This is a genomic window from Pseudactinotalea terrae (assembly GCF_009733845.1).
Taxonomy (GTDB): Bacteria; Actinomycetota; Actinomycetes; order Actinomycetales; family Beutenbergiaceae; genus Pseudactinotalea; species Pseudactinotalea terrae.
In genome coordinates, this window is record NZ_WNXZ01000010.1 from 1 (window position 1) to 56067 (window position 56067).

52 protein-coding genes and 1 pseudogene (1 of these 53 only partly in view) are annotated in these 56067 nt (G+C 70.6%); 35 read left to right on the forward strand and 18 right to left on the reverse strand.

What is annotated here, in order from left to right; translation table 11 throughout:
- Positions 1-203: 203 nt before the first annotated feature.
- Positions 204-1649, reverse strand: coding sequence for a chromosomal replication initiator protein DnaA (gene dnaA, locus GPA03_RS21345; RefSeq protein WP_156254091.1), 1446 nt, complete (start codon positions 1647-1649; stop codon positions 204-206).
- A 519-nt stretch (positions 1650-2168) separates the two neighbouring features.
- Here dnaA and rpmH point away from each other — a divergent pair.
- Genes rpmH through rsmG form a run of 6 tightly spaced genes read left to right on the forward strand, consistent with a single transcriptional unit; the run spans position 2169 to position 5414 of the window.
- The gene (gene rpmH / locus GPA03_RS21350; RefSeq protein WP_162458464.1) at positions 2169-2306 is read left to right on the forward strand and encodes a 50S ribosomal protein L34; all 138 of its coding nucleotides are present in this window, start codon (positions 2169-2171) and stop codon (positions 2304-2306) included.
- A gap of 9 nt (positions 2307-2315) precedes the next feature.
- A complete protein-coding gene (rnpA, locus tag GPA03_RS21355; RefSeq protein WP_156254092.1) occupies positions 2316-2693 on the forward strand; it encodes a ribonuclease P protein component in 378 nt (125 codons plus the stop codon).
- Positions 2690-3022 (forward strand): membrane protein insertion efficiency factor YidD, encoded by a 333-nt coding sequence (gene yidD / locus GPA03_RS21360; RefSeq protein ID WP_241681435.1) that lies wholly within the window; start codon positions 2690-2692, stop codon positions 3020-3022. Before rnpA ends, yidD begins: the two co-directional genes overlap by 4 nt.
- Before the next feature lie 30 nt (positions 3023-3052).
- On the forward strand, positions 3053-4201 hold the full coding sequence (gene yidC / locus GPA03_RS21365; RefSeq protein ID WP_156254093.1) for a membrane protein insertase YidC: 1149 nt from the start codon (positions 3053-3055) through the stop codon (positions 4199-4201).
- Positions 4202-4209: 8 nt separating this feature from the next.
- Positions 4210-4758: a Jag family protein gene (locus tag GPA03_RS21370; protein WP_156254094.1), complete on the forward strand. Its 549-nt coding sequence runs from the start codon at positions 4210-4212 to the stop codon at positions 4756-4758.
- Positions 4759-4778: 20 nt separating this feature from the next.
- The gene (rsmG, locus tag GPA03_RS21375) at positions 4779-5414 is read left to right on the forward strand and encodes a 16S rRNA (guanine(527)-N(7))-methyltransferase RsmG (protein WP_156254095.1); all 636 of its coding nucleotides are present in this window, start codon (positions 4779-4781) and stop codon (positions 5412-5414) included.
- Positions 5415-5462: 48 nt separating this feature from the next.
- Here rsmG and GPA03_RS21380 read toward each other — a convergent pair whose 3' ends face one another.
- A complete protein-coding gene (locus GPA03_RS21380) occupies positions 5463-6167 on the reverse strand; it encodes a GntR family transcriptional regulator (protein WP_241681436.1) in 705 nt (234 codons plus the stop codon).
- A gap of 217 nt (positions 6168-6384) precedes the next feature.
- On the opposite strand from GPA03_RS21380, the gene GPA03_RS21385 reads away from it, so the two are divergent.
- Genes GPA03_RS21385 through GPA03_RS21410 form a run of 6 tightly spaced genes read left to right on the forward strand, consistent with a single transcriptional unit; the run spans position 6385 to position 13117 of the window.
- Positions 6385-8115, forward strand: a complete 1731-nt coding sequence (locus tag GPA03_RS21385) for a GH39 family glycosyl hydrolase (protein WP_156254172.1) — start codon at positions 6385-6387, stop codon at positions 8113-8115.
- Positions 8115-8957 carry an aldo/keto reductase gene (locus GPA03_RS21390; RefSeq protein ID WP_156254097.1) on the forward strand — a complete coding sequence of 281 codons (843 nt, stop codon included), beginning with the start codon at positions 8115-8117 and terminating at the stop codon, positions 8955-8957. Before GPA03_RS21385 ends, GPA03_RS21390 begins: the two co-directional genes overlap by 1 nt.
- Before the next feature lie 22 nt (positions 8958-8979).
- Positions 8980-9972 carry a carbohydrate ABC transporter permease gene (locus GPA03_RS21395; protein WP_156254098.1) on the forward strand — a complete coding sequence of 331 codons (993 nt, stop codon included), beginning with the start codon at positions 8980-8982 and terminating at the stop codon, positions 9970-9972.
- Positions 9969-10832: a carbohydrate ABC transporter permease gene (locus GPA03_RS21400; RefSeq protein ID WP_156254099.1), complete on the forward strand. Its 864-nt coding sequence runs from the start codon at positions 9969-9971 to the stop codon at positions 10830-10832. Before GPA03_RS21395 ends, GPA03_RS21400 begins: the two co-directional genes overlap by 4 nt.
- A 45-nt stretch (positions 10833-10877) precedes the next feature.
- Positions 10878-12323, forward strand: a complete 1446-nt coding sequence (locus GPA03_RS21405) for an ABC transporter substrate-binding protein (protein WP_156254100.1) — start codon at positions 10878-10880, stop codon at positions 12321-12323.
- A 26-nt stretch (positions 12324-12349) separates the two neighbouring features.
- Positions 12350-13117 carry an SDR family NAD(P)-dependent oxidoreductase gene (locus GPA03_RS21410; protein WP_156254101.1) on the forward strand — a complete coding sequence of 256 codons (768 nt, stop codon included), beginning with the start codon at positions 12350-12352 and terminating at the stop codon, positions 13115-13117.
- Positions 13118-13261: 144 nt separating this feature from the next.
- Here GPA03_RS21410 and GPA03_RS21415 read toward each other — a convergent pair whose 3' ends face one another.
- On the reverse strand, positions 13262-13984 hold the full coding sequence (locus tag GPA03_RS21415; RefSeq protein WP_156254102.1) for a FadR/GntR family transcriptional regulator: 723 nt from the start codon (positions 13982-13984) through the stop codon (positions 13262-13264).
- Positions 13985-14156: 172 nt separating this feature from the next.
- On the opposite strand from GPA03_RS21415, the gene GPA03_RS21420 reads away from it, so the two are divergent.
- The 5 genes from GPA03_RS21420 to GPA03_RS21440 are packed head-to-tail and all read left to right on the forward strand — an operon-like array spanning position 14157 to position 19043.
- Entirely contained in the window at positions 14157-15152 is a 996-nt protein-coding gene (locus GPA03_RS21420; RefSeq protein WP_156254103.1) for a 3-hydroxyacyl-CoA dehydrogenase family protein, read from the forward strand.
- Entirely contained in the window at positions 15149-16099 is a 951-nt protein-coding gene (locus GPA03_RS21425; protein ID WP_156254104.1) for a sugar phosphate isomerase/epimerase family protein, read from the forward strand. The genes GPA03_RS21420 and GPA03_RS21425 overlap by 4 nt, the downstream gene beginning before the upstream one ends.
- Entirely contained in the window at positions 16096-17802 is a 1707-nt protein-coding gene (locus GPA03_RS21430; RefSeq protein WP_156254105.1) for a dihydroxyacetone kinase family protein, read from the forward strand. The genes GPA03_RS21425 and GPA03_RS21430 overlap by 4 nt, the downstream gene beginning before the upstream one ends.
- Before the next feature lies 1 nt (position 17803).
- Complete coding sequence (locus GPA03_RS21435) at positions 17804-18295, forward strand: ribose-5-phosphate isomerase (RefSeq protein ID WP_156254106.1); 492 nt, start codon at positions 17804-17806, stop codon at positions 18293-18295.
- Positions 18288-19043: a triose-phosphate isomerase gene (locus GPA03_RS21440; RefSeq protein ID WP_277755268.1), complete on the forward strand. Its 756-nt coding sequence runs from the start codon at positions 18288-18290 to the stop codon at positions 19041-19043. Before GPA03_RS21435 ends, GPA03_RS21440 begins: the two co-directional genes overlap by 8 nt.
- A 78-nt stretch (positions 19044-19121) precedes the next feature.
- Here GPA03_RS21440 and GPA03_RS21445 read toward each other — a convergent pair whose 3' ends face one another.
- Positions 19122-19751, reverse strand: a complete 630-nt coding sequence (locus tag GPA03_RS21445) for a TetR/AcrR family transcriptional regulator (protein ID WP_156254107.1) — start codon at positions 19749-19751, stop codon at positions 19122-19124.
- Between the two features lie 191 nt (positions 19752-19942).
- Between GPA03_RS21445 and GPA03_RS21450 the strand changes: the two genes are divergently transcribed.
- Positions 19943-20095 carry a hypothetical protein gene (locus tag GPA03_RS21450; protein ID WP_156254108.1) on the forward strand — a complete coding sequence of 51 codons (153 nt, stop codon included), beginning with the start codon at positions 19943-19945 and terminating at the stop codon, positions 20093-20095.
- Positions 20096-22013: 1918 nt separating this feature from the next.
- Here the strand turns inward: GPA03_RS21450 and GPA03_RS21455 are convergent.
- Entirely contained in the window at positions 22014-22487 is a 474-nt protein-coding gene (locus GPA03_RS21455) for a GNAT family N-acetyltransferase (RefSeq protein ID WP_156254109.1), read from the reverse strand.
- 515 nt (positions 22488-23002) lie between these two features.
- Here GPA03_RS21455 and GPA03_RS21460 point away from each other — a divergent pair.
- The 4 genes from GPA03_RS21460 (at position 23003) to GPA03_RS21475 (ending at position 26953) form a co-directional block, all read left to right on the forward strand.
- Positions 23003-23965, forward strand: coding sequence for a ParA family protein (locus GPA03_RS21460; protein ID WP_156254110.1), 963 nt, complete (start codon positions 23003-23005; stop codon positions 23963-23965).
- Positions 23962-25056: a ParB/RepB/Spo0J family partition protein gene (locus GPA03_RS21465; RefSeq protein ID WP_156254111.1), complete on the forward strand. Its 1095-nt coding sequence runs from the start codon at positions 23962-23964 to the stop codon at positions 25054-25056. The genes GPA03_RS21460 and GPA03_RS21465 overlap by 4 nt, the downstream gene beginning before the upstream one ends.
- A 121-nt stretch (positions 25057-25177) precedes the next feature.
- Positions 25178-25489, forward strand: a complete 312-nt coding sequence (locus GPA03_RS21470; RefSeq protein ID WP_156254112.1) for a hypothetical protein — start codon at positions 25178-25180, stop codon at positions 25487-25489.
- Between the two features lie 141 nt (positions 25490-25630).
- On the forward strand, positions 25631-26953 hold the full coding sequence (locus tag GPA03_RS21475) for an ABC transporter substrate-binding protein (protein WP_162458465.1): 1323 nt from the start codon (positions 25631-25633) through the stop codon (positions 26951-26953).
- A gap of 35 nt (positions 26954-26988) precedes the next feature.
- Here GPA03_RS21475 and GPA03_RS21480 read toward each other — a convergent pair whose 3' ends face one another.
- The 4 genes and pseudogenes from GPA03_RS21480 to trxB all read right to left on the reverse strand — a co-directional run bounded on the left by GPA03_RS21480 (position 26989) and on the right by trxB (position 30721).
- Positions 26989-27939, reverse strand: a complete 951-nt coding sequence (locus GPA03_RS21480; protein WP_156254114.1) for a D-alanine--D-alanine ligase family protein — start codon at positions 27937-27939, stop codon at positions 26989-26991.
- Positions 27940-28081: 142 nt separating this feature from the next.
- Positions 28082-29311: an aminotransferase-like domain-containing protein gene (locus GPA03_RS21485; RefSeq protein WP_156254174.1), complete on the reverse strand. Its 1230-nt coding sequence runs from the start codon at positions 29309-29311 to the stop codon at positions 28082-28084.
- A gap of 117 nt (positions 29312-29428) precedes the next feature.
- Positions 29429-29755 (reverse strand): thioredoxin, encoded by a 327-nt coding sequence (gene trxA / locus GPA03_RS21490; protein ID WP_156254115.1) that lies wholly within the window; start codon positions 29753-29755, stop codon positions 29429-29431.
- A 16-nt stretch (positions 29756-29771) separates the two neighbouring features.
- Positions 29772-30721: pseudogene (gene trxB, locus GPA03_RS21495) on the reverse strand (thioredoxin-disulfide reductase).
- Between the two features lie 280 nt (positions 30722-31001).
- Between trxB and GPA03_RS21500 the strand changes: the two are divergent.
- Positions 31002-31604 carry a TetR/AcrR family transcriptional regulator gene (locus GPA03_RS21500; protein WP_156254116.1) on the forward strand — a complete coding sequence of 201 codons (603 nt, stop codon included), beginning with the start codon at positions 31002-31004 and terminating at the stop codon, positions 31602-31604.
- 64 nt (positions 31605-31668) lie between these two features.
- Entirely contained in the window at positions 31669-32076 is a 408-nt protein-coding gene (locus GPA03_RS21505; protein ID WP_156254117.1) for a hypothetical protein, read from the forward strand.
- A gap of 116 nt (positions 32077-32192) precedes the next feature.
- Here GPA03_RS21505 and murJ read toward each other — a convergent pair whose 3' ends face one another.
- From murJ to GPA03_RS21525, 4 genes are all read right to left on the reverse strand, one after another.
- A complete protein-coding gene (murJ, locus tag GPA03_RS21510) occupies positions 32193-36392 on the reverse strand; it encodes a murein biosynthesis integral membrane protein MurJ (protein ID WP_156254118.1) in 4200 nt (1399 codons plus the stop codon).
- 22 nt (positions 36393-36414) lie between these two features.
- On the reverse strand, positions 36415-38640 hold the full coding sequence (locus tag GPA03_RS21515) for a DUF6049 family protein (protein WP_479681104.1): 2226 nt from the start codon (positions 38638-38640) through the stop codon (positions 36415-36417).
- The gene (locus GPA03_RS21520) at positions 38537-39055 is read right to left on the reverse strand and encodes an NUDIX hydrolase (protein ID WP_156254120.1); all 519 of its coding nucleotides are present in this window, start codon (positions 39053-39055) and stop codon (positions 38537-38539) included. The genes GPA03_RS21515 and GPA03_RS21520 overlap by 104 nt, the downstream gene beginning before the upstream one ends.
- A gap of 135 nt (positions 39056-39190) precedes the next feature.
- On the reverse strand, positions 39191-39547 hold the full coding sequence (locus tag GPA03_RS21525) for a VOC family protein (protein WP_241681437.1): 357 nt from the start codon (positions 39545-39547) through the stop codon (positions 39191-39193).
- 126 nt (positions 39548-39673) lie between these two features.
- On the opposite strand from GPA03_RS21525, the gene GPA03_RS21530 reads away from it, so the two are divergent.
- Complete coding sequence (locus GPA03_RS21530; RefSeq protein WP_156254122.1) at positions 39674-41146, forward strand: CCA tRNA nucleotidyltransferase; 1473 nt, start codon at positions 39674-39676, stop codon at positions 41144-41146.
- Between the two features lie 179 nt (positions 41147-41325).
- Here GPA03_RS21530 and GPA03_RS21535 read toward each other — a convergent pair whose 3' ends face one another.
- The gene (locus GPA03_RS21535) at positions 41326-42099 is read right to left on the reverse strand and encodes a glycerophosphodiester phosphodiesterase (protein WP_162458466.1); all 774 of its coding nucleotides are present in this window, start codon (positions 42097-42099) and stop codon (positions 41326-41328) included.
- 241 nt (positions 42100-42340) lie between these two features.
- Between GPA03_RS21535 and GPA03_RS21540 the strand changes: the two genes are divergently transcribed.
- Both GPA03_RS21540 and GPA03_RS21545 read left to right on the forward strand, forming a co-directional pair.
- The gene (locus tag GPA03_RS21540; RefSeq protein ID WP_156254124.1) at positions 42341-43570 is read left to right on the forward strand and encodes a sensor histidine kinase; all 1230 of its coding nucleotides are present in this window, start codon (positions 42341-42343) and stop codon (positions 43568-43570) included.
- On the forward strand, positions 43567-44220 hold the full coding sequence (locus tag GPA03_RS21545; RefSeq protein WP_156254125.1) for a response regulator transcription factor: 654 nt from the start codon (positions 43567-43569) through the stop codon (positions 44218-44220). Before GPA03_RS21540 ends, GPA03_RS21545 begins: the two co-directional genes overlap by 4 nt.
- A gap of 55 nt (positions 44221-44275) precedes the next feature.
- On the opposite strand, the gene GPA03_RS21550 is transcribed toward GPA03_RS21545, so the two are convergent.
- Both GPA03_RS21550 and GPA03_RS21555 read right to left on the reverse strand, forming a co-directional pair.
- Positions 44276-45298 (reverse strand): zinc-dependent alcohol dehydrogenase family protein, encoded by a 1023-nt coding sequence (locus GPA03_RS21550; RefSeq protein WP_156254126.1) that lies wholly within the window; start codon positions 45296-45298, stop codon positions 44276-44278.
- Positions 45299-45356: 58 nt separating this feature from the next.
- The gene (locus GPA03_RS21555) at positions 45357-46619 is read right to left on the reverse strand and encodes a multidrug effflux MFS transporter (protein WP_206673681.1); all 1263 of its coding nucleotides are present in this window, start codon (positions 46617-46619) and stop codon (positions 45357-45359) included.
- Between the two features lie 135 nt (positions 46620-46754).
- Between GPA03_RS21555 and GPA03_RS21560 the strand changes: the two genes are divergently transcribed.
- Entirely contained in the window at positions 46755-47651 is an 897-nt protein-coding gene (locus GPA03_RS21560) for a helix-turn-helix domain-containing protein (RefSeq protein ID WP_156254127.1), read from the forward strand.
- 41 nt (positions 47652-47692) lie between these two features.
- Here the strand turns inward: GPA03_RS21560 and GPA03_RS21565 are convergent, their stop codons facing one another.
- Positions 47693-49021, reverse strand: coding sequence for an MFS transporter (locus tag GPA03_RS21565; protein ID WP_156254128.1), 1329 nt, complete (start codon positions 49019-49021; stop codon positions 47693-47695).
- Between GPA03_RS21565 and GPA03_RS21570 the strand changes: the two genes are divergently transcribed.
- On the forward strand, positions 48983-49153 hold the full coding sequence (locus tag GPA03_RS21570; protein WP_156254129.1) for a hypothetical protein: 171 nt from the start codon (positions 48983-48985) through the stop codon (positions 49151-49153). The genes GPA03_RS21565 and GPA03_RS21570 overlap by 39 nt on opposite strands.
- Positions 49154-49638: 485 nt before the next feature.
- On the opposite strand, the gene GPA03_RS21575 is transcribed toward GPA03_RS21570, so the two are convergent.
- Entirely contained in the window at positions 49639-50175 is a 537-nt protein-coding gene (locus GPA03_RS21575) for a helix-turn-helix domain-containing protein (RefSeq protein WP_156254130.1), read from the reverse strand.
- 142 nt (positions 50176-50317) lie between these two features.
- Between GPA03_RS21575 and GPA03_RS21580 the strand changes: the two genes are divergently transcribed.
- The 6 genes from GPA03_RS21580 to GPA03_RS21605 form a co-directional block, all read left to right on the forward strand.
- Positions 50318-51958, forward strand: coding sequence for an ABC transporter substrate-binding protein (locus tag GPA03_RS21580; protein ID WP_156254131.1), 1641 nt, complete (start codon positions 50318-50320; stop codon positions 51956-51958).
- A gap of 7 nt (positions 51959-51965) precedes the next feature.
- Positions 51966-53087, forward strand: coding sequence for an ABC transporter permease (locus GPA03_RS21585; RefSeq protein ID WP_241681439.1), 1122 nt, complete (start codon positions 51966-51968; stop codon positions 53085-53087).
- 11 nt (positions 53088-53098) lie between these two features.
- A complete protein-coding gene (locus GPA03_RS21590) occupies positions 53099-54049 on the forward strand; it encodes an ABC transporter permease (protein ID WP_170296910.1) in 951 nt (316 codons plus the stop codon).
- The gene (locus GPA03_RS21595) at positions 54046-54864 is read left to right on the forward strand and encodes an ABC transporter ATP-binding protein (RefSeq protein ID WP_156254134.1); all 819 of its coding nucleotides are present in this window, start codon (positions 54046-54048) and stop codon (positions 54862-54864) included. Before GPA03_RS21590 ends, GPA03_RS21595 begins: the two co-directional genes overlap by 4 nt.
- Positions 54861-55634 carry an ABC transporter ATP-binding protein gene (locus tag GPA03_RS21600; protein ID WP_156254135.1) on the forward strand — a complete coding sequence of 258 codons (774 nt, stop codon included), beginning with the start codon at positions 54861-54863 and terminating at the stop codon, positions 55632-55634. Before GPA03_RS21595 ends, GPA03_RS21600 begins: the two co-directional genes overlap by 4 nt.
- Before the next feature lie 82 nt (positions 55635-55716).
- A protein-coding gene (locus tag GPA03_RS21605) for a metal-dependent hydrolase family protein (RefSeq protein WP_156254136.1) crosses the window boundary here: on the forward strand, positions 55717-56067 show its 5' portion. 894 nt of this gene lie beyond the right edge of the window; the window shows 351 of its 1245 coding nt (coding positions 1-351); it begins with the start codon at positions 55717-55719; its stop codon lies beyond the right edge, outside the window.

Sequence of the window (56067 nt, forward strand, 5' to 3'; positions counted from 1 at the left end):
GGGACACCTCTACCAGGCCCACCCCGAACGATTCCGAGCCCGACCCGTCATCCACACCCCGATGGCACAAGTCGCCATCAACCACCCCACCACCGACGACCGACTCCAGACAGGTTGACAGGTTCCGTACGGAACGAACTCGGCGCTTTCGGGGCCAAGGCCGAGCGACGGGGCGAGACGTCGCTGGTGCTGCCGCACCGGGGTCAGGCGCGCTGCTGCTGCTTGATCCGGTTCGTGAGCTCGGTGACCTGGTTGAAGGTGGTGCGCCGCTCGGCCATCTGCTGGCGGATCTTGCGGTTCGCGTGCATCACGGTGGTGTGGTCGCGGCCGCCGAAGAGCTGGCCGATCTTGGGCAGCGACAGCTCGGTGAGCTCGCGACACAGATACATGGCGATCTGGCGGGCGTTCACGAGCACCCGGGACCGGTCGGCGCTGCACAGCGCCTCGATCGTGACGCCGAAGTAGTTCGCCGTCTGTCCCATGATGACCGATGGCGTGATCTCGGCGCCCTCGTTGTCGGTGATGAGGTCCTTGAGCACCATCTCCGCGAGCGCCAGGTCCACCAGCTGCTGGTTGAGGTTGGCGAACGCCGTCACGCGGATCAGCGCGCCCTCGAGCTCGCGGATGTTGCTGGAGATCTTCGAGGCGATGTACTCGAGCACCTCGGGCGGCGTCTGCAGCTCCTCGGCACCCTCCTTCTTGCGGAGGATCGCGATGCGGGTCTCGAGGTCCGGCGGCTTGACGTCGGTGAGCAGACCCCACTCGAAGCGTGAACGCATCCGGTCGTGGAACCCGTCGAGGGCCTTCGGGGGCTGGTCGGAGGTGATCACGACCTGCTTGCGGTCGTTGTGCAGGGTGTTGAACGTGTGGAAGAACTCCTCCATCGTCTGTTCCTTGCCCTGCAGGAACTGGATGTCATCGATGAGGAGGACATCGACCTCGCGGTAGCGCCGCTGGAACGCCTCGGCCTTGTCGTCGCGGATCGAGTTGATGAAGTCGTTGGTGAACTCCTCCGAGTTCACGTACCGCACCCGCACGCCCGGGTAGAGGTTCATGGCGTAGTGCCCGATCGCGTGCAGCAGATGCGTCTTGCCCAACCCGGACTGCCCGTAGATGAACAGCGGGTTGTACGCCTTCGCGGGTGCCTCGGCCACCGCGGTCGCGGCCGCGTGCGCGAAGCGGTTCGAGGAGCCGATCACGAACGTGTCGAACGTGTAGTTCGAGTTCAGGCGGGCGTTGGGGTCGACGCCCACGCCATCGATCCGGTTCGCGCCGGGCTCGAACCGGTTCTCGATCCGCGGAGGCTCCGGTCGCTTCTCGCGCAGCGGCGGCTCGGGCGGCGTCACCGGGATCTCCAGCGGCGCGTTGTCCTCGAGCGAGGGATCCACCGTGACGGCGACCTTGACGTTGCGGATCAGTGCGTCCGAGAGCGCCGAGGTGATCGACTCGCGCGCTCGGGTCTCGATGAACTCCTTGGCGAACTCGCTCGGCACGGCCAGCAGGATGGTGTCGTCGATGACACCGAGCGGCTTGGTCAGGCGGATGAAGCCGAGCTGCGCACCGGTGACCTCGCCGCGGTCCTGGAGAATGTCGACCGCGCGGCCCCAGCCCTGCGCAAGCGCTTCGGAATCCACTGGTTCCTGAGACAACCGGCCCACCCTCGATCGCGGTTGTGAACACGGGTTCCACAACACTATCCACAGACTGTGGGAAGTGCTCCACAGCAGGTTCAGCGCTGGTGAGTGCCTCTCACGAGTGCTGAGCCGCCATGCTAACGCCGGTCGGTTGTCCACATGTCCCGGTCCGGTCACGGGATCTGCCCCGAGCGCGATCCCCCGGCGCCGAGTTCGTCGCAGACCGTCCACTTCGGTGGGTGCTCCCCACGAACTCGACGGGGAGCACCGAACTCGGTGGCCGGTGGTGCGCCGGCAAGGGTCCTGGGCGACAGGTGACGCGTCTCTCAGCGCACGCACCGCGTCGCGTTTGACCGTGTTCCCCGACGTCACCTATCCTTGTGCGGTTGTGTGCCGGGCGGCCGGTGCCCGCCGTGTCCTGGAGAGAGTCTTCCAGTCACAGCGCTCGGCCCGCCGCACGACGCCGATCCAGACCTTTCGCCGGTCAGTCCATTCCAGGCTGCCGGCGGCCACCCGAGCAACACGGAGATCCTCGTGACCAAGCGGACTTTCCAGCCGAACAACCGCAAGCGCGCCAAGGTGCACGGCTTCCGTCTCCGCATGCGCACCCGCGCGGGCCGCGCCATCCTCGCTGCGCGCCGCCGCAAGGGCCGCGCCGAGATCTCCGCCTGAGCGGTACCGGTGCTGCCGGCGCGGCACCGGATGCGGCACAGCGGCGACTTCGCCCGGACCATCCGATCGGGTAGTCGGGCCGGAGGGCACCACCTGGTGGTGCACCTGCTGCTGGCCGACCCCGAGCAGACCGATCCCACCCCCGCCGAACCGGCGCGGGTGGGTTTCGTCGTCTCCAAGGCGGTCGGGAACGCCGTCCAGCGGAACCTGGTCAAGCGTCGCCTGCGCGAGATCGTCAGCCACAGGCTGAGCGAGATTCCCGACGGCGCACTCGCCGTGGTCCGTGCCCTTCCTGCTGCCCAGCGCGCCAGTCATGCGGAACTCCGCGACGCCGTCGACCGTTCGATGGACGTGGCCACGAGGCGAGCGCAGCGGAGCCGGGCATGAGCGACGAGCCCAGGCCCGGGATCGCTGCTCGGCTGCTGGCCGGTGCGGTGCGCGGCTACCAGCTGATCGTCTCGCCGTGGTTCGCACCACGATGCCGGTACTACCCGAGCTGCTCGGCCTACGCGATCGGCGCGCTCCGCACGCATGGCGCGATCCGCGGAACCGGGCTCGCGGTGTGGCGGGTACTGCGCTGCAACCCGTGGTCGCTCGGCGGCGTGGACCACGTGCCGCCCCGTCATGACAAGGCGGAGATGCACCACCACACGACCGAGGGCACGGCGAAAGGCCGTACCCTCGGTGGTCGGACCTCGCGCGGGGCCCAGGCCTGAGCGCGCTCACCACCACGACGAAAAGACCTCATGGACTGGTTTGACGGGATCCTCTACCCCCTGATGTGGGTGGTGGCCTGGATCATGTACGGCGCCCACAACGTGCTCACGTTCCTGGGCCTGCCCGGCGACAGCGGAGCGAGCTGGCTGCTCTCGATCGTCCTGCTGGTGGTCGTCATCCGCGTCCTGCTGATCCCGCTATTCGTGCGGCAGATCAAGGCCTCGCGCGGCATGCAGCTCGTGCAGCCCGAGATCCAGAAGCTGCAGAAGAAGTACAAGGGCAAGACCGACCCCGCCTCGCGCCAGGCCATGCAGCAAGAGATGATGGCGATCTACAAGGACCACGGCACCTCGCCGTTCGCGTCCTGTCTGCCGCTGCTGGCACAGATGCCGATCTTCTTCGCGCTGTTCCGGGTGCTCTACTCGCTCGGTCCGCTCTCCCGGGGCGAGTACGGCGATCGTGACTCGATCGGCCCGCTGACCCAGGAGATCGCGGTCCAGATCGAGCAGTCCACGATCTTCGGCGCCCGCCTGTCCGACACCTTCCTGACGCCCGACACCACGACCAGCGTCAAGATCATCTGTGCGGTCCTCGTGGTGCTGATGTCGGCGTCGACGCTGTTCACGCAGCGTCAGCTGACGATGAAGAACATGCCGCAGTCGGCGCTCGACAACCCGATGGCGCGGCAGCAGCGGATCCTCATGTACATCCTGCCGCTGGTGTTCGCGTTCTCCGGCGTGAACTTCCCCATCGGTGTGCTGATCTACTGGACCACCTCCAACATCTGGTCGATGGGCCAGCAGTGGTGGGTCATCCACAACAACCCGACGCCGGGTTCCGAGGCCGCGCGCATGTACGAGGAGCGCAAGGCCCGCAAGGCCGCCCGCAAGCGCGGCGGCGCGCCCGCCCTCGAGGATGCGGGAACCGCCGGCTCGGACGTGCTCGAGGACGAGAAGCCGACCCCCGGTCAGCGCGTGCAGCCGAAGAAGGCGCCGCGCAGCAAGCGCCGCCCCGGCGGGCAGCTCGCCAGCAACCCGGAGCCCGCATCCGGTACCGCACCTGAGCCTGAGGACGAGCCCGTCGAGAAGGACGCCGTCGAGGACGCGCCGCTCGAGGACAAGCCCTCGACCCCCAAGCCACCCACGGGCAAGAAGAAGCCCAAGAAGCCGAAGAAGTGAGCACGCAGATGACCGAGACCGACCCCGGCGCAGCGACCGCCGAAGCCACCGCCGTCGAGCCCCGGAAGCAGGACGGCGAGGACACCAGCCACCTCGACGCCGAGGGCGACATCGCCGCCGACTACCTCGAGGAGCTGCTCGACATCGCCGACATCGACGGCGACATCGACATCGACGTGGACCACGGCCGTGCGGCGGTCGAGATCGTCAGCGAGGAGGACGGCGGGCGTGGCCTTCGCCGACTCGTGGGCGACGAGGGCGAGGTCCTCGACGCGCTGCAGGAGCTGACCCGGCTCGCGGTGCAGGCCCGTACCGGCGACCGGTCCCGTCTCATGCTCGACATCGCCGGCCACCGCCAGGCCCGCCGCAACGCGCTGACCGAGCTCGCCAAGGAGGCGATCGCGCAGGTGCAGACCAGCAAGCAGGACGTCAGTCTCGAGGCCATGAACCCGTTCGAGCGCAAGGTCGTCCACGACGCCGTCGCGGCCGCCGGACTCGTGAGCGACTCCGAGGGTGTCGAGCCGAACCGTCGCGTGGTCATCCGCGCCGGTTCCTGACCTCGTTGTCGTCAGGCGAGGTGCCCGAGCCGACTGACGTCGTCGAGCACGACGACCGCAGCCGCGAGATCCTCGGGCGAGGGTTCGACGGCGCAGCGTCCTTCGCGAGGATGCTCGCCGCCGAGGGCGAGCTCCGTGGCCTGATCGGGCCGCGCGAGCTGCCGCGGCTGTGGCGCCGCCACGTGGTGAACAGCGCCGCGGTGGCGCCGTACCTGCCCGCGTCCGGGTCGCTCGTGGACGTGGGGTCCGGTGCGGGACTGCCCGGGCTCGTGCTCGCGCTGATGCGGCCCGATCTGCAGGTTCACCTGCTGGAGCCGATGCAGCGGCGGGTGGCCTGGCTCACCGAGGTGAGCGAGCGGCTGGAGCTCGAGAACGTCGTCGTGCACGCGGTCCGCGCCGAGGACATGCAGGGCGAGATCCTCGCCGATGCCGCGACCGCACGCGCCGTGGCTGCGCTCGACAAGCTCGCGCGGTGGACGCTCCCGCTCGTGCGCCTCGGCGGTGTGCTGCTGGCGATGAAGGGGCAGCGCGCCACCGAGGAGGTCACCAAGGCCGGCAAGACCCTGCGGAACTTCGGCGTGACCTCCGTCGAGGTCCACGACATCGATCTGTACGACGATGGCGATGTCACCCGCGTGGTCGAGGTTCGTCGGTAGCAGCCCGCCGCGCAGCTGCTACGGCAGCACGGACGAGGCTGATGCCTCTCAGGAACTGGCCCGACGCCGTCGGGTCGCCTCTCGGCGGCTCGGGAGGTCGAGCTGGGACAGGCGGGTGTAGGCGCCGCTGAGGTGCTCGGCGGCGGCTGAGCGCGCGTGGGCGGGGTCGCCCGAGCAGAGAGCGTCGCGCAGCTCCTTGTGCTCGGGGAACCCGACCGTGGGGAAGTCCGGGAAGTTGACGTTGCGGGTGTAGAGGAAGAACGACACCTGGCTGCGTATCGACCGCCACACGCGTCGCAGCCGCACGTGGTCGGCCGCGTCGTACATGACGTCGTGGAACGACAGGTCGAGGCGCACCGCCTCCTGTGGCTCCACCGAGCCGGAGGTGACCTTCATCGCGGCGAGGATGCGATCGAGCTCGGCGATGTGCTCCTCGCTCATGCGGGTGGCGGCGCGCTCGGCGGCGAGGACCTCGATGGCCTCCCGCAGGGTGTGCACCTCGTCGACGTCCTCGCTGGTGAGCACGGAGACGAACGCGCCGCGGTGGCGGCGGATCTCGATCGCGCCCTCGGCCTCGAGCATCGCCAGCGCCTCGCGGACGGGGCCACGACTGACGTCGAGCTCGTCGGCCAGCTCGGTCTCGCGCAGGTGCTCTCCCGGAGCCAGCTGCCCGGTCGCCAGTCGCTCGCGCAGGACCTGCACCACGTACTCCGACAGCGATGTGCGCGGCGGACCGGCCACGTTGCTGCTCACAGGCTCCATCGTCGAGCCCTCCCCCTCCGTGTCTCGAGTGGTTCGTCGTTGCTCGGTGCGCCCACCCGTGCGGCGGGGCGTGGGGTCAGCCTAGACCCAATGTGCAGATCGATAACACCAGACTGTTGACAATCTGCAACGGGAGTGGAATGTTAACGCTCGCATGCTGCATCCCGCTGGAGCTCAACCCTCGAAGGAGAGGACCACCGTGACCCTGATGGCCCACAACCCCGGCATCGCGAACGACCGCAAGCACCCCTTCCCGCACGCGGCGCCGAGCGACCCTGACGCTCCGCACGTCCGCAGCGCGCGGGTGACGGTCGACGCGAGCCTCGACCGTGGCCCTCTGACCCGGATGTGGGAGAGCGTCGGCTTCGACGAGATCAACTGGACCTACACCCCGACCGGTCGGAACCTGCTCCACACCTTCGGCGAGATGACCGAGACCGGCTATCACATCCGGCCGCACTACGTCTTCTGCTCGGGCAACGGCTTCGGCATCCCCCACTGGGGCAACGGCAACGTCTACCACGAGGACGCCGAGGGCAACCCCTACTACGACTTCACGATCGTCGACCAGACCTACGACGCGATCGTCGAGGCGGGCCACCACGTGCTGGTCGAGCTGGCCTTCACCCCCCGTGAGCTGCTCCCGGACGAGGCTGCCGACTTCACGGTGCCCGCGAGCCCGACGACGTACTCGGCCTACGAGCACGGGGCCTGGTCCTACCCGCCCAAGGACTACGAGCGCTGGGGCGGTCTCGTGGCCGCGCACGCGCAGCACTGCGTGGAGCGCTACGGGATCGACGAGGTCCGTACCTGGCTCTGGGAGCTGTGGAACGAGCCGGACATCTTCTACTGGCGCGGCACCCCCGAGCAGTTCTACGAGCTGTACTCGGTCACGGCGCGAGCGGTGCGCTCAGTGATCGCCGACGCCAAGGTGGGCGGGCCCGCCGTGACCGGCGGCGGCGTCGAGTTCATGCGCGGCTTCCTCGCGCACACGCTCGCCGAGGCAGACCCGATCGACTTCGTGTCCTTCCACACCAAGGGATCGGCCTTCCGACCCTGGCGCGAGTACGGGCCCACCGGTGGCGAGGCGTCGGCCAAGCAGAACCCCTCGGCGCACAAGATGCTGTTCGAGGTCCGCCGGCTGCTGCGCGTGGTCGCCGAGTTCGAGGCGTACCACGGGCTCCCCGCGATCGTCGACGAGTGCGACGCGGGCGTCCCCGCCCACTACGGCTTCTACGACAACGCGAACTTCGCGTTCCAGAACACCGAGTACTACCCGGTGTTCCAGGTGAAGCTGATGAAGAAGCTGCTCGACCTCAACGAGGCCGAGACGGTACAGGTTGAGCAGGCCACCTCCTGGAGCTGGTACTTCGAGGGCGAGCGCTTCTTCGAGGGCACGCGCGCGTTCCTGACGGCGGGCGGCATCGAGAAGCCACTGCTCAACGCCTACCGGGCACTGGCCGAGCTGGGCTCGAACCGGATCGAGGCGACCTCGGACGCGGCGCACCCGGTCAGCGCGCTCGACGACGCGATCGCCACCGGTGCGAGCATGCCCGAGGAGGTCGACGTGCTGGCCTCCCGCAACGGCACGGGCGAGGACGCCGCCGTCTCCGTGCTCGTGTGGCGTCACACCGACGACCAGTACCAGACCGACGACGAGCCCACCACGGTGAGCATCTCGATCGCCGGGCTCGCCGACGGCGAGCACGTGCTGCGGCACCGCCGGATCGACGCGGACCACAGCAACTCGCACACGATCTGGCGCTCGCTCGGCTCGCCGCAGGTCCCCTCCGACGAGCAGCTCACGCAGATCAGGTCCCGGCAGGGGCTCGAGGAGCTCGAGCCCGAGCAGCGGGTCACCGCCTCCGGCGGCACGGTCGAGCTCACCGTCAGCCTGCCGCTCCCCTCGGTCTCGCTGCTCACGCTGGAGCGAGCCTGATGGCTCACCTCCACACCACGGTGACGCTGCCGGGTGGCGTCGAGATCCCGCAGGTCGGGCTCGGCGTGTTCCAGGTGCCGCCGGACGAGGCGCAGCGGGTGGTGGAGGAGGCGCTCGCCGTCGGCTATCGGCACGTGGACACCGCTGCGGCGTACGTCAACGAGTCCGGTGTCGGCGCGGCGCTCCGGGCCGCAGCCCTGCCCCGGCAGGAGGTGTTCGTCACCAGCAAGCTCCGCAACGGCGACCAGGGCTACGACGCGACGCTGCGCGCCTACGACGACACGCTCGAACGGCTCGGCATCGACGCGCTCGACCTGTACCTCATCCACTGGCCGAACCCGGCTGCGGGGCTCTGGCAGGACAGCTGGCGGGCGCTGGAGAAGCTGCTCGAGGAGGGCCGGGTGCGGGCGATCGGCGTCTCGAACTTCCTGGCGGAGCACCTGCGTGAGCTCGAGATGTTCGCCTCCCACCTGCCTGCGGTGAACCAGATCGAGGTCCACCCGGCGTTCCAGCAGCGCGAGGTGATCGCCGAGTGCGCAAGGCTCGCGATCGCCGTCGAGGCGTACTCACCACTCGGTCAGGGTGCAGCGCTGGACAGCGAGGTCGTCCAGCAGATCGGGACGGCGCACGGACTGAGTCCGGCGCAGGTGGTGCTGGCCTGGCACGTGCACCAGGGCCGCGTGGTGATCCCGAAGACCGTCTCTCGCGAACGCATGGTCGAGAACGCTGCCCTCGCGGGGGTGGAGCTGTCGGCGGAGGAGATCACCGCCGTCGACGGTCTCGAGGCCGGGACGCGCATCGGCAACGACCCCCGCACCTTCGCGTTGTCCCAGATCCGCTGACCAGACCCAAGGAGGAAGCTCGATGGCGAGTCCGTCCTTGATCGCCGATGCGGCGACCGGGAAGTCCGCAGCCCCTGTCCGCGGGCGCTCGCGCCGCGCCGATCAACGCCCCGGGCAACGGGCCCGGGAGCGCCGCAGGAACCTGTGGATCTACGCGTTCCTGCTGCCCACGTTCGTGCTGTACGGGATGTACACGCTCTACCCGATGGTGGCCAGCTACTGGTACTCGCTGGTGGAGTGGAACGGCTTCACCGCGGACCAGGAGTTCGTGGGCGTGGCCAACTACGAGAAGGTCTTCGCCGACCCGCAGTTCTGGAACTCGGTGAAGGTCACGCTCATCTTCATGCTGATCGTGGCACCGCTGCGGGTGTTCGGTGCGTTCGCACTGGCCATCCTGCTCAACTCGCCGAAGCTTCCCTTCACCGGTTTCTTCCGCACCGTGTACTTCATCCCGGTGGTGACGACGACGGCGATCGTGGGCGTGGTGATGCGCTTCATCTTCGACCCGGCGAGCGGGCCGATAGCGGGAGTGCTCGACCTGTTCGGTGCTGGCCCGGTCGACCTGCTCGGGTCCTCGGACACCGCGCTGATGACGGCGGGCGTGGTCTACGTGTGGAAGTTCTTCGGCATCACGCTGATCTACTGGCTCGCAGCGCTGCAGACGATCCCGAGGGACCTGTACGAGGCGGCCCGGATCGACGGCGCGGGCCCGCTCGGGGTGTTCCGCTACATCACGCTCCCGATGCTGATCCCGTTCCTGCTGATCATCTCGGTGCTCACGATCGAGGACTGCTTCCACGCCTTCGACCTCATGCAGACGATGACTGCGGGTGGTCCGTTCTACAGCACCGAGATCGTGGAGATCTACATCTACCGGTTCGCGTTCGCGGCCTCGATCCCGCAGCTCGGGCACGCCTCGGCAGCCGCCGTGCTGTTCGGACTGCTGGTCCTGGTGGTCGTGCTGATGCAGGCCTGGGCCACGGTGGCCTCTCGACGTTGGGGGAACCGCTCATGAGCACGACGACGGCGACCCGGTCCCACCTGAGGTCACCACGGCGGGTGGGCTGGTGGCTGGGTGCAGCCGTGCTCGCGTTCGTGGCCTTCGTGTGGATCTATCCGTTCCTGTGGATGGCCTCCGCGTCGTTGAAGACCTCGGGCGAGGTCTTCTCCGGGGGCCTCGACCTCATCCCCGAGATGGTCCAGTGGGAGAACTACTCACGCGCCTGGGGCGACGGGAACTTCAAGGTCTACCTGCTCAACACCGTGATCGTCACGGTGGCGACGGTCGTCATCGTGGTGATCCGCTGCGCCCTCGCGGGCTACGTGCTCGGCCGGTACAAGTTCCCGGGGTCGCGGGTGATCATCGGCATCCTGGTCGCCACGCTCTTCGTGCCCACCGGGTACACGATCATCCCGATCGTCAAGCTCTCCCTCGAGCTCGGCATCCTCGACGACCACAGCGGCATGATCCTCGCGCTCGCCGGTGGCGCCAACGTGGCGTCGATCCTCATCTACGCGGGCTACTTCCGCGGGTTGCCGGCCGAGCTCGAGGAGGCGGCGATCGTCGACGGCGCGGGGTTCTTCCGCACGTTCATGCGGATCATGCTGCCGTTGTCGATGCCGGTGACCGCCACGGTAGCCATCCTCACGTTCCTGTTCACCTGGAACGCGTTCTTCCTGCCGTTGGTGTTCTCCTTCAGCAACCCGGCACTGCGCACCGTGAGCGTGGGCATGCAGGCGTTCGTGGGCGAGAACTCCACCGACTGGCCGGGCATGGCCGCCGCCGGCGTGATCTCCATGCTGCCGATCGTCGTGCTCTACGCCTTCATGCAGCGCTATTTCGTCGAAGGCATCGCCGGCGCCGTCAAGTCCTGACGCCGCCACATCCATCAACTATCGACACTCAACGAGGAGAACGACATGACCCGCATCAATCGCCGCCACTTCATGGGCGGCGTCGGACTGGCAGGACTCACCGGCATGCTCGCTGCATGCGGGGGTGAGAGCGCACCGCCGAACCCCGGCGGCACCGGTGGTGGCGGCGGTGGCGGTGAAGGTGGCACGTTCACCTGGTGGGACCACTTCGGTGGCCTGCAGGACCTGCACGCGCAGTGGGCGGCCGATGAGGCCGAGCGGCTCGGCATCACGATCGAGTACTCCTACAACGAACCGGGCAAGGCCACCGAGGCCCTGCAGCTCGCGAACCAGGCGAACTCGCTCCCGGACATCTACTCGAACGTGGTGGGACTGCCCCTGCCAGCCCTGGTCGAGGCCGGCTGGCTGAGCCCGATCACGCTCTCGGACGAGGCGCTCGCACGGCTCCCCGAGGATGCGTTCACCGACGGCATCACCAGGCTCGACGGCGAGATCTACGGGCTGCCCGCCCTTTCGGACCGGCAGTACTGGGGCTGCACCTGGTTCAACTCGGTGATCGCCGAGGAGATCGGGTTCGAGGGGCCCAAGAGCTACGACGAGCTCCTCGCGGCGCTCAAGATGATCGCCGACGACGGAACCTACGCCCCGATGACGCTCGCCCTGGGCGCCGCCGGCCGCACGCGCGACCAGGTGGACGATCTCGCGCAGGCCGGTGGCTTCCCGGGCTGGCAGGGCCTGCGGTACGACACCGGGGAGTACGAGTACCACCACGACTCCTACCTCAACGCGATCGAGCTGCTCAAGGAGATCTCGGACAACGGGTGGTTGCTGCCCGGGACGAACTCGTTCCAGGTGCCCGACGCCCGCGGCCGCTGGGCCGCCGGCGAGATCGGCTTCTTCATCGACGGCCCCTGGTCGCCCGGCGGCGTGCGTGCCCTGAACGCCGAGCACGTGGAGCGGATGGCCACGTCCGGTGAGCTGACGCCCGAGGGCGAGGAGCTCGTGATCACGCGGGGGGCGCCCGCGCCCACCTGGTTCGTCGCGGGCTCGACCTCGGACGCCGAGATGGCCAGCCAGATCATCGAGACCTTCACCCAGGACGACTACCAGGCGGCGCTCGCCACGGCGATGGACCAGCCGCCCCTGAACCTCGACATCGTGGCTGAGGCCGACGTGATCGACGCCTATGCCTGGCTCGTGGAGGACTTCAAGAAGCGCGTCTTCCGCGCCCCCCAGCCCCAGGTTCGCAAGATCGAGGTGACGGAGGTGCAGGCACGCCAGACCCCGCCGTCGACCGACCTCGGTGCGATCGTCCAGGGCTACCTGGGCGGCGACATCACCGATGTCCGGGCCGAGCTCGTCAAGCTCAGTGACGCCTTCTCGGCCGCGCTCGATGCCGCGATCGACGACGCGTCCGGTGACGGCATCGACGTCAGCCGCGCGGACTGGGAGTTCGCGGACTGGCAGCGCGGCACCGACTACACGTACTGACGGATCGAGAAGGCGGAGGACGGCGGATGGACACCTTTCCAGGAGAGCGCACCGTGATCATCACCGGTGCCGCATCGTTGCGCGGCATCGGACGTGCTGCGGCAGCGAGGCTGGCCCGCGAGGGTTGGTCGATCGGGCTGCTCGACATCGACGGTGACGCCGTCTCGGACCTGGCCTCGGCGCTGAGGGTCGAGCACGGTGTCGAGGCGGCGGGCGTCGGCGTGGACGTGGGAGACGAGCCGGCTGTGAGATCTGCCATCGACGAGCTCGAGCGGGGGCTGCCGCCGATCGTCGGGCTCGCGAACGTGGCGGGCGTCAGCTCACCGGACCCGTACCTCGAGCTGCCCGAGGGTGAGTGGCGGCGCGTGATGCGGATCAACCTTGACGGCGTCCATCACGTCACCCACCGGGCGGCCGAGTCGATGGTGCGCACCGGCATCGGGCGCATCGTCTCGATCAGCTCGGTCTCGGCACAGCGTGGCGGTGGGACGTACTCCAAGACGCCGTACTCGGTGGCGAAGGCCGGCGTGATCGGGCTGACGCGCTCGTTGGCGCGTGAGCTCGGGCCGCACGGGATCACCGTCAACGCGATCGCCCCCGGCCCGATCGACACCGACATCATGGGCGGCACCCTCACCGAGGAGCGCAAGGCGATCATGGCGGCGGATCTGCTGGTCGGCCGCGTCGGCACGGTCGAGGACATCGCCGGCGCCATCGCTTTCCTGCTCGGTGCCGATTCCGGCTACATCACCGGTCACACCCTGAACGTCGACGGCGGGATGTACATGCACTAGCCGCCCTGGTGGCTGCGCGACGGTGCGCACCGGTGGCAGGCGCCCAGGTCCGCTGAGTTCGTTGCCCACCGTCGAGGTCGTCGGGCGTACCCGACGAGCTCGACGATGTGGACCGAACTCGGCGACCAGGGGCGACCGGAGGGCTCAGCCCGAGAAGGCGCGGAGGAGGTCGCGGCGGGTGGTGGCGAGGTGCTTGCGCATGGCACGGGCAGCACCGGGGGCATCGCGGGCCGCGATCTTCGCCAAGATCAAGCGATGCTCCTCGAGGAGATCGCCGAGGTCCGGACTTCCCTGGAGGTATCCGTGCAGGCTCTTCAGCCGGCCGACCTTGAGCGGGTCGGCCATGCCCTCGACGAGCAGGCTGATCATCCGGTTGCCGCTCGCTTCGGTGATGCCGTGATGGAAGCGCATGTCGGCGGCGGTGAAGGAGTCGTCGTCGGCAGCGTCGGTCATGGCCTGCAGCGCCGCCTCGAGGCTCTCGATCTGCGGCTGGGTGGCGTTGCGAGCGGCGAGCTCAGCGGCATGGACCTCGATGGCGAGGCGCACCTCGAGGAGCTCGAGCAGCCCACCGGCGTCGCGGCGGACCGACGACGAGAAGAAGTCCCGCAGCTGGCTCGCGTTCGTCGCGACGACGACCGGGCGCCGGCCGTGACTGACCTCGACGAGGCCGCGGGCCGCCAGCGAGCGCACCCCCTCGCGCACGGTCAGCCGGCTCACCTGGAGCTGCGCGGAGAGCTCGGCCTCCGACGGCAGCGAGTCGCCCGCCTCGTAGGTGCGGTCGAAGATCAGGTCTTCCAGATGTGCCACGACCGCGTCGGAGGCCGTGCGCGGTGGCGTGCGCTCGGGGTGCGTGGGGGTGGCCGGCATCCCCACATGGTGCCAGAGAATCGATGGCGATGGACCTCACTGTGCTGATGAGTGTCCCGTGGCGATCCCTCCGGTGCCGCAAGATTGGGCTGGCGGGTGTCGCCGCAGAGCGATACGGTGGACGAACTTGTCAGATGAGTGTGGCTCACCCACCGAAGAGAGAGCACAACGGATGATCAACAGGATCGAGCGGGTCGCCGTCATCGGCGCCGGCTACATGGGCACGGGCATCGCGCAGCGGCTCGCCGCGGCGGGTGTCACGGTGACCGTGACCGACGCGTCGCCGGAGCTGGCCGAGGCCGGCCGCCAGCGGGCCCTGCGTGACGTCGCTCGCGATGTCGAGGCCGGGCTGCTGCCGGCCGGCACCACCGAGGCGGTCGAGGCGAACCTCACCGCTGCGGCCACGCTCGAGGAGGCGGTGCGGGATGCCGACTTCGTCGAAGAGGTGGTCCCTGAGGTCCTGGAGATCAAGCGGGACGTGCTGGCGCGGATCTCGGCGGCCGCGCGCCCCGATGCCATCATCGGTTCCAACACCTCGACGATCCCGGTCCGGCTGATGGCCTCGGCGGTCGAGCGGCCGGAGCGGTTCCTCGTGGTCCACTGGAGCAACCCTGCGCACCTCGTGCCCGGCGTCGAGCTTGTGGTCGGCGAGGCCACCGAGGAGGCCGTGCTGCCGGCGATCAAGGAGCTGCTGCAGCGCGCCGACTGGGTGGGCGCGGTCGTCGGCGACGCACCCGGCTTCGTGCTGAACCGGCTTCAGTTCGCCCTGGTGCGAGAGGCGCTGCTGCTGGTCGACGAGGGTCACGCCACCGCCGAGGACGTGGACATCGTGCTGCGCACCACGCTCGGGTTCCGGATGCCCTTCATCCCGCCGATCGCGATGCTCGACATGGCTGGTCTCGACATCTACGAGAAGGGGTACGGCCTGCTCCAGGCCGAGCTCGGCGATCGCTACTCGGCGCCACGCGTGCTCACCGAGGCCGTCGCCGATGGCCGGCACGGCATGAAGAACGGCCGCGGCCTGTTCCGCGACTACGCGCCGGAGACCCTCGACGAGATCGCTGCCTGGCGCGCCAAGGCCTACACCGGCATGAGCCGGCTGCTCGCCGAGCTGGGCCCGATGCCCGGCAGCACCACCGAGTCCGAGACCGAGGAGACCTCCGCATGACCGAGCACACCGCCGACACCTGGCCGATCGGCGTCGGGCTGCCCCAGCTGGCCGGCACCACGCGGGATGGTCGCGACGTCACCACCGTGGGACCGGCAGCGTGGCGCCCGGCCTTCCACGAGGTGGCCGCCGCAGGCTTCACCGAGATCGACCTGTTCACCTCCCACATCCGGATCTCCGATCTCGACGCCGAGGGCCGCGCTGCGCTGCTGCGCACCCTCGACGAGTACGGGCTGAGGATCAGCGCCGTGCCGCTCGCGCGGCGCAGCATCATCGACGCCGACCCCGAGCGGGCCGCTGCGAACCTGCAGTTCGCGATCGAGGTGGTGCGCGCAGCCGGTGAGCTCGGCGTCGGGCTCGTCTGTCTCGGGCTGCACCAGCCGCTGACCCAGGCACAGCAGGAGGCCCACTGGTTCTGGCTCGCCCAGGGCGAGGAAGACCCGGACGACCCGGCGGTCTGGGCGGCCGCCGTCGAGGGGTTTCAGAAGATCGGTGCGGAGGCCGAGAGAGCGGGCGTCGAGATCTCGCTGGAGATGTACGAGGGCACCTACCTGGGCACCTCCGAGAGCTCGGTGCGGCTCAAGACCGACATCGGGCTCGCCAACGTGGGGCTGTGCCCCGATATCGGCAACATCGTGCGGCTGCACCGCCCCGTGGAGGACTGGCGGTCGATGCTCGAGGTGATGCTCCCGCACACGAACTACTGGCAGTTGAAGAACTACCTGCGCGACTACGACCCCGCGACCGGGGCGTACTTCTCGGCGCCCGCACCGCTCGAGAGCGGCTTCATCAACTACCGCGAGGCGATCTCCATGGCGCTCGAGGCCGGTTTCGACGGGCCGATGTGCGTCGAGCACTACGGTGGAGATGGGCTCAGCGTCTCGGCGACCAACCGTGACTACATCCGACGCATCCTGCACGCGAAGCTGGAGGCTCCCGCATCATGACGCACCTCGTCAACGACCCGAAGAAGTTCGCCGCCGATGTGCTGGCAGGATTCGTGCGGGCACACCAGGACCGCGTGATGGCGGTGCACGGTGGTGCCGTGCGGGCCACGGAGACCCCGCAGGGCGAGGTCGCTCTCGTGCTCGGCGGTGGGTCCGGCCACTACCCGGCCTTCGCCGGCTGGATCGGCGAGGGCATGGCCCACGGCGCGGTGTGCGGGAACATCTTCGCCTCGCCGTCGGCATCGCAGGCGGCGTCGGTCGCGCGCGCGGCTCACGCGGGCGGCGGCGTGCTGTTCGGGTTCGGCAACTATGCAGGCGACGTCCTGCAGTTCAGCCGCGCGGTCGAGATGCTCGCCAAGGAAGGCATCGAGGCGCGGATCCTCACCGTGACCGACGACATCGCCTCCTCGGACGTGCACGCCGAGCGGCGTGGCATCGCGGGTGACCTGCCGGTGTTCAAGATCGCCGGAGCCGCGGCGGCGCAGGGATGGTCGCTCGACGACGTCGAGCGGGTCACCAAGCACGCCAACGACCGGACCTTCACGATCGGCGTCGCGATGTCGGGGTGCACGCTGCCGGGCGCCGAAGCGCCGCTGTTCACGGTCGCCGAGGGGAGCTTGGCGATCGGGCTCGGCATCCACGGCGAACCGGGTCTGAGCGAGGTCCCGCTGGGGTCGGCGCAGGAGGTCGCGGACGACCTGGTGGACCGCCTGCTGGCCGCCCTCCCCGAGGATCGCGGTTCCCGGGTGGCTGTGCTGGTCAACGGGCTCGGTGCGACGACGTATGAGGAGCAGTTCGTCGTCTTCGGGCGGGTGGCGGAGCGACTCGAGGCCGAGGGCTTCACGTTGGTCGCGCCGGAGGTGGGCGAGCATGTCACCAGCTTGGACATGGCCGGGCTCTCGGTGACCGCGATGCTTCTCGACGACGAGCTCGAGCAGCTCTGGCTCGCACCGATCGACACTCCCGCGTTCCGGCGCGGATCCTTCGGCGCGACGGCGGCGGCACCCCCTCGACGTCGTGCCCTGCCGCAGGAGGCTGTGGCCGAGCGGGCAGCCGGCTCCGAGGCATCGCAGAGCGCGGCCGCTCTCGCGCTGGGGCTGCTCGACGACGTCGTCCTCGTGCTCAAGGAGCACGAGGCGGAGCTCGGCGCGCTCGACGCGGTCGCCGGTGATGGTGACCACGGCCAGGGCATGGTGCTCGGTGCGGTCGGCGCCGCGGATCGCGGGCACGAGGCGGCCCGGGCGGGCGTGGGTCTGGGGACGCTGCTGCGTGAGGTCGGCGAGGCGTGGGCCGAGAGTGCGGGCGGTACCTCCGGTGCGCTCTGGGGCGCCGCGCTGGTCGCCGCGGGCGAGCGGTTGGGCGACACCGAGTCACCTGCTGCTGGTGACGTCGCCGAGGCGGTGAGCTCCGCCGTCGCGGCCATGAAGGAGATGGGCAAGGCCGAGCTCGGTGACAAGACGATGATGGATGCGGCCATCCCGTTCGCCGAGGTCCTCGCCGAGCGCGTGGCCGCAGGTGACGGGCTCGCTCAGGCGTGGCAGGCGGCGGTCGACGCCGCCTCGGAGGCTGCCGACGCGACCGCGGCGCTGCAGGCGAAGAAGGGTCGGGCCAAGACACACGGTGACCACTCGGTCGGGCACGCCGACCCCGGCGCGGTCTCGTTCGTGCACGTGGCCCGCACAGTCGTTTCCAAGGAGGCATGAGATGGGACTCAGGATCGTCGTCGGTGCGGACAGTGCCGGGTACGACTACAAGGAGGCGCTCAAGACGGATCTCGAGGCGTCGGAGCTCGTGGACGAGGTCGTCGACATGGGCGTGGACGCGGGTGGCTCGACCGACTACCCGCACATCGCCGTGGCCGCGGCCAAGAAGGTCGCCGACGGCAAGGCCGATCGCGCGCTGCTGGTGTGCGGCACCGGTCTGGGCGTGGCGATCTCGGCGAACAAGGTGCACGGGGTCCGCGCGGTGACGGCGCACGACTCGTACTCGGTGGAGCGGTCGGTGCTGTCGAACAACGCGCAGGTGCTGTGCTTCGGACAGCGAGTCGTGGGCCTCGAGCTGGCGCGCAGACTGGCCGCCGAGTGGCTCACGTACGAGTTCGACCCGGGCTCGAGCTCGGGGCCGAAGGTTGCGGCTATCGAGGCGTACGACAACGGCGACCTGCTGGCGGAGGCGGCGGAGCAGCGCTGTGAGTGATCCGGCCGTGCCGTCCGCGTGGATCGGCACGAGCTGGAAGATGACCAAGACGCTGGCGCAGGCGCGCGAGTATGCGCAGGCGTTGGCACGGGTGTCCTGGGCCGAGGGGCTCCAGCCGTTCGTCATCCCGCCGGCGACCGCGATCTCGGCCGTCGCGGACATCCTGCCGCCCGGCGGGCCTGTGCTCGTGGGAGCTCAGGATGCGCACTGGGAGGATGCCGGTGCCTGGACCGGCGAGGTGTCGGTGCCGCAGGTGAAGGATGCGGGCGCCCGGCTGCTCGAGATCGGGCACTCGGAGCGGCGGGCGCACTTCGGCGAGACCGATGAACGCGTGAACCTCAAGGTGCACGCAGCCCTGCGGCATGGTGTGCTGCCCTTGGTGTGCGTCGGTGAGGATGCCGAGCAGCGCGCGGCTGGTTCGGCGGTCGAGCTGGTGTCCTCGCAGGTCAGAGCTGCGCTGGACGGCGTGGCGAGCTCGACGCAGGTGCTTCTCGCCTATGAACCCGTGTGGGCTATCGGCGCCGGGGGCACGCCGGCGGCGCCCGAGGACATCGTGGACGTCGTCGCAGCGATCGCCGAGGTGGGCGGGCCGGCGCGGCCGGTGCTGTACGGCGGATCGGTGTCCCTGGACAACGCCGCGGGGTTGATCTCGGTGCCTGGCGTGACCGGGCTGTTCGTCGGTCGTTCGGCGTGGGAGGTCGAGGGTTTCACGGCGCTGGCCGAGATCGTGGCGCAGCGTTCCACGTGAAACGTTCGGGTTGCGGGCGGTGACGACGCCCCAGGTGTCACTTGCTGTTGGCTGGTGATCCTGGCTCGCTGCGCGAGGTCAGCGGTCGCTGAAGCCGTGCGATCGCACCAGCTTGCGCATGGCGGGTGGCGGTGACGCCGCTGTGGTGGCGGCCAGGCCTTCGATGGCGATGGCCAGCACGGCCTCGAAGGTGCCGTCGGTCGAGACGCGCCGCGCGAGATCCTGCTGCACCGCGCCGACGACGACCGTGTACACCACATGCCAGGCCATGTGAGCGACCGTGCGGTCCACGCCCGAGGCGCTGAGGCGTTCGGTCACCCGCCTCAGGAGGTCGGGCCCCGCTGTCGTGGAGCCCGCGCGCTCCAGGATCAGGCTGGCGAGCTGGGGGCGCTCGAGGAGCCAGGTGCGCATCTCGATACCGATGGTCAGGAGCCACTCGTCCCAGGTGCCCGGCGCGTCGCTGAGCTCGAACTCCGCGACCGCAGCAGTGACGACAGCGGTGAGCAGCTCGTCCACGTTGCCGATGTGGTTGTACAGCGCGCTGGGTCGGACATCGAGGTCCGCTGCGAGGGCGCGCAGGCTGAAGTCAGCTCGGCCGCGCTCTTCGATCAGTGCTGCGGCGCGCGTCACCACGGCCGCCTGGTCGAGGCGTTCCCCTGCAGGGGGCGCACCGCGACGGCGGCCGCTTGCTGTATGAACGGTGCTCATTTAGCCTGACTCTGGCCACTATGTGTACAGCAATCATATAGGAGTGGATGAGAGTGAAGCGGGACGTGATCGCCGGTGCTCTGCTGGTGAACGCCATTCCTCATGCGGTCATCGGGCTGGCTGGGCACCGATGTCTGACGCCGCTGGGCGGTGCGGAATCGGGACCCAGGTTGAATCTCGTGTGGTCTGCGATGAACCTCGTTGGCGGCGCCGCACTGCTGGCGAGCGCACCCTGGCGCGACCTCGACGAGGAGGGTGCCACCAGCAGGCGCCGGTCGGTCCACCTCGGGACGGCGATCATGGTGGCGTTCGGCCAGGTGTACGAGGTGCTGGCAGAGAAGTAGGTCCGGGTCGTAGCCTGCCTCGGCGGAAGGGCGTGATGGCCCTTGCTCGGTCCGAGCGGTGAGCGTTTCACGTGAAACATCGGCTACGCCTGACTGGGCCATCGCCATCGCTGGTCCCGTCCCGGCGGCGAGCTGCTACGTGAGCCAAGCGCCCAACGCGGGGCCTGTTTCGCAAGCGACGCGGAGCGACACCGGGATCCCGCTGTACCACGAGTGCGGCACCACGAGCGCGGCGCTCACCGAGGCGCCCACCGAGGCGCCCACCGCGGCGCCCATTGCGGCAGCTCTCGAGCTCGGCTTCCGGCGAGCATGGCGTCGGCGCGAAGCCGCCGTGGGTCCATGGCTTCGTGGGGGACCTTGAGCGAGGTTGGACGTCCACCGTTCCTGGTGTCGCTGACTCCGCGGCTCTGTGTGCCCCCCGCACCCCATGTGCGCTGGCGGGCGCGCGCCCCGATGCCCCGGAGGGCCGGGCAGAGGACTACCCCTACCCCCATTTCCATAGCGGCCTCGAGCGCTTGTGCGGGGCAACGCCGGGGTGGCACGTGCGAGGCTCGCGGCCCGTCGCCCAGCCGACAGGCCCATGGCTGGTCGTGAGGGATGGACATGTCTGCGCAGCAGCAGGATCGAACCTCACCCGGGCCCTGTTGCACGAGCCGCCGACCGCCACGTGTGTCTTGACGTGGCTGGATGGAGGTGACGGACCCTCCGATCCATGTCTGTGCCGTTGTTGCCTGAGCGATCGGGCGGCCCGAGCGAGTGGCCGTTCAGGGGCCGCGCGGGCGATCGCGCGACCTTGGTCCCTGTGCTCAACCGCCGACGTCGAGCGACATGGAGCCGGCATGTCTGCCGTTTCACGTGAAACGCCGGGCCCCGTTCGAGGTACGACGAGGATGGCCACCGGACGTCACAACGGGAGGGGCCTGCCGGAGGCGGGCGAAGCACGGAGCTTCCGCGACGGCGACTCCGCCGGCGACGGCCCCTGCGATCACGGGTGGTGGCGCGGGCGAACGCCATCGACGCCACCCCGAGGAGGTCCGGCGGGCGTCCGCGGCGTCCCGGGGTCGCACGTTCTAGACGCTGACATGGCCACCGTGGAGCCTGGTGAGGGAAATCAAGCCGTCCCTCCGAGCGACCCGGCCGCGGTGTGAGAATGGTGGATGGGTGCGTAAGCGGCGGCTGCGGCGCGCGGGAGTCGGCGAGCCCCAGGCGTCTCCTCCCCGCCAGCCGGTGGACGAGCCCCGACAGCCCGAGCTCCGGCGTTCCACGTGAAACGGGCCATGCCAGACTCCAGAGCAGGCTGAGAGACCGACTAGTTGTGACACGTGGCTTGTCATCCTTGGTATAGACGAGGCCGGGACCCGCTGGGGGTCTCTAGCTCGGCGTGCCACGGACTGGAGTCGGCGGCTGGTGCCTGCACGCCGGGTCTTCGGCGACAGGAGTCTGGTCGCCCTCCAGCCGGGGACCAGCTCGGCGTTCATCGCGCCCCAAGGACTCAAGCACACCGCGCGCGATGGCCGCAAACGGTGAACGTGCGACGACCACCGCGAAGAAGACATGACACCGATCATGGGAGCTAACCCCATCGATGTCCGTGCCGAGGCATGAGGGATGAGCGCGACCGCACTGCAGCGGCTGCGCCGCGACGACGAACGGAGTCCGTGTCTCGGCGCGCCTACGACGCCGACCACCGTCGTCACGCGCCCTGTCAGGGCACAACACGCCACGTTGCGCGCCCGACGTTTCACGTGAAACATCGAGGCCCCACGACTCGCTGCCGGCTCACCCGACATCCCGCTCTCATCGCGTGGCCGTGAGCCTTCGTCGTCACCGGTAGGTCCACCCCGCTGCCGGTCACGATCCGCTACCAGCCGTCAGGCCCCGGAACTGTTGCCACGACGTCCCAGTACCGGCTCCGGGGCTACCGCTCCTCGACGGCGCCATCCGCCCACAGCAGGCGCGAGCTGGTGCGGAACCCGTTGCGCTCGTACAACTCACTCGCCTCCGGCGACGTATGCACGGTGAGGTGCTCCACCCCGCGGTCCCGCGCGGAGGCGAGTACCGCCTGGACGAGCTTGCTCCCGATGCCTGCGCCACGCCGGGAAGGAAGCACGTAGCAGGACTGGAGATCGCCGGACCACCTGTCCAGGTCGTGTGTCGTCGCTACCCGCGGGGTGAGAGCAAGCCACGCCATACCCACCACAGTGCCGCGCGCGGTCACGGCGATGTGCGTCTCACGGTGCGCACGCGCCCATGCTGCGGCCGCCGTCACGAACGACTCTCGGTCGCCGGGCTCGTTGTCTGTCTCCGCCTCCCAGACCCATCGGAGCTGCACGACCCGTTCAAGCTCACAGTCCTCTGCCCGCCGGACAACGACATCGGGTGAGTCGGGCATGGGATGACCGTATCGAGCGCGAGCTAGGGGTGCACCGGCAAACCGAGACGACCTGGCTATCGCGTTCCTCGCCTCCGACTCGGGCGAGGTCGAACGTGGCACGCGATCGGCACGATGAACCAACGGCAGTGCGGGTAGTGGGTCAGCCGAACACCGTGACACTCGGGAACGGTGATGGGGCGTTTCACGTGAAACAGCGCCTGCGCTACGAGCTCGGGCGCAACCTCGGTCGATACCGCCCCGAGAGCCCGGCCGACGCCTGGGCACCATACCGAGTCGATCACACGTGGGCTCGGAGCATCGGCGGTGAGCACCCGATCCCACACGGGTCTCACTGATCAACGCAGGCCTCTGACCAGCAGGTTTGCTGCGGCCCTTGACGCCGGGCGGCCGAACCGAACGTTTGTACGATGCTATCGAGCTACGCGAGCTGCCGAGCAGGGCTCGGGTCGAGCGGCCGCACGTCGCATGCCGGCCGTAGGCTGTGGTGACCCTCCGCTCGACCCCAGGAACCGATGCAATCCGACATCCCGATCGACGCCAACCGTCAGGCCCGGCTCGATGTGATCCCGCAGGTCGACAGCGACACGCCGCTGCTCGCCGAGCTCGCCGAGGAAGCGCGCCGTCGCGTCGCCCTCCATGGCCAGGTCTACGACCGTCCGGCCCAGACGCGGGTGTTCACGGTGGCCAACCAGAAGGGCGGCGTGGGCAAGACGACGACGACCGTCAACCTGGCCGCAGCGCTCGCCGCCGCGGGCCTGCACGTCCTGGTCATCGACAACGACCCGCAGGGCAACGCCTCCACCGCACTGGGGACCGAGCACCGGGCCGGTACGCCGTCGACCTACGACGTGCTGATCAACGAGTCCCCGATCCATGAGGTCGTGGTGCAGTCGAGCGCGTTCCCCAACCTCTGGGTGGTGCCCGCCACCATCGACCTGTCGGGTGCCGAGATCGAGCTCGTCTCGCTCGTGGCGCGGGAGAACCGGCTCCGGAACGCCCTCGCCGAGTATCTGCGGCACCGCACGCGTGAAGGTCAGCCGCGTATCGACTACGTGTTCATCGACTGCCCGCCCAGTCTCGGTCTGCTCACCGTCAACGCGTTCGTGGCCGCACGCGAGGTGCTGATCCCGATCCAGACCGAGTACTACGCGCTCGAGGGCCTGGGTCAGCTGCTCAACAGCATCGAGCTGATCCGCGCGCACCTCAACCCGGCGCTCCACGTCTCGACGATCCTGCTGACGATGTACGACGCTCGCACCAACCTCGCCCGCGAGGTCGCGGCCGAGGTGCGCGAGCACTTCCCCGACCAGACGCTCAACACCACCGTCCCGCGTTCGGTGCGCATCTCCGAGGCTCCGGGTCACGGACAGACCGTGCTGACGTACGACCCCGGCTCCTCCGGGTCGCTCACGTATCGCGAGGCCGCACGCGAGCTCACCCAGCGGTCACCCCTCGACGAAGGAGCACCACGATGAACGAGCGGCGCAGCGCTCTGGGGCGAGGACTGGGTGCGCTCATCCCCAGCGGCCCCACCGCAGGCGAGCGCGGCAACGGCCGCCCCGTCGACGTCTTCTTCCCCGACACCCGCAACCCCTACGCCGAGGAGGTCTCGCCCGAGGAGGCGAGCCCCGCCGTCGAGCAGGAGCCCGACGGCGACCACGTACCGAGCGAGGAGAGCGCAGAAACGGGGGTGGCGCCGGAGCTGGTGCCCGTGCCCGGGGCAACCTTCGCCGAGCTGCCGATCGGCTCGATCGTGCCCAACGCGGTCCAGCCGCGCACCGTCTTCGACGAGGACAAGCTCGCCGAGCTCGCCGACTCGATCCGCACGGTCGGCGTGCTGCAGCCGATCGTGGTGCGGCCGCAGGGCACCGACGACGCAGGTCAACCCACCTACGAGCTGATCATGGGGGAGCGGCGCTGGCGCGCGTCGCAGGTCGCGGGTCGCGACACCATCCCGGCGATCGTGCGGGCCACCGAGCAGGACGACATGCTCCGGGACGCGCTCCTGGAGAACCTCCACCGCAGCGAGCTGAACCCCTTGGAGGAGGCCGCCGCGTACACCCAGCTGCTGGAGGACTTCGGCTGCACGCAGGAGGAGCTAGCCACCCGCATCGCCCGCTCCCGCCCGCAGATCTCCAACACGCTGCGACTGCTGAAGCTGCCGCCGCTGGTGCAGCGCCGCGTGGCCGCCGGCGTGCTCTCCGCCGGGCACGCGCGGGCGCTGCTCGGGCTTCCCGACGGCGCGGCCATGGAACGGCTCGCGCAACGGATCGTCGCCGAGGGACTCAGCGTCCGCAACACCGAGGAGATCGTGGCGCTCGGCGAGACCGGTGAGGACGAGCAGCCCACGCGCCGGAGCCCGGCACGCCCCGGCGGCAACCGCGGCGCCCTCGAGGACCTGGCCGCCCGGCTCTCGGACCGGCTCGACACCAAGGTCAAGGTCAACCTCGGCCAGCGCAAGGGCAGCGTGAGCATCGAGTTCGCGAACGTCGCCGACCTCAACCGCATCCTTGACGCGCTGGTCCCCGACGACCCGGGCGTGCTGCGTTCCGCGAGCGGGGACTGACCGACTCGCCGCTGCCCCGCCGCAGCCGGTCCCGTCGCCGTCGGTGCACGTTCCCACAGGCTGTCCACAGGCTGTGGATCCCGACGACGGGGCCGGCAGTCGGTTCATTAGCGTCGTCGACATGGACAACGACCCGATCGCTCAAGGCACCTACGTCATCCTGGGGCTGGTCTCGTTCCTGGCCCCGGCGATCGCCGGCTTCGCCATGATCTCGAGCGGGAACGGCATGCGGCGCAGGGCGCAGGCCTCCTATCTGCGGTGGCTGGCCGACCATGGGTACGGCCCGCCGCCGCCTGGCCCGACGGCGCTGGCCAACTACCCGGCCGAGGTCGCGTTGGCGGGTCGCGGGTTGCGGACATGGGGCGGGGTCCTGCTCGGGATCGCAGGACTGATGTTCCTGGCCAGGGCGGCCGCTGTGGCAGGCGGGGTCTGATCCCGGTCGGCGCCCGCGCGCCCGAGCGTCCGCCCACCCGGTACCACCCGTCGCCGTCGTCATCCTGATAGCATGATGAATGCACACCCAGTAGTGCATAGGCATTCATCGATCCTTCGCCCTGCTCAACGAGGAGACCTCATGACCTGGACGCGCCGACAGACCCTCCTCGGACTGATGGGCAGCGCCGGCATCGCCGTGGCCGCCGGCTGCTCTCGCGGCGGCGGGTCCACCAGCAGCAGCACCACCGGCACCACCGGTACCGGTGGTGGTGGGCAGCACAACCTGCGCTTCTCCTGGTGGGGCAACGAGCTGCGTGACCGGCTGACGAACGAGGTCGTGGACCTGTACGTCGAGCAGAACCCTGGGGTGTCGATCGAGGCGACGCCGTCGGAGTTCGGCGCGTACTGGGACCGGCTCGCGACGCAGACGGCCGGCGGTGACATGCCGGATGTGATCCAGATGGCCGACGGCTTCATGGCGGAGTACGGCAGCCGCGGGTCCCTGCTCGACCTCGAGCCCTACGTCGACACCTCGAAGTTCGCTCCCGGCACCGTGGACGTGGGCCGCCTGGACGGCACGCTGGTCGGCATCAACCTGGGCATCAACACGCCGACGATCATGTGCAACACCGGCGTGCTCGAGGCCGCCGGCATCGAGTTGCCCGATGACACGACCTGGACCTGGGACGACTACCTCGCCATCTCGGCGGAGATCAGCGCTGCCACCCCCGAAGGTACCTACGGTTCGGCCAGTCCCGGCACCGAGGGTCCGTTGCGCGCGTGGGTGCGGCAGAACGGCGGGGAGCTGTTCCTGGAGTCGGGCGAGCTCGGTACGACCGTCGACGTCCTGCGTGGCTACTTCGAGCTGCTCGCGGAGTTCAAGGACAGCGGTGCGATCCCGCCCGGCTCGGTCATCGTGGAGGAGTCGGCCAAGCCCCTGGAGCAGACCGCCGTCGTCCTCGGTGCCTCGGCCTTCCAGGTGGTCTGGACCAACCAGTTCAACGTCGTGAGCAGCTCCTCCGAGGACGACATCGTCATGCTGCGGATGCCGAGCGTCACTGGGAACGAGGCCGATCTGCACGCCTGGTACCACCCGTCCCAGCTGTGGAGCGCGTCGGCCCGGACGGCCGATCCCGAGGCGGCGGGCGCCTTCATCGACTGGCTCGTCAACAGCGTCGAGGTGGGTGCGATCCTGCTCGACGAACGCGGTCGCCCCTGCAACACCGAGGTGCTCGCCCAGATCGAGGAATCCCTCTCACCCGAGGGCAAGGAGATCTCGCAGTTCCTCAGCGACCTCGAGCCGGGTCTGGGGGAGCCGCAGCCTGTGCCGCCGCCGGGCGCCGGGCAGGTCCTCGGCGAGATCATGTCCCGTGCGCAGGATGACCTGTACTTCGGTGACATCGACGCCGCCGCTGCAGCGCAGCGCTTCTACGACGAGTCGATCGCGGTGCTGGGCGGCTGATCCCGGACCAGGACGCCGCAGCGGGGCAACGACGGTCAGCGGGCGGCGGCCTGCCTCACCAGGGCCGCGTAGAGCTCACCGTCCGCGTACCCCGCGGCCTGAGCAGCCTGCGGGAACAGCGAGGTCTCCGTCATGCCCGGGGCGACGTTGATGTCGAGGACCCAGGGGACGCCGTCGGCGTCGATGATCATGTCGGTGCGGGAGAGGTGACGCAGCCCGAGAACCTGGTGGGCGAGCACGGCGAGGTCGGCGGCCGCACGCTCCTGCGGTTCGCTGAGGCGGCCGGGCACGAAGTACTCGGAGCGGCCGGGGTTGTAGCGGGCGTCGAAGTCGTATGCCCCGTCGGTGACGATCTCGACGCTGGGCAGCGCCCGGGGACCGTCGCCGAGATCGACGACGGAGATCGCCACCTCGGTCCCGTCGATCCGCTGCTCGATGAGTGCTTCCTCGCCGTAGGCGAAGCAGCCCACCATCGCCTGCGGCAGCTCGGCGGCCTCCCGCACCACGGTTACCCCGAGTGCCGAGCCACCCGATGCCGGCTTGACCACCAGCGGGAGGCCGAGCACCTCGAGCACGCGGTCGAGCACGCCGCGGGTGCCGAGCTCGCGGAACAGGGTCTGCGGCAGCGTGGTGAACCGGGGGGTGTGGGCACCGGCCTGGTGCAGCAGCGTCTTCGCGACCGGCTTGCTCCACGACAGCCGCGACCCGGCCGCGTCAGTGCCGACATAGGGCACGCCGACCAGGTCGAGCACGTCGCGCACCGAGCCGTCCTCACCCGTGGACCCGTGCAGGATCGGCCAGACCACGTCGGGCCGGGCCTGCTGCAGGTATGCGAGGAGATCGCCGTCGACGTCGTGCACGTGCGCCGAGATGCCTGCCGAACGGAGCGACTCGGCCACGCGGCGGCCCGAACGGATCGAGACATCCCGCTCGTGGGAGAGGCCGCCGGCGAGGATCAGGACATCGAGATCGCTGTCAGCGCTCATGCCGATGCTCTCCGTTCGCGGGACGTCGAGTGCAACAAGCTCGTGGTCAGATGCCCAAGGTGCCGCGAATCGGCACGGATCGGGCCATCTGGCCACGAGTCCGTTGCACCGATGAGGTGGTCGCGATGGAGGCGGTCAGCGCTCATGCTTGGTTCGGCCCCGGGTTGATCGTTCCGGACACGTGCGTCTCGCCCGAGGTGCCGAACATCCGCACGAGATCGAGCTCGTCGTTGATGACGTGCGCGAGGCGGCGGACACCCTCCTCGATGCGCTCCGGCGTCGGATAGCAGTAGGACAGGCGGATGTGGCGATGGCCGGAGCCATCGGCGTAGAACGCGGTCCCTGGCACGTAGGCGACCAGCTCGGTGACCGCGCGCGGGAGCATCGCCTGCGCGTCCAGCCCCTCGGGCAGCGTGAGCCAGGTGTAGAAACCACCGGCCGGCACTGTCCAGCGAGCGTCCGGGAGGAACTCGGCGAGCGCGCCCAGCGTGGCGTCGCGGCGCTCGCGGTAGACCTCGCGGTACTGCTTGACCTGCCCGCGCCAGTCGCACGTCGCGAGGTAGCTCGCGATCGACATCTGGCTCATGTTCGACGGGCACAGGATCGCCGACTCGCTCGCGAGCACCAGCCGCTCACGCACGGCGTGCGGAGCCAGTGCCCACCCCACCCGGTACCCGGGTGCGAAGGTCTTGGAGAAGGAGCCCAGGTAGACGACGCCGTCGGGGTCGTAGGTCTGCAAGGCGGGTAGCACATCGCCGTCGAAGCCCAGCAGCCCGTACGGGTTGTCCTCGAGGATGAGCACGCCGTGACGGCGGGCGATCTCCACGATCTGGGGCCGACGCTCGAGAGAGAGGGTCGTGCCGCCCGGGTTGTGGAAGTTCGGGACCGTGTAGAGGAGCTTGACCCGGCGACCCTCGGACGCGAGCCGCGCCAAGGTGGCCTCGAGCTCGGAGGGCACGAGGCCGTCGTCGTCCATGGGGACGTGCACCACGTCCGCCTGGTAGGCGCGGAAGACGCCCAAGGCGCCCACGTAGCTCGGGGCCTCGGCGACGATCACGTCGCCCGGGTCGATGAAGATCCGGGTGACGAGATCGAGGGCCTGCTGGGAGCCCGTGGTCACCACGACGTCGTCGGGGTGGGCGGCGATCGCCTCCTCGGCCATGACCGTGGTGATCTGCTCGCGCAGCGTCACATCACCCTGGCCGGAGCCGTACTGGAGCGCGACGGCGCCCTGCTCGCGCAGGAGCCTGTCCGTCACCTCGGCGACCACGTCCATCGGCAATCCGGCCAGGAACGGCATGCCGCCGGCGAGCGAGACCACCTCGGGCCGATTGGCCACCGAGAACAGGGCTCGGATCTCCGAGGCCTTCATGCCGTGGGTGCGCTCGGCATAGCTGTGGAACCAGGGGTCGAGGCGCGTGCCGCGGCCAGGCGTGGGCGGCTGCGCGGGCGCTGGGCTCGGCGAGTTCACGGGACCAGTGTGCCCCGGTCAGCCGAGAAACTCGGCGATGTCCTCCAGGAAACGCTTCTTCGGCCGGGCGCCGACGAGGGACTTGGCGACCTCACCGTTGACGTACACGTTGATCGTGGGGATCGAGATGATGCCGTACTTCTGCATGGTCTCGGGGTTCTCGTCGGTGTTGAGCTTGAGGACCGTGATCTTGCCGGCGTTGGCGTTCGCGACCTCTTCGAGGATCGGCGCGAACTGCAGGCACGGCCCGCACCACGGCGCCCAGAAGTCGACGACGACAGGCCCCTCGGCCTGCAGCACGTCGGTCTCGAAGGTGTCGTCGGTGGTCGCGTTGAGAGTGCTCATGGGTCCTTCTCGAGTGTCAGACGGAGGCGGGGACGGCGGGTTGGGCGGCGTCGAGGGCGGCGAGGTAGCGTTCGGCGTCCAGGGCTGCGGCGCAGCCGGTGCCGGCGGCGGTGATGGCTTGCCGGTAGTGGTGGTCGACGACGTCGCCGCAGGCGAACACGCCGGCCAGGTTGGTCTGGGTGGTGGGGTGGGCCACGGTGACGTAGCCCTCGGGGCCGAGGTCCACCTGCCCGTGGAGGAGCTCGGTGCGGGGCAGGTGCCCGATCGCGACGAACAGGCCTTCGGCGGGCTGCTCCCGGGTCTGCCCGGTGACGGTGTCGCGCAGCGTGACCGACTCGACCTTGTTCTCACCGGTGATGCCGACGACCTCGGAGTTCCACGCAAAGCTGATCTTGGGGTCGGCCAGCGCCCGGTCGGCCATGATCTTGGAGGCACGCAGCTCCTCGCGGCGGTGCACGATCGTCACGGTCTTACCGAAGCGGGTCAAGAACAGGGCCTCCTCCATGGCGGAGTCACCACCACCGACCACCAGGATGTCCTTGTCCTTGAGGACACCCCCCGCCCCGAGAGCCGCTTCTCATCCGGCAGCCCGATCTCCTTGTACGCCGACCCGGTGGCCAGGATCACGGTACGGGCGCGGTAGGTCTCGTCGTCGGCCACGACGGTCTTGACCTGGCCGGTGAGCTCGACGCTCTCGACATCCTCGTACCGCACGTCCGCGCCGAACCGCTCGGCCTGCTCCTGCAGCTTGGCCATCAGGTCCGGGCCCATGATCCCCTCGGGGAACCCCGGGAAGTTCTCCACATCGGTCGTATTCATCAGCGCGCCGCCCGCGGTCACCGATCCCGCGAACACGATCGGGTTCAGACCCGCCCGCGCCGCATAGACCGCAGCGGTGTACCCCGCGGGCCCGGAGCCGATGATGATGACGTCGTGGACGGTGGTCGCCGGTACTGCCTCAGTCACTCCGCTGCCTTTCAGAAGTCTGCGCTGGTGCAACGCTACGCGCTGCTGCGATGTTCCCCGTGCGCGGCGACGTGCGCGGCGTAACGGTGGACCGTCCCGTCGTCGTCCAGCACCGAGGGCGAGCCACCCGAGCGGGTGAGTGCGCACTTCGGCGGTGAGAGCGCACTGCGCGAGGTACGCACTCGCCGCCAAGGTGCGCACTCAGCGGCGGCGGGCACGTCGACGGCGGAGGTCGCCTTCGATCTTTACAGTGGCAACTTACCGATGTATGGTTCCCGACATGAGCAGCTACCACCATGGCGACCTGCGGCGTGCCGTGCTCGACCGGGCGCTGGAGGTCGTGGCCGAGCAGGGACCGGCGGCGCTGAGCCTGCGCGCCATCGCCGCTGACCTCGGTGTCAGCCACACGGCGCCGCGCCACCACTTCGGCTCGAACACCGGCCTGCTCACCGCGATCGCGATCGAGGGGTTCGAGATCTTGCGGGAACGCCTCGCCCAGCTGCGCGACCAGCGGGCACCGTTCCTCGAGCTCGGGGTGGCGTACGTCGAGTTCGCTTCGGCCCACCCGGCGCACTTCGCGGTGATGTTCCAGCCCACGCTGCTGGACCCCACCGACGCCACCCTCGAGCAGGCTGCGGACGCCACCTTCGCCGAGCTTCGAGCCGGTGTCGAGGCCATCGCTCCCGGCAGCTCGACGCAGGACGCCGCCGCTGTGGTCACCGCGGCGTGGTCGCTGATGCACGGCCTCGCCACGCTCGAGCTCACCGGCAACCTCGAGCGTTCGCAGATCCGCCGACTGCTGGGTCTGACCGACATCGCAGACATCGCGCGCCGTGCGGGATCGCTGCTCGGCGCCTCCTCGCGCAGCGCACCGTCGTCATGAGCCCGACGGCGACCGTGGCCATGGCGGCGCTCCACACCACCCGCACGAACGGAAGGACGTCAGCGTGAACAGCGCCCAGACAATCTCCGCAGGCGTCGTCCTGCTCACCGTGATCGGGATCGCCTACGGCGGCAGCTTCATGCTCCGGGTGATCAACCGCACCGCGCCTGCCAACGACCTGCAGCGCACCTACTTCCGCGCCGGCCACGCCCACGCCGGGGTGCTGGTGATCCTCGGGCTGGTCGTCATGCTGCTGATAGCCGAGGCCGGCGTCACCGGGATCCTTGCCGGGCTCTCAACGGGCGTCCTGTGGGCGGCGATCCTCATGCCGGCGGGCTTCTTCCTCAGCGCGGTCGGCCGCGACCCCGAGCGGCCGAACCGGCTCCGCTACCTCATCTACACCGGTGGTCTGGTGCTGGTGGTGGGCCTCGGCTCCGCGGGCGTCGGGCTGATCGTGACAGGGCTCGCGTAGCACGCCGGTCCGCACGCTCGCCCTCTCGCCGGCCGGCCATCTGGGGTGATCTCGTTCCAGCCCGTGGCCCTGGCGCTCCCCACAGCGCTTTCCCGAGAGGGTGAGCCGGGCGCTGATCAGCCGAGGGTGATCTCGGCGAGCTCGATGCGGTTGCGGCCGTCGCTCGAGGCGACCGGGAGCTCGGGGAACCACAGGGAGATCGCCTCGGCCTCGACCGGCTCGGCGAACGTGTAGGTGACGTTCGACCCCATCGCCCCGGACGCGAGCACAGCACCCTGGTTGGGCGCGGCGGGGTCGCCCAGCCGGATCTCGACCATGCCACCCTCGCCGTTGACGTCGAGCGTCACGCTGGAGACGAGGGCAGCCTCGGCGAGGACGACGGTGTAACCCAGGCCGGGCTTCATCCCGTACGTCGGGCTGTTGTACCGGAGCGAGTTCCAGGTGGTGTCGGCGTTGCCGTCGTAGGCAAGGTAGGCGGACTCCTGGTTCTCCCCGCCCGTCACGGTCGGGTCGAACGTGACACCCTCGGCGATCGCGACCTGCGAGGCGACGGGCGGGCCCTCCGGGTCCTCCGTCACCGGCGCCTCGGTCGTCGGCGTCACGGAGGGCTCCGTGGCCGGCTCGGTGGGGCTGGGGTCGACGGCGCCCGGGCTCGGCCCAGGCGTGAAGGCCGTCGAGGCATCCTTGAGCGTCAGCACCGCCATCACCAGCGCGAAGATGACCAGCGCGATCATCACGCACAGCGCGATCGGCGCGGGGTTGAAGCGCGGGCGACCATCCTCGGACGTCTCGTCGGGAACTGGCCGGAACTCGTCGCGCACGTCGTCCACGAACGCGCCGGCACGCTCCGTCAGCGAACCCAGCCGCTCGCCCGCACCACCGATCAAACCGCGCGCGCCGTCGCCGACCCTGACCGAGACCTCGTTGATCCTGCGGTTGGTCCCACGCAGGGGCTTCGCGGTCCGCGCTGCGGCACCGAGCCCCACCACGGCACCCAGCCCCGACGTCTCGTCCGGGCGCTCCTCGGAGGCCGGCTCGGACTCTGGGCCGGCTCCGATCGGGGTGTCGTCCGCACCGGTGCGCAACGGCTCGTCCGGCAGGCGCTCGGGAGCGTCACCGCCCGGCGCATCCCAGCCGCGCGGCTGCCTGGTGAGCGTGGGCAGCCCGGCGATCGACACGATCGGCGCGCTCGGCTCGACCGGAGCAGGCTCGACGGCGGGAGGCGCGGTGGACACCGAGGTGTCCTCGGCCTCCTCCTCGTCAGGTGTCTCGGCCCAGGGGCCCTCGACGGCCCCGCCGGCCTCGGCCGCCACCGTGGTCTCGTCAGGGACCGGGATGGGCTCGGGCCCGCGGATGAGAGTGGCCTCGGGGTCGCCGGTCACGGTCGCCTCGGGCTCGCGGATCGCGGTCGCCTCGGGCTCGCGGACCACCGTGGCCTCGGGGTCGCGGATCGCGGTCGCCTCGGCGTCCAGCGGAAGCGCAGCCGAGGTCTCGGCCCGGGCGTATCCCGCTGCCGCGTGGTGCGGCCGCGTGTACGCCGGGATCGAGCCGGTGTCGGTGACGAGGTCGGAGAACGGTGTGGGCTCGGCGATCATCGGCAGCGGGTGCGGCGCCCAGCCCGAGGTGTCGATGGCCGAGATCCGCACGGGAGGTGCGGGAGCGGCGGCCGCGGGCTCGGCGCCGGCAGCCTCGACGGACGCAACCTCCGGCAACGCGACCCCGGGCCGCAAGACCGGCGGCAGCGCAGCAGGCGTGCTCTGGTCGATCTCACCCCAGGGCGCGAGATCGGCCACCAGCTCACCGGGGGTGAAGGGACCGTCCTCGTGCTCGCCCAGCGTCACCGCGCACAGGGTGTCGAGGTCGTTGGGGACCGCCTCGACGACGTCCCCTGCCGGGGCGGCACTCTCGCCGTGCATGGTGGCGGCGGGCAGGCCGTCGGCGTTCTCGGGCGCTCCCGCCCACGTGCCGGTGAGCGCGGCGTAGAGCAGGTGCACCAGGCCCACGGCGTCGCGGCGAGCAGCGTCGGCGCCGTCGCGGACCTCGATGCCCTGCCACGCGGCATCGGTACCGAGCCCCAGGAGCCGGACCTCGCCGTCGTACGTGCGCACCACGGAGGAGGGGCGCAGGGTGAGGTGGTGGACACCGCGGCGGCGCGCGGTCTCGAGCGCGGCGGCCGCCTCGCCCACGATCGCGCGCGCCTGTGACGGCGCGAGGGGGCCGGCGCGGAGCAGGTCGGCGAGCGTGATGCCCTCGACCGGGTCGGTCACGACGAAGCCCTGGCCACCCTCGATGCCGGCGCGCAGGATGCGGACCAGCCGGGGGTCGTCGATCAGCGCGGCGCGGCGGGCGGCGTCGACCGTGTGGTCTCGCTGCGGGCCCTCGAGCATGAGCAGGCGGACCGGTGCGTCGAGCGCGAGGTCGGTGCCGGACCACACCGCACCGGTGCCGGCGGGGCCGTCCACAGGGTGCTCGAGCTGGAACCGCTCGGCGAGCACCTCGCCCGGGCGCAGGGTCACCGAGTAGTCCGTGTTCACGTCCTGCTCATCCCTCCCCGTCGGGCCCCCGTACTGGGACATCGTAGACGGCGGCCCAGCGGAGCGGCCGCCCGGCAGGAGGCGGCGCACACGGTTGATCGGGCCGCGCACGCGTGCGAGCAGCGGCCCCAGCTCGCTGACGTGCAGCGCGCGGATGAGCAACAGGTACCCACCCAAGATCAGCGTGCCGAGCACCACCAACCGCAGCACCGCACCCCCGAGCGAGGTCTCGACCCCCCACAGGTGCAGCAGGCCCCAGGCGGCCAGCGTCGGCGGGATCACGGCCAGCAGGACCCGCAGGTGGGTACGGAACACCCGGCCGCCGTCGAGGCTCGGCAGGTACTTGCGGGTCGCGAGGTAGCCCACCAGGGCCCCGACCGAGTTCGAGATCGTGGTCGCCACGCCGGTGCCGACCACCCACCACCGCGGCTCGAGCAGCCACCAGCCGAGCACCGCCACCACGGCGAGGATGATCGCCATCGGCAGCTGGATCCTGAACAGGGTGCGGGTGTCCTCGTAGGCGTAGAACACGCGCTGGACCATCGTCCAGACGCCCATCGAGACCAGCCCGAACGCCATCGCCACGAGCACGGCGGCCACGGCGCGGTAGGCGCCGAAGTCCGCACGGTCGAGCAGCACCACCTGCACGAGCGGGATCGCGAGCACGGCGATCGCGGCCGTCGCCACCACCGTGAAGATGCCGAGGGTCCGGAGCCCGAAGGAGAGGTCGTCACGCACCTTCGCGCCGTCGCGCGCAGCGGCGTTCTGCGAGACCCGGGTGAACAGCGCGGTCACGAGCGACACCGTCACCAGCGACTGCGGCAGCATGAAGATGAGGAAGGCGTTGTCGTAGGCGAAGTTGCCGGCGATCGACTCGCCGCCCTCGACGGCGGCGGCGCTCGCAGCAGCCGCCACGTTGGAGACCGCCAGGTAACCGACCTGACCCACGGCGAGCGCCGCGAACGCCCAGGTCGCGACCTTGCTCGCCCTGCCCAGCCCGTGCCCACGCACGCCCCACACCGGCTTGAACCGGAACCCGCTGCGGTACAGCGGGATGATCAGCACCAGGGCCTGCGCGATCACGCCCAGCGTGGCCGTCCCGGCCAGCAGCGTGATCCGGTCAGCGGTCCACGCCGAGGCGGGGACACCGCCGTCGGGCAGGGATCCGAACATGACGAGGAACGCGACCAGCCCCGCGATCGCGACCACGTTGTTGATCACCGGCGCCCACATGTAGGGCCCGAAGATGCTGCGCGCGTTGAGGACCTGACCGAGCAGCGTGTACAGGCCGTAGAAGAACAGCTGCGGGATGCACCAGTACGCCAGCGCGACCGCGACCGCCTTCCACTCCGGCGGGAACGCACCCGCGTAGAGCGTGATCAGCAGCGTCGCTGCCGCGGTGAGCACGAGCGTGATGCCCGCGAGCACCGCGATCGCGAACGTGAGCAGCCGGTTGACGTGCTCCTGGCCGCCGTCCCTGCGGCGCATGGCCCGCACGACCTGCGGCACGAGGACCGCGTTGAGGATCCCGCCGGCGAGCAGCATCGAGATGATGTTGGGGAGCTTGTTGGCGACCGACCAGGCGTCGGCCATGCTGCCCGTGCCGCCGACGGCGAGCACGCCGACCACCGCCACGAGCAACGCGTTCCGCAGCAGCCCCAGCACGCGCGAGACCAGGGTCCCGCTGGCCATCACGGCCGCCGAGGACGCCAGACCGCGCGGCCCGCGCCTCGGCTGCGGCGGCGTGGGCTGCGAGGGCGTGCTCTCCAGCCGTGCGGTCATCGGTCGTCTCTCATCTGCGACCTCATTGTGCGTCGGCGCGGCGGCCACCGCGTCTGATCGTGCGGATCATTCCGATGACGAACGCCACAGCGAGCAGCCCGCCGACCACGGCCGTGCCGATGTTCTCCCACTCGGCCCGGACCCGGACCGTGAAGGAGGCGGGCTCGGCGAGGTCACGCTCGGCTCCCGCGGCTGCGGGGTGCACGTGGATATCGACCATGACGTTCCCGTTCGCGACGGCGGTGGTGGGGATCCGTACGACCGTGGACTCCTGCGGGGCCAGGGCGACCGTCACGGGCTCGCGCGCCTGCAGCATGCTCTCCCCGGGCACGAGCGAGACCGTCACCACGGCCTCGACCGACAGCCGGTTCGTCAACGTCACCGGGAGGTTGCCGCCCTCGGAGATCAGCGTGAGGTCGCTGCCCGCCTCGACGTGGATCTGGGAGCCGAGGTCGTCGATCGCGGTGGTCGCCACCCCGAGCAGCTGCTCGCGCAGCTGCGGGTCACCGGCGAACGCGGACCCGAGCGGGTTCAGCAGCGTGGGCACGTACGCCTCGCGGATCGTGGGGCCGGCGGCCGCCGTGTAGGCGTCCACCACCTCGCGCCCGTCGAGGAGGCTGTCGACGGCGGTCGGTGAGATCCCTCCCGACGTCGCCCGGTCCCGGGGCAGCTCGAACACGACGCCCGGGCCGGTGCGGCCGAGCAGGCTCCGCAGGGTGGCGGGCTCGAACCAGGGCGCCTGCTGCAGCGACTCGATCTGCTCGGAGAGGTTGCCGAGGTCCTCGGAGCCGATATCGCGGGGCAGCACCAGCAGGAAACCGTCCCCCTCGTCCGGCACGGCCCTGCTGAGCACGGCCGAGAGCGCGAGCGTGGCCTGTCGCCCCGTCACCCCGGTGACGGCGCTGGACCCGAGAGCCGCACCGAGCTTCTGATCGGCCAGCACGGCCTGGACATCACCCGAGCCGAAGGAGGCGGTGGCGTGCGTGGTGGGAGGGATCGTGTAGTCCGCCGCGTCGAGCACCACCGCCTCGGCGCCGCGGTCCACGAGAGTGGCGGCGGCCGGCGCCGAGAGCCCGCTCGCGGGCCAGGCCACGCTCTCCACGGCGAGCCCGGCCTCGGCGAGCAGGGCCTCGGAGCGGGTCACGCCGTCGGCCCAGAGATCGGCGCCACCGGCGCCCACGAGCGCGGTGACGTCGGCATCCGCGTAGCCGAGTGCGATCAGGTCGCCGCGGCGCTGCGGATCGGTGAGGCGGTCGATCAGCACCTCGCGGGCGGGTCCGTCGACCTGGGTGCCCGGGTCCTCGCCGTCATCGGTGGCGCCCTCGGTCGCCTCGGTGCTCGGTGTCTCGTCGGCCGGCTCCGTGGTGCCCGGGGCAGCGCCACCGGCGAGAGTCGGGACCGAGCCCGGCGGCACCTGCTCGAGCAGTGCCGGGTCGATCGCGAGGCTCGCGTCCAGCCCGACCGCGTCCAGCACCTCCAGCAGCCGTGGCGCCGCGATCTCGAGCACCGGCACCTGCTGCTCGACGGCGTCTGCCCACTCCTGCGCGGTCGGTGTCAGCGGAACCAGCAGCGCGAGCTCGGAGGGGGTGCGGACCGCCGGATCGGTGGGGAACCAGAGCATCGTGGTGCGGGCGGCCCCCTCGAGGCCGCCCGAGCGGGCCTGGATCTCGACGCCGCGCGGACCCCACGCCGAGAGCTGCGAGAACGTCCCATCGGTCGGCAGGTTGATCGTGAACGGCACCGACCCGCCGGCAGGGATCTCCGGGGCGTCCTCGGCGGTGTTCCACCCGGTCAGGGCCCTGACGTTGAGGTCGGAGGTGCCGTCGAGCCAGGCGTCCAGCGCCTCGACCGAGCTCGGGACGTGGAGCTGCAGCATCAGCCGGACCGCCGGCGCCTCGAGCGTGGCGTCCGTGTTGTTCTGCACCCGGCCGGTGATCACGAGCTCATCTCCCGTGGTGACCACAGCGGGCGTGACGCCCGTGAGCTCGACGACCAGGTCGCCGTCGTCGGCCCGCGCCGGTGACAGCGGGATCAGCGCGACGCCCAGCCCCAGGGTGAGCGCGAGCATCGCGAGGAGGGTTCGGAGCCCGGACGGCGTTCTCGAACCCAGGGACCTGACGACGGTCCCCGCACCCCGCGTCACCTCAGGCTCTCCCGATGAGCACGTCTCGAGCCGTCGCGACCACGCGGCGCTCGTTCGGGTACGCGAGCCGCGAGGCGACCTCGTCGAGCGGCACCCAGGCGACATCCTCGGCCTCGTGGTCGGGATCGTTCTCGATCGTGAGGTGCCCGCCGGTGCGCTGCAGCAGGTAGTGGTGGACGACCTTGTGCACGCGCCGGTCGGTGCCGGCGAACCAGTAGTCGATGGTGGCGAGATGCCGGATGACGAACCCCTCGATGCCGGTCTCCTCGGCGATCTCGCGGACCGCGGCCTCCTCGGCGGTCTCGTCGCCCTCGAGGTGACCCTTGGGCAGGCACCACTCGAGCCGGCCGGCACGGTTGCGGCGCGCGATCACCGCGGTGAGCGCCTGACCCTCGACGACGTCGACCACCAGCCCTCCCGCCGACGTCTCGTCCACGACCGGCAGCGGCGGCGCGTAGAACCGGCGCTGCGGCGGGGTCGGGACGGGCCGCTGGGGCGGCGTCGGGACGGCGGCGGACATGATGACACTGTAGGAGGTTCCGCGCGCGAGGTTCCGACCAACCCACGACCCCCCACGCTTTCGCCACGATTTCGGACCGCGGACCGCGGACCGCGGACCGCGGACCGCGGACCGCGGACCGCGGACCGCCGGGCGTCAGCGCTGCTCGACCTCCGCGTTGTCCTCCAGGTAGACCAGGCCGTTGCCGTCGGGGTCGGTGAAGGAGAACATCGGCGGCATGCCCGCCATCCGCAGCACGTCATCGTTGTGCAGGGTGACGCCCGCCTCCCGGATCGTGTCGTGGGCCAGCTGGGCGTCGGAGGTGCCCAGCCGGATCGCCACGGGGATCTCGCTGTCCGGTGGCAGCAGGAACAGGGACACGCCCGAGCCCGGTGGCACGACCTCGACCAGCCGCGCGCCGGGCCATACCTCGACGTCGGTGCGCAGCTCGCAGCCCAGCACCTCGGTGTAGAACCTCAGCGCTGCGTCCTGGTCGGCCACCGGCACGGACACGCTCAATACTCTCGTCGTCATCGCCATGTCCCATTGCAGCAGGCGCGGAGCAGGTTGTCCTCGGCTTCGCGGGGGCGCGTGCGACCACCCCGATGATCACGACGGCGGAGCGCGCCCCGTGCGGGCATGGCACCCTATGGGGCTGTGCCTGCTGTCCCCGGAAACCCCGACCCCGCGCTGCTCCGGCGCGCCCTCGGCGTGCTCGCGCAGTACGCCCCCGAAGCCGTCGAGCTCGGGCGGCGGTTCGCCGACGCCGGGTTCGAGCTGGCGCTGGTGGGCGGACCGGTGCGGGACGCGTTCCTGGGCAAGGCCGGCGTCGACCTCGACTTCGCAACCTCCGCCCGGCCAGAGGACACCGAGCAGATCCTTGCCCGATGGGGCACAGCGACCTGGGACATGGGCCGCGAGTTCGGCACGATCGGCGCGCGCAAGGGCGAGGTGATCGTCGAGGTCACCACCTATCGCACCGACACCTACGACCCGAGCTCCCGCAAGCCCGAGGTGGCCTATGGAGACACCCTCGAGGGCGACCTGTCGCGCCGGGACTTCACCGTGAACGCGATGGCGGTGCGCCTGCCCGACCTGCAGTTCGTGGACCCCTTCGGCGGGCTCGCGGACCTCGCCGACAAGGTGCTGCGCACGCCGGTCGCGCCCGAGCAGTCGTTCGCCGACGACCCGCTGCGCATGATGCGTGCGGCACGCTTCACCGCGCAGCTCGGGTTCGAGGTCGAGGAGAAGACCTTCGCGGCGATGACGGCGATGTCTGGGCGCCTCGAGATCGTCTCGGCGGAGCGGGTCCAGGCCGAGCTCGTCAAGCTGCTGCTCGCCGACCGGCCCCGCGCCGGCCTCGAGCTGATGACCTTCACCGGGCTGGCCGACATCGTGCTGCCCGAGCTGCCCGGCCTGCAGCTCACGATCGACGAGCACCACCGCCACAAGGACGTCTACGAGCACACGCTGACCGTGCTCGACCAGGCGATCGCGCTCGAGACCGGCCCCGACGGCCCCGTGCCCGGACCCGACCTCGTGCTCCGGCTGGCAGCGCTGCTCCACGACATCGGCAAGCCCGCCACCCGCGCGCTCGAGCCCGGCGGCGGTGTCAGCTTCCACCACCACGAGGTCGTCGGCGCCAAGATGACCCGCAAGCGGATGCGCGCGCTCCGGTTCGACAAGGCCACCACCGAGGCCGTGTCGCACCTCGTGTTCCTGCATCTGCGCTTCCACGGGTACGGCGAGGTCGCCTGGACCGACTCGGCCGTGCGCCGCTACGTCACCGACGCCGGCGACCAGCTCGAGCGGCTGCACCGGCTCACCCGCGCCGACTGCACCACCCGCAACCAGCGCAAGGCTGCTCGCCTCTCGCACGCCTACGACGACCTCGAGCGCCGCATCGTCGAGCTTGCTGAGCAGGAGGAGCTCAAGGCGATCCGGCCCGATCTCGACGGCACCCAGATCATGGAGATCCTCGGCATCGGCCCGGGCCGCGAGGTCGGTGCCGCCTACAAGCACCTGCTCGCCCTCCGCATGGAGCACGGTCCTCTCGGCGAGGACCGCGCCCGCTCCGAGCTCCTCAGCTGGTGGGCCGCCCACCAGTCCTGAGGGTCCTCTCGGCTGGTGGCTGAGCGTCCACCTCCGCTCCCGGCTGGTGGCTGAGCGTCCACCGGGCGCCCGTGGATGGCCGCTGAGTGACCTGCCCGCCTGGGTGGTGGCCGCTGAGTGACCTGGGCACGCCCGGTGGTGACCACGTCGTCGGCCCGCCGCCCCACCGAGCGGCGGCGTCAGCTCCGCGCGCCGACCTCCAGCGCCGCGATCACCTCGGCGGGGGCATCGGTGCAGATCGCGTCCGCACCCATCGCGGCGACCTCGAGCGCCCGGGCCGGGTCGTTGACGGTCCACACCCACGCGCGCATCCCGGCGGCGTGGATGGTGGCCACGATCTCGGCGGTCAGCCCGGCCTCGTAGATCGAGAGGCCGGAGGCCCCGATCGCGAGCGCCCGCTCGAGCGCGACGGTCCAGTCGCTCGCGTAGGTGCGGATGTTCGCGGCCATCTCGTCGGTGATCTGGTCGCGGTACCGCTCGATCAGCCGCGCCCCGTTCTCGGCGACGCCGAGCGAGAGCGGGTACACCTCGGCCCCGATGCGCTCGCGCAGCACGGTCAGCGCGTCCCAGTGCGCACCCGAGGCGAACCAGTTGAGATCGTCGAACATCGCGACCGTCTCGATCACCGCATCGACGGCCTCGGGGTCCTTCAGCTCGATGTTCACGCGCACCCTGCCGGCCGCGAGCGCGAGCACCTCCGCGAGCGTGGGCACCTTCTCGCCCTCCCCGGCATCGAGGGCACCGAGCTCGACGGCGGTGCGCTCCTTGACGGGTCCGCTCCCGTTGGTCGTGCGCTCGAGGGTGTCGTCGTGGATCACGACGGCGGTGCCGTCCTTGGCCACGTAGGTGTCCAGCTCGATCCCTTCCGCACCGAGCTCGATAGCCCGCGCGAAGGCGGCGAGGGTGTTCTCGGGCAGCTCGATCGAGGCGCCGCGGTGGGCGTAGACCTTCATCGGGAATCCCATCGTGAGAGTTGCCCTTCGTCACAGGGCGGTCGCGACACTAGGGAGGCGAGTTGAACTCCCAGCAGCGACCCCATGAACGCCGAGTTCGTTCCCGACCGTTCAGTTCGTTGCGTGCTCCCCACGACCTCGACGGGCAGCGACGAACTCGGCGACGGAGTCCCGTCGACGGTCCTCGCATCTCCCACCGTGGTCGGTGGTGTCCGGCAGCCGTGTCGGTCACGATCGGGGCATGACCACCTATCAGAGCTCCGTCGCCGAACGCCCGGAGCGAGGGCGAGGTGCAGCGTTCCCGAGCCTCGACTGGCTCGCGGTCGGCCTCGCCGCGATCGTGGCAGCGTTCCTGGTGGCGACACCGCTCGCCACGGTGGACGTCGATCGCTCGATCGGGGTACCGCCGCAGCTCGGGTACACGATCGCGGCAGGACTCGTGGTGGTGGCCGGAGTCGTGCTCTCGGCACGATGGCCGTTGTCCGCGACCCTGGCGATGCTCGCGCCCTTCCTCGGGCTGCTGTGGTTCCGGTGGTTCATCTGGGGCTGGTTGCTGGCGCTGCTGGCGGCGACCGTGGTGGTGACCTATCGGCGGGGGTGGCGGCGGGGGCTCGTCCCAGCCGCCGGCGCCGCGGCGATCTCGCTCTGGTACTGCACGACCGACGTGGTTGCGATCCTGCCGATCGGGCCGGTGACCTCGGGTGCAGAGGAGGGCGACGGATGGATCACCCTCGCGCTGTACCTCGTCGCGATTACCGCGACATTCGTGACGGCCGCGGCCGCGCGTGTCGCGCAGATCGCGAACGATCGACAGCGAGAGGCGACCCAGGAGAGCAAGGAGGCCTCCGCCGTCGCGACCCTCGCCACGGAACGGGCACGGATGGCGCACGACCTCCACGACGTCGTCGCTCACCACATCTCCCTCATCGCCGTCCGGGCAGAGAGCGCGCCGTTCCAGCACGAGCTGGATGCGCCCACGCAGCGGCTGCTCAGCGACATCGGCGACGACGCGCGCGGCGCGCTGACCGAGCTGCGGCACGCGCTCGCCGTGCTGCGCCGCACCGACGACGAGCCCGCCTTGACCCGGCCGCAACCCCAGGCAGCAGATGTCCGTGCGCTCGTCGAGCAAGCCCGGGCCGCGGGCCAGCAGGTCGAGATCGACGGCGACTGGGGTGAGGTTGCCGCGGCGCCCGGGTATGTGCTGTACCGCGCCGTCCAGGAAGGCCTCACCAATGCGCGCCGCCATGCACCGGGTGAGAAGGTGACGATCATGAAGACACGCGAGGTCGCCGCCGTCGGCCTCGAGATGACCAACCGGACCGGTGCACCCGACGGGGCGTTCCCACCCGGTCGAGGCTTGCTCGGGATGGGTGAGCGGGTCGCGGCGCTCGGTGGCTCGGTCGAGGCCGGGGCGCACGACGGCGTCGCGAGGTTGGCCGTGGAGCTCCCGGATGCCGGAGGTCGACTGTGACGAGCGTGGTTGTGGCCGACGACCAGGCGCTGGTGTGTGCCGGGTTCGCGGCGATCCTTGGCGCAGCGCCGGACCTGGAGGTGGTGGGGACCGCTGCCGACGGGCGCGAGCTGCTTCGGCTCGTGGCGAGGACTGCGCCCGATATCGCGGTGGTCGACGTGCGCATGCCCGTGATGGACGGGATCGCCGCAACCGCGAGGATCGCGGCCGACCACCCCAGCACGAAGGTGCTCATCCTGACGACGTTCGATCTCGACGACTACGTCTTCGATGCTCTTCGCGCCGGGGCCTCCGGGTTCCTGCTCAAGGACACCACCGCGGTGCGCCTGGTGGAGGCGGTCAGGCTGGTCGCCGAGGGTTCGATGCTGCTCGGACCCACGGTGACGCGGCGACTGGTCGCGGACTTCACGCGCAGCGGCGCCGAGGAGGTCCCCGGCCTGAGCGAGCTGACGCCGCGCGAGCACGAGGTACTGATCGCGGTGGCGCGGGGCTTGTCGAACAACGAGATCGCCGCGGAGCTGTGGATCACGGAGGCGACGGTCAAGTCACACGTGGGCGAGATCCTGCGCAAGACGTCGAGCCGTGACCGCGTGCAGCTGGTGCTCGTGGCGTTCCGGGCGGGGCTGGTCGCGGCGTCGGACACTCGCTGAGCTGCGCGGGCACAGCAGGGCTCGCAGTCGATGCCACGCGAGTATCTCGGCTGCTTCAGAGCGTGAGCAGCACCTTGGTGGCGCGACGCTGGTCCATCGCCTCGTAGCCGGCTGCGGCCTCCTCCAGCGGGAGGGTGAGGTCGAAGACCAGGCCGGGGTCGATCGTGCGGTCCCAGATCAGCTCGACCAGCTCGGGCAGGAATCGGCGGACCGGCGCCGGCCCGCCGTGCAGGTGGACCGAGGAGAAGAACAGGTCCAAACCGTTCAGCTCGACGTCGTGCGTGACGCCGACGAATCCGACGTGCCCGCCCGGGCGGGCTGCGCCGATGGCCTGCTCCATCGACTCCTGGGTGCCGACGGCCTCGATGACGCCGTGAGCGCCGAGGCCGTCGGTGAGCGCCCTGATGCGATCGACGCCGGCCTGGCCGCGCTCGGTGACGATGTCCGTGGCGCCGAACCGGCGCGCCAATGCCTGCCGGTCGGCATGACGGGACATCGCGATCACTCGCTCGGCGCCCAGCCGACGGGCTGCCAGCACGCCCATCAGCCCGACTGCGCCGTCCCCCACGACGGCGATGGTCCTGCCCGGGCCGGCCTCGGCTGCGACGGCGGCGAACCACCCGGTCCCCAGCACGTCGGAGGCGGCGAGCAACGAGGGGACGAGGTCCTCGTCGGGGACGCCGGGTAGGCGCACGAGGGTGCCGTCGGCCAGCGGGATCCGGGCGCGCTCGGCCTGGGTGCCGATGCCGCCCATCATCACCTGGTGGACACAGCGGGACTGGTACCCGGCCCGGCAGATCTCGCAGGTGTTGTCCGAGGCCACGAACGAGCCCACGACATGGTCGCCGACGGCGATCGTGCTGACAGCCTCGCCGACCTCCTCCACGATGCCCAGGTACTCATGGCCCATGGGGGTGGGGCCGTCGAGCATCTCCACACCTCGGTAGGGCCACAGGTCCGAGCCGCAGATGCAGACGGCGGTGGTGCGGATGACCGCGTCGGTGGGTTCGAGGATGACCGGGTCGGCACGGTCCTCGACGCGGACGTCGCCGGGGGCGTGCATCACGACTGCGCGCATATGTTCTCTCCTTCGTGGTCGCCACGCCCGCCTGGTGCGGTCGCGGTGGGTGGGGGCGTCATCGGGGCCAGGGGGTTGATCGGGGTTCGACGTCGGGGCGGGCCAGCCGCACGAGCGCCAGCGCGGAGATGGTCACCAGGACCAGGATGACGACGGCCATCGGTACCGCGGTCGTGTCGCCGCCGAGACCGGTCAGCGGGGCGATCAGACCGGCCATGGACCACTGCACGACGCCCAGCACCGCCGAGCCGGTGCCGGGGTGCCGGGGAACCTGGTCCGAGGCCAGCGCGCCGGCGTTGGGACCGACCAGACCCTGGGCGCTCATCAGGAGGAAGAACCCGGCGACCGCGACCCAGACCGGCATGGCGAACCAGACGGCACCGACCAGCAGCACCAGCCCGGCGACAGCCGTGAGGACGAGCCCGATGCCGATGACGCGTTCGGTCGGGACCTGCCCGGCGAGGCGTGCCGCGAGCAGGGTGGTGACCGTCAGTCCGGCCGCGTTCCCGGCGAAGACTGCGGCGTACTGGATCGGCGACAACCCGTTCATGACCTGCAGGATGAACGTCGAGCTCGCAACATAGGAGAAGGTCACGCCCATCGAGAGCGCCATCACCACGAGGTACCCGACGAAGCGGCGCCTGGCGAGCACCTCACGAGCAGCGCTCGCGAGCGTGCTCATCCCGCGTGGATGCCGTCGGGCAGGGGGCAGTGACTCCGGCACCGCGATCAGCACCGCGGCGACCATGGCAGCTGCGAGGCCTGCCACGACCCAGAAGGAGACCCTCCAGTCGGTGAGCTCCACCAGCACCCCGCCGAGCAGCGGTCCGCCCACGAGCGCGATCCCGCCCACGCCTGCGACGGCGTTGAGGGCACGTACGAGGGCCGGGCCCGAGGCGAGATCGATGACGATCGCGCGCGCGACCACCATCGCCCAGCCGCCGCTGAGCCCTTGGAGGAACCTCGCGACCAGGAGCGGCCCGAGGGAGGAGCTCGTGCCGCACACGAGGGACGCCACCGCGAGCACCGCCAGCGCGACCAGCAGCGGCCGACGTCGGCCGTGCCCGTCCGACGAGGGGCCGCCGACGAGCTGGCCGAGCGCCATGCCGACGAAGAACGTCGTCAGGGTCAGCTGCACCTGCGTGGCGCTCGCACCCAGATCGAGACCCACCGCCGGGAACGCGGGGACATACATGTCGGTGGCCAGCGGCGCGATCGCGTTCACCAGCACCACGGCGGCGAGCACACCGAGGCTCAGCCGCGCAGCGGGCGCCGAGCGCGCTGCTGATCCCGACGCGAGGGGTGCTGGAGGTGAGCTCACTGGGGTCGGTGCTCCGTCGTGGGGTGATCAGGACGACCTCATCAGACACGCGCCGGCGCCGCCCTGGTAGTCCCTGTCGAGGGGTGTACCCACAGGGCATCCCACCCCGTCCGTGGCGCGCATAGCCTGAGGAGCATGGACAACAGGGCCGAGGTGCGCGAGTTCCTCATGTCGCGGCGGGCCAAGCTCACGCCGGCGGCGGCCGGCCTGCCGGCCACGGGCACCCGTCGTGTCCAGGGCCTGCGCCGCAGCGAGGTCGCCACCCTTGCCGGCGTCAGCGTTGAGTACTACGCCAAGCTCGAGCGCGGCGCCATCGCGGGCGCCTCCTCCTCCGTGCTGAACGCCGTCTCCGACGCCCTGCAGCTGAACGACGTCGAGCGCGCGCACCTGCTCGACCTCGCCCGCGCCGCCGACGGGATCCCCACCTCCGGACGGCAGCGCCGTCGGGCTCCGGCGCCGGCGTCCCCCCGACCCAGCCTGATGTGGGCGCTGGACTCGATCACGGGTGGCGTCGCGTTCGTCCGCGACCAGCGCCAGAACCTGCTGGCGACCAACGAGCTCGGGCGTGCGTTCTACTCGCCGGTCATCGGTACCGGTGGGCGCACCCCCAACCTCGCACGGTTCCAGTTCCTCGACCCGGCGTCACGCGACTTCTACCCCGATTGGGATCTGTTCGCGCAGATGTGCGTCGGCATCATGCGTGCCGAGGCCGGTCGCGACCCCCACGACCGGGTGCTGCAGGACCTGGTGGGTGAGCTGTCGACCCAGAGCGAGGTGTTCCGAAGTCTGTGGGCTGCGCACGACGTCCGCACCCATGGCTCGGGCACCAAGCGCTTCACCCATCCCGTCGTCGGCGAGCTGACGCTCATCTACGAGGAACTCGCTATCACCGCCGAGCCGGGTCAGGTCGTCATCGTCTACACAGCCGAACCGGGCTCGCCGAGTCACGAGCGGCTGCGGCTGCTCGCCAGCTGGTCGGCGGACCCACCTACGTCCGCCCATCCCGACAGCCGAGGGGCCGACCGGTCCTGAGGGCGGGGCCGGAGGATGCTGCCCTCGGTCGCGCGCAGGTGTCAGGCCGGGTCGGGCACCGCGACGTCGCGCGGGGTGTCCGAGATGCTGCGGATCCCGGCGCGGTAGCCCAGCGCGAGCGCCACGTAGACCAGCGCGAGGGCGGCGAACACGAGCGTGGACCAGCCCTCATCGGGGAGAACGGCGGCGGCGAGCGCCGCGGCGCCCGCGAACGCAGCGTTGTAGAGCATGTCGTAGAGGGAGAAGGCGCGGCCGCGGAAGGCGTCATGGGTGTCGCGCTGCACGATGGTGTCGACGGCGATCTTCGCGCCCTGGACGCTCAGCCCGAGCAGCAGCGCCGACACGACGATCATCGCGAAGGCCGGGGTGATCGCCAGCAGGCCCTGGCTGACGGCGCCGATGAGCAGGCACACCACGATCCACTGCGAGGGCCGCAGGCGCTCGTGCGCGAGCGGCGTCAGCACGATCGCGAGCCCGTTGCCCGCGAACGAGATCCCCGCGAGCAGCCCGAACGTGGCCAGCCCGGCTGCGGCGTCGGTCGGATCGTTGAGCAGGTTCCGCGAGATCAGGATGAGGGCGATGAAGTTGACGCCGTACAGGAACCGGTGGATCGCCATCACCCCCAGGCCCATGCCCGGGGTGCGGCGACGGATCAGGTAGCGGGCGCCGTCGATCATGTCGACGGCGGTGGCCCGAAGATCCTGGGAGACCTCGCCCCAGGTCCGCCCCCGGCCGGTCGCGGCGCGGTCCGGGCCGAGCTGGTCCTTGCCGAGCCGCAGCGCGAGGGCCGAGGCGCACCCGAAGAGCAGTGCGGCGACCGTGAGCGTGAGGCCGTCCTTGAGCAACCCGGCGGGGGAGATCGCGCCGATGAGGAAGCCGAGGCCGGCTCCTGCGACGGCGCTGACCGCGCCGAGCGTCGGCGTCAGCGTGTTCGCGATCAGCAGCTGCTCGCGCGGGACCACGCGCGGCAATCCGGCTGAGAGCGCGGCGAGGAGGAATCGGTTGACGCCGAGCGTGACCAGGGCGAGCACGTAGATCCCGACGCTCACGCCCTGCGTCACCATGATCAGCGCCAGACCGAGCGTGAGGACGACCCGGATCGCGTTGCCGACCAGCAGCACCTGACGTCGCCGCCACCGGTCCAGCAACGGCCCGGCGAACGGTGCCACGACCGTGAACGGCAGCAGCAGGATCGCGAACGCAGCCGCGACGGCTCCTGCGGTTGCGAGGTTCTGCGGGTTGAAGAAGAACAGCGTCGCGAGCCCGGCCTGGAACATGCCGTCGCCGCACTGGCTGACGAGCCGGACCGCGAACAGCTTCCGGAAGCCGCGGTGGACCGCGACGATCCGGAGGTCGGACAGCACCGACATCAGCTAGGTCCCCCGGCCACGATCACGCGAGGCAGACTATCGGCCGACGCCGACGCCGACGCCGACGCCGACGCCGACGCCGACGCCGACGCCGACGCCGACGCCGACGCCCGCAGCGCGACCGGTCCCTAGCACCACTGGTCCGCAGCCCCACCACCGGGAAAGCGCTTTGGGGTGGTGACGGTCCAGCCCGTGGCCCGAGTTGACCCCAAAGTGCCGTCGGCCGAGCCGAGCGGGCGCCTGTCGTGTCGTGCGCACGCGCACCATGCGTGCTGACGACATCCGAACGCGAGCTGAGATAGCGGAGACGGCGCTCCCCGCTGTCGGCGGGCGGCTCGTGGTCGGGTGCGTCGTGGCCGGTGTGGGGTCATCTCGGTCCATCACGTGGCCCGCGTGCACCCCAAAGCGCTTTCCGGCAGCGCTGTAGCGGGCGAGGGGACCGGCGGCGTAGTGGGCGAGGGGACCGGCGGCGTAGCGGGCGAGGGGACCGGCGGCGTAGCGGGCGAGGGGACCGGCGTGTGGACCAGCTGCGCCGGCCGGTGGGCGCCGGCAGGGTGAGGGCCAATGGTTCCCCGGCCGGCGGCAGGGGCGGTCCGCTCACCGCTGCGGTGTCACGCTCACGGGGTGGGAGGGGTCACGGCGAGGATGATGACCGCGTCGACATCGCCGTCGTTGCGGAACATGTGGGGCAGGCGGGAGTCGAAGGTGATCGCCTCGCCCGCGGCGACCACGTAGTCGGTGCCGCCGATGGCCGCGAGGATCTCGCCGTCGGTCACGTACACGCACTCGGCGGAGGCGTGGCCACGAGGCTCGGCGGCGCTGCTGTCGCCGGGGCGCAGCACCCCGCGGAGCATCTCGAAGTTGCCGCGCCCGGAGGTGAGCCGCTCATAGGTGAGCAGCCCGGTCGGGGCCTGCATCCGCAGCCGCTCACCGGGGCGGGACAGGTGCACCTCGGGGGCGTCGGGCTCGCGGAACAGGTCGGCGAGGTCGGAGTCGAAGACCTTCGCGAGGCGGCGGAGCGTCTCGATGCTCGGCTCGGTGCGGCCGTTCTCCAGCTGTGACAGCATGCCTGCGGAGAGGCCGGTCGCATCCGCCAGCTGCCGCAACGTGAGCCCGCGCGCCGACCGAAGGTCACGCAGTCGATCTCCCAGCATCCGGCACCCCCATGACGTTCTGCTCTCGTTAACTTGTTCACTGAGGCTATACATTGCTCTCAGTCAGATACTCCCACGTCGGTCAGTCAGCGGTGGATCTGCCGAGCGAACGCTCGCGCCGTGGCTGGTGAAAGGAAGAACCATGCGCGCCTCGGCCTCTCGACGCGTCCGCGCAGCTGCGGTGCTGGCCGCGACAGCAGCACTGGCGCTCGCCGGCTGCACCGCCGGCGGCAACGGGGGTGGCGGCGCCAACACCGGCACCGACGACGGCGAGGGCGGTGGCTCCGGCCAGGGCGGCACGCTCACGGTCAACACCTCGTTCGTCATCAACAGCATCGACCCCGCGCAGGTCTACGAGGCCACCGGCAACATGAGCGTGCACGCGATGTACGACACGCTCGTGACCTTCGAGGGCGACGATGTCAGCAACCCGGTCGGGCTCCTCGCCGAGTCGTGGACCTCGAACGAGGACGCCACCGAGTTCACCTTCCTGCTCCGCGACGACGCCACCTTCGCCGACGGCGACCCGGTCACCGCCGAGGACGTCGTCTTCAGCCTCAACCGCCTGGTCAACCTCAAGGGCAGCCCCTCGGTGATCGTGCAGGGCTTCACGGCCAGCACACCCGAGGAGAACGTCGTCGTCGTCACGACCGAGGCGCCCAACCCGAGCGTGCCGACGATCCTCGCGATGCCCTCGACCGGGATCCTCGACGCCGAGGCCGCCCAGGCCGAGGGCGCCACCGACGGCGCCGACGCCGCGACCGCCGACAGCGCCACGACGTTCCTCAACGGCACCTCGCTCGGCTCCGGCCCGTACGTGCTGGAGTCCTTCGACCCGGCCTCCGAGATCGTGCTGACGGCGAACGACGACTACTGGGGCGGCGAGCCCGGGTACGCGCGCATCGTGATCACCAACGTCGAGACCGAGACCCAGAAGCTCACGATGTCGCGCGCCGAGAGCTCCCAGGTCGCGCTCGACCTCTCCGGGCGCCTTCTCGAGGGGCTGCCCGAGACGCTCGAGATCACCGGCAACCAGGACACCTTCTACTTCGTGTCCTTCCACCAGGACCCCGCCGTCTCCGAGATCACCTCGAACCTCGACTTCGTCCGCGCCGTCCGCGCCTCGATGGACTACGCGGGCATCGCGGCGCTGTTCGGCCAGGAGGCCGTGCCGGCCGGCGGCCTGGTGCCGACCGCGTTCGCCGGTGCGCTCCCGGCCGACGAGGCCCAGACGCAGGATCTTGACGCCGCAGCCGAGCACCTCGCAGCCTCGGGCGTCACCGACCCGACCGTGAGCCTCATGTACCCGGCGATCACCTACCAGGGTGTGGACCTGGGGACGATCGCGACCAAGATCCAGAACGACGCCGCCCAGGCCGGCATCACGATCGAGCTCGACCCGCAGCCGATCGCGGCCTTCCTCGAGGCGCAGGCCGCGGGCAAGGTGCCGTTCCGGTTCAGCCCGCAGTCGCTGAACTACCCGGTCGCCGCCTCCCTGGTGAACAACTTCGCCCCGGGCCAGCCCTCGGCGATGCGTGTCGCGTGGAGCGAGGAGATCGCCAGCCCCGAGATGATCGCGGCCGGCGAGGCCGTCAACACGGCGACCGACCCCGCTGAGCAGGTGCAGGCGTTGCAGGAGTGGCAGCGACTGCTCAACGACCAGAGCCCGTACATCTCGCTCGCCTTCAACTCGGGCACCGTGGTCGCCACCGGGGATGTCGGCGGCGCCGTCTACTCGCCGGCCGGCTGGCTCATCGACCTGCGGGCCGTCGCGCCGCAGTGAGCGCACCGTGACGGGCCCGAACGTCGCTGAGGCGCCCACGACACCCCCGAGCAGCAGCCCGGGGCGTCGCGGGCAGCGGGGACCGCGAGCCGCCCGCGCAGTCCTGGGCTCGGTGCTCCTCGGTTTCCTGCTGCGCCGAGGCGTCATCACGGTCGTGCTCCTCGTGGGCGTCACGCTCGTCTCGTTCCTGCTGATCCAGGCGGTGCCCGGCGACACGATGTCGGCGACCCTGTCCGAGCAGGCGCTGCAGGATCCCGAGATCGTCGCGGCCTATCGCGCCCGCTGGGGTCTGGACGAACCGCTGTACGTGCAGTACCTCGTGTACATGCGCAACGTGCTCCAGGGGGACCTGGGCGTCTCGCAGCAGACCGGCCGCCCGGTGCTGGACGACCTGCTCACCTACGTGCCGGCGACCCTCGAGATCGCGCTGCCGGCGATGCTGCTCTCGCTCGTCCTCGGGGTCGCCATCGGCCTGTACGCCGCGGTCAAGCATGACCGGGCCGGTGACCACGCGGTCCGCGCGGGCACCCTCATCGGGCTCTCGACGCCCCCGTTCTGGCTCGCCCTCGTGGTGCTCTACGTGTTCTTCTACCTGCTGGGCGTCTCACCCTCGGGCGGCCGGCTGTCCACCTGGATCGTGCCGCCGGAGCGGGTCACCGGCTCGGTGGTGATCGACTCCGCGCTCGCAGGCCGCTGGGATGCGGCGTGGGACGCGATCCAGCACACCGCTCTGCCGGTGCTCGTGCTCACCGTGCTCACTGTCGCGATGCTCGTGCGGTTCGTGCGGTCGGCCATGCTCGAGGTCCTCGACGCCGACTACGTGCGCGCGGCACGCGCCAAGGGACTGCCCACCTCAAGGGTGCTGACGGCGCATGTCCTTCGTGCGGGTCTGGTCCCCGTGATCACGGTGTCGGGCCTGGCCTTCGCCTCGATGCTGTCCGGGACGGTGCTGGTCGAGCAGATCTTCAGCTGGCCGGGTGTGGGTCAGTACGCCTTCCGTTCGGCCTCCGCGCTCGACGTGCCCGCGGTGCTCGGGGTCAGCCTCTTCGTCGCGGTCGTCTACACCGTCGTCAACCTCCTGGTCGACCTCGCGTACGGCCTCATCGATCCCCGGATCCGGCTGTCATGACCGAGCCCCGCATGAGCGAGCCCCGCACTCCCGACCTCGACGCCGACCGCCCGGAGCAGGCCGAGGCCGAGCAGCACACCGACGCCCGTGCCGACCGGATCCTCGCGCGCCGCCGCTGGCCGCAGCGCCTGCGCGTGGCCGAGATCCACTCGATCTGGCGCCAGCCCGCGGTGATCGCCGCGGCCGCGATCCTCGCCGTCTGGGTGCTGCTCGCGCTCCTCGCGCCCGTGCTCACCGACGACCCGATCGCGCAGTCGCCGGACCTGTACCAACCGCCGTCGGCCGCGCACTGGTTCGGCACGGACGAGCTCGGCCGCGACGTGTTCGCCCGCGTCGTGCACGGCGCCCGACTCTCGTTGCCGCTGGCGGTGGTGATCGTCGCGTTCTCGTTGGCGATCGGCGGGCTGGTCGGGTTGCTCGCGGGTTACCTCGGCCGCGCCGCCGACGAGATCCTCATGCGGCTCACCGACCTCGTGTTCGCCTTCCCGCAGATCATCCTGGCGATGGCGGTCGCGGCCGCCTTCGGCCCCAGCACCCGGAACGCCGTGATCGCGCTGATCATCGTGTCCTGGCCGATCTACGCGCGCGTGATCCGCAGCGCCGTGCTGAGCATCCGCACCTCCGACTTCCTCGCCTCCTCCCGTCTCCTCGGGGTCGGCCCGTGGCAAGCACTCCGCAAGGACGTCATCCCCAACAGCGTGGGTCCCGCCGTCGTGCTCGCGACCCTCGAGCTCGGCAACGCCGTGCTCATGCTCGCGGCGCTGTCCTTCCTCGGGCTCGGGCCGCGCCCGCCCGCGGCCGAGTGGGGTGCGATGATCGCGGCCGGCTCGCGCGACCTGTCGATCTGGTGGGTCAGCGTGTTCCCCGGCCTGGCCATCCTCACGGTGGTGCTCGCCTTCAACATCGTGGGCGACGCGCTGCGCGACCGCCTCGACCCCCGCACCGCACGGGGTGTCCGATGAGTCAGATCCTGAGCATCGAGAACCTCGCTGTCACGCTGCAGGGCGACCAGCGGGTCATCGAGGACATCTCGCTCGAGGTGCCCGAGGGCGAGATCGTCGGCATCGCGGGCGAGAGCGGCTCCGGCAAGTCGCTCACGGCGGCCGCCCTGCTCGGCCTGCTGCCCGACCGCTCGCAGACGAGCGGGCACGCCTGGTGGCGCGGCGGCGCAGAGCCGCGCGACCTGCTGACCCTCGACCAGCGCTCCTGGAACCGGGTGCGCGGCCGCGAGATCGCCATGGTGTTCCAGGACGCGACCGCGGCGCTGCACCCGATGCTCACGGTCGGCACCCAGATCACCGAGCACATGCGCGTGCACCTGCAGCTCTCGCGCCGAGATGCCCGACGGCGAGCCGTCGAGCTGCTCGACCGGGTGCGGATCCCGGATCCCGAGGCTTCCCTGCGCAGCTACCCGCACCAGTTCTCGGGAGGCATGCGGCAGCGCGTCGCGATCGCCGCGGCGCTCGCGTGCCAGCCCCGGCTGCTGATCGCCGACGAGCCCACCACGGCTCTCGACGTCACCGTGCAGGCCGGCATCCTGCGGCTGCTGGAGGAGCTCCGCGCGGAGACCGGGCTCTCGGTGCTGTTCATCACGCACGACCTGGCGGTACTCGCCGCGCTCACCACGCAGGCGTACGTGTTCCGCGAGGGCCGCGTCATCGAGAGCGGCGCCACCGAGGAGCTCCTGTTCCACCCCCGGCACGAGTACACGAAGACCCTCGTCGCGGCGCGCCCGCAGGCCGACGACTGGGACGAGCCCGAACAGGTCGCACGATGAGCGCGCTGCAGGTGCTCGACGCGCATGTCACCTACCGCTCGCGTGGCCGCGGCATCGTGCACGCCGTGGCAGGGGTGGACCTCGAGGTGGGCCGTGGCGAGATCGTCGGGCTCGTGGGTGAGTCCGGGAGCGGCAAGTCCTCGCTCGCCCGCGCCGTCGTCGGCCTCGAGCGCCTCGCCGGCGGGCAGATCCTTCTCGACGGCGAACCGGTCCAGCCGGTCGGCTGGCGCACCCGGACGGACGTTCGCACCCAGATGGTGTTCCAGAGCCCGTACGCCTCGCTCAACCCACGCCGCACCGTGGGCGCCCAGCTTCGCGACGGCGTCCCCTCCCACGTCCAGGACCCCGCGGCCGAGGTCGCCGACCTGCTCGAGCGCGTCGGCATGCCCGCGAGCGCGGCCGGCCGCTACCCGCACCAGTTCTCCGGCGGGCAGCGGCAGCGCATCGCGATCGCGCGCGCGCTCGCGCCGCGCCCCGAGATCCTCGTCGCCGACGAGCCGGTCACCGCGCTCGACGCCTCTGCCCAGGCCCAGGTGGTGGCGCTGCTGGGCTCGCTGGTGCGCGATCTGGACGTCGGGATGCTGTTCATCTCCCACGACCTGGCCCTGGTGCGGCACATCGCGCACCGGGTCGGCGTCATGTACCAGGGCGAGCTCGTGGAGCAGGGCGAGACCGAACGGGTCTGGCGCGAGCCGGAGCACCCCTACACCCGCGAGCTGATCGACGCCGTGCCCCGGCTCGGCGCAGCCCGCCGTGGTGAGGGCTCATGAGCTGCCCCGCAACAGCCCGGAGGGCGGGCGGAGCAGGCCCACAGACCGCACGCAGGAGGAACCCTGATCGATGGAGCGAGACATGAGTAGCGCTGGATACGTGCTGGCCGGCTGCCGGCTCTGGGACGGCACCGCGGCGGCGACGGCGGACGACCAGGCGCTGTGGGTCGGCCCCGACGGCCGGGTCAGAGCGGTCGGCGACGCCCAGCAGGTGCTCGACGACGCACGCGCTGACGAGGCGCGCGTGATCGACCTGGGCGGCGCCGTCGTCGTGCCCGGACTGATCAACATGCACGTGCACCTCAGCCTCGCGCTTCCCGGCCCGATGGAGGCGGCGGTGCAGGGGCAGAACCTCGCCGAGCTCGCGCTGCACATGGCCGGCAACGGACGCGGCACGCTGCGCAGCGGCATCACCACCGCGCGGCTCGTGGGT

Excerpts from the sequence above, each read along its gene's own strand:
- GPA03_RS21430 (WP_156254105.1), top strand. The coding sequence starts at position 16,096 with ATGACGCACCTCGTCAACGACCCGAAGAAGTTCGCCGCCGATGTGCTG.
- GPA03_RS21410 (WP_156254101.1), top strand. The coding sequence starts at position 12,350 with ATGGACACCTTTCCAGGAGAGCGCACCGTGATCATCACCGGTGCCGCA.
- GPA03_RS21475 (WP_162458465.1), top strand. The coding sequence starts at position 25,631 with ATGACCTGGACGCGCCGACAGACCCTCCTCGGACTGATGGGCAGCGCC.
- yidC (WP_156254093.1), top strand. The coding sequence starts at position 3,053 with ATGGACTGGTTTGACGGGATCCTCTACCCCCTGATGTGGGTGGTGGCC.
- GPA03_RS21460 (WP_156254110.1), top strand. The coding sequence starts at position 23,003 with ATGCAATCCGACATCCCGATCGACGCCAACCGTCAGGCCCGGCTCGAT.
- GPA03_RS21520 (WP_156254120.1), bottom strand. The coding sequence starts at position 39,055 with ATGTCCGCCGCCGTCCCGACGCCGCCCCAGCGGCCCGTCCCGACCCCG.
- GPA03_RS21470 (WP_156254112.1), top strand. The coding sequence starts at position 25,178 with ATGGACAACGACCCGATCGCTCAAGGCACCTACGTCATCCTGGGGCTG.
- GPA03_RS21435 (WP_156254106.1), top strand. The coding sequence starts at position 17,804 with ATGGGACTCAGGATCGTCGTCGGTGCGGACAGTGCCGGGTACGACTAC.
- GPA03_RS21550 (WP_156254126.1), bottom strand. The coding sequence starts at position 45,298 with ATGCGCGCAGTCGTGATGCACGCCCCCGGCGACGTCCGCGTCGAGGAC.
- GPA03_RS21480 (WP_156254114.1), bottom strand. The coding sequence starts at position 27,939 with ATGAGCGCTGACAGCGATCTCGATGTCCTGATCCTCGCCGGCGGCCTC.
- GPA03_RS21515 (WP_479681104.1), bottom strand. The coding sequence starts at position 38,640 with ATGTCGCCTGGGTGCCGCTCGACGAGGTCGCCTCGCGGCTCGCGTACC.
- GPA03_RS21370 (WP_156254094.1), top strand. The coding sequence starts at position 4,210 with ATGACCGAGACCGACCCCGGCGCAGCGACCGCCGAAGCCACCGCCGTC.
- GPA03_RS21420 (WP_156254103.1), top strand. The coding sequence starts at position 14,157 with ATGATCAACAGGATCGAGCGGGTCGCCGTCATCGGCGCCGGCTACATG.
- GPA03_RS21465 (WP_156254111.1), top strand. The coding sequence starts at position 23,962 with ATGAACGAGCGGCGCAGCGCTCTGGGGCGAGGACTGGGTGCGCTCATC.
- GPA03_RS21535 (WP_162458466.1), bottom strand. The coding sequence starts at position 42,099 with ATGAAGGTCTACGCCCACCGCGGCGCCTCGATCGAGCTGCCCGAGAAC.
- GPA03_RS21575 (WP_156254130.1), bottom strand. The coding sequence starts at position 50,175 with ATGCTGGGAGATCGACTGCGTGACCTTCGGTCGGCGCGCGGGCTCACG.
- GPA03_RS21445 (WP_156254107.1), bottom strand. The coding sequence starts at position 19,751 with ATGAGCACCGTTCATACAGCAAGCGGCCGCCGTCGCGGTGCGCCCCCT.
- GPA03_RS21500 (WP_156254116.1), top strand. The coding sequence starts at position 31,002 with ATGAGCAGCTACCACCATGGCGACCTGCGGCGTGCCGTGCTCGACCGG.
- GPA03_RS21385 (WP_156254172.1), top strand. The coding sequence starts at position 6,385 with ATGGCCCACAACCCCGGCATCGCGAACGACCGCAAGCACCCCTTCCCG.
- GPA03_RS21530 (WP_156254122.1), top strand. The coding sequence starts at position 39,674 with ATGGCACCCTATGGGGCTGTGCCTGCTGTCCCCGGAAACCCCGACCCC.
- GPA03_RS21485 (WP_156254174.1), bottom strand. The coding sequence starts at position 29,311 with ATGAAGGCCTCGGAGATCCGAGCCCTGTTCTCGGTGGCCAATCGGCCC.
- GPA03_RS21425 (WP_156254104.1), top strand. The coding sequence starts at position 15,149 with ATGACCGAGCACACCGCCGACACCTGGCCGATCGGCGTCGGGCTGCCC.
- GPA03_RS21580 (WP_156254131.1), top strand. The coding sequence starts at position 50,318 with ATGCGCGCCTCGGCCTCTCGACGCGTCCGCGCAGCTGCGGTGCTGGCC.
- GPA03_RS21390 (WP_156254097.1), top strand. The coding sequence starts at position 8,115 with ATGGCTCACCTCCACACCACGGTGACGCTGCCGGGTGGCGTCGAGATC.
- GPA03_RS21590 (WP_170296910.1), top strand. The coding sequence starts at position 53,099 with ATGAGCGAGCCCCGCACTCCCGACCTCGACGCCGACCGCCCGGAGCAG.
- GPA03_RS21405 (WP_156254100.1), top strand. The coding sequence starts at position 10,878 with ATGACCCGCATCAATCGCCGCCACTTCATGGGCGGCGTCGGACTGGCA.
- yidD (WP_241681435.1), top strand. The coding sequence starts at position 2,690 with ATGAGCGACGAGCCCAGGCCCGGGATCGCTGCTCGGCTGCTGGCCGGT.
- GPA03_RS21560 (WP_156254127.1), top strand. The coding sequence starts at position 46,755 with ATGGACAACAGGGCCGAGGTGCGCGAGTTCCTCATGTCGCGGCGGGCC.
- GPA03_RS21455 (WP_156254109.1), bottom strand. The coding sequence starts at position 22,487 with ATGCCCGACTCACCCGATGTCGTTGTCCGGCGGGCAGAGGACTGTGAG.
- GPA03_RS21595 (WP_156254134.1), top strand. The coding sequence starts at position 54,046 with ATGAGTCAGATCCTGAGCATCGAGAACCTCGCTGTCACGCTGCAGGGC.
- GPA03_RS21400 (WP_156254099.1), top strand. The coding sequence starts at position 9,969 with ATGAGCACGACGACGGCGACCCGGTCCCACCTGAGGTCACCACGGCGG.
- GPA03_RS21450 (WP_156254108.1), top strand. The coding sequence starts at position 19,943 with ATGAACCTCGTTGGCGGCGCCGCACTGCTGGCGAGCGCACCCTGGCGC.
- GPA03_RS21415 (WP_156254102.1), bottom strand. The coding sequence starts at position 13,984 with ATGCCGGCCACCCCCACGCACCCCGAGCGCACGCCACCGCGCACGGCC.
- trxA (WP_156254115.1), bottom strand. The coding sequence starts at position 29,755 with ATGAGCACTCTCAACGCGACCACCGACGACACCTTCGAGACCGACGTG.
- GPA03_RS21600 (WP_156254135.1), top strand. The coding sequence starts at position 54,861 with ATGAGCGCGCTGCAGGTGCTCGACGCGCATGTCACCTACCGCTCGCGT.
- murJ (WP_156254118.1), bottom strand. The coding sequence starts at position 36,392 with ATGACCGCACGGCTGGAGAGCACGCCCTCGCAGCCCACGCCGCCGCAG.
- GPA03_RS21540 (WP_156254124.1), top strand. The coding sequence starts at position 42,341 with ATGACCACCTATCAGAGCTCCGTCGCCGAACGCCCGGAGCGAGGGCGA.
- GPA03_RS21565 (WP_156254128.1), bottom strand. The coding sequence starts at position 49,021 with ATGTCGGTGCTGTCCGACCTCCGGATCGTCGCGGTCCACCGCGGCTTC.
- GPA03_RS21395 (WP_156254098.1), top strand. The coding sequence starts at position 8,980 with ATGGCGAGTCCGTCCTTGATCGCCGATGCGGCGACCGGGAAGTCCGCA.